The following is a 57,671-nucleotide window of genomic DNA, read 5'->3' on the forward strand; positions in this document are numbered from 1 at the left end:
CCGTGCTGCGCAGGCCGCACGTTCGTGCCGGGCTCGCAGCGGACCCGGCACGGTCGGCCATGAGGTTGCGGGGTCCCACGTCGGAAGCTTCACGGATGCCGAACTCATGATCTTCCGTTCAGGGTTGATCGAAGATAGTGACTACGCTCTGCGGTGCGTCCCGGCCGTAGAAGATTTCCAGGTTCTGCGCCGAGCGGCCGGCGACCTCGCTACTACGCAGGAACAGCCGCTCTTCGTAGGCGGCGAGCGCGACCTCGATGTCGAGTTGCTCGACCATCTCGCTGGCCAGGTCGGCGCCGTCGTACATGGCGAGGTTCGCGCCCTCGCCGGCAAAGGGCGACATCAGATGCGCGGCGTCGCCGACGAGCGTCACACCAGGTGTCCTGTCCCAGCTGAGCCCGACGGGAAGGGCATAGATGGGTCGGAGCAACGGTTGTGCGTCGCTCTCTGTCACGAAGTCGGTGAGCAGCGGTGACCAGCCGTCGAACTCGTTGCAGACTTGACGGAGGCCAGCGGACGGGTCGCCGAAGTCGATAGACCTCATCCATACCTCGGGCCTGTTCAGCACCACGTGGCCGCGCACGAGCCCGTTGGCGTAGCGATGGACGGTGATGCCTTTGCCCGGCGCGGCCGCCATCAGAGTGCCGCTGCCGATCGCGGCCACGCTGGCCCGATGGTTCGGGTCGCCTGAGGTAAGAGCGATCTCGATGAAGCAGGTTCCGCTGTAGAGAGGTGTGGCGGGGGTGAGCAGCGGACGCACCGTCGACCAGGCACCGTCCGCGCCGATGACGATGTCGGCGCGCGCGGCGGAACCGTTCGCGAAGGTGAGGTCGCAACCGCCCTCCGGACGTTGCCGGATCGGGACTCTATCTCGGCATCCGCCTCGCGGGCGACCACGACCAGAGCCGGTGGGTGGTCACCGGCGAACGTGGTGAAGGCATGACGCAGTTTCATGATTCTCCTCGGTGAACGCCGCCCCCGTGAGCAAACCTGACCGATCTTGCTCGTATTCCCGTCGCTCCGCACGGAACCAGCGGCGTCCAAGTCGATGCGAACGCGGTGCCTGGCAGCTCTGCGGGGGTGATCCTGATCAGTTGCCGGACGGCTTGCGGTCCTGCACCCGGCGGGCGATGGCGAGTGCGATCGGCGCCAGGAGCCAGCACAGGTACGCGCCGGTGTCCCCGGCCAGGAACGAGACCGGAATCGAAATCCCGAACACCGCGGCCAAGCAGACGCTGCGCAGCAGGCTTTGGGCGAACACCCAGGGCGGGCCGTCGGTCCGGTACAGGTGTTCTCGCCGGATCTCCCGGATGATGAGCGCGAACGACGCGGAGGCCAGAACCTGCACCATCGCGTACAGGCTGAACCGGAGCGGGAACGCTCCCTCGGCGGTGATCACCCGCGTCGCGAACGGCATCAGGACCTGCATGAACAGCCATCCCAGGGTGAGGCTGATCAGGCGGCTGCTCAACGAGCGGACATAGGGGAAGATCTCGTGGTGGGCACGCCAGTGGGCGGCGATCACCGCGAAGCTGAGCGCGAAGGCGAGGTATTCCTTGCCGTGGGCCGAGATCGAGCTCAGCATGGCGTCGGTGGTGTCGCCGTGGGGGATCGGGAGATCCAGCGCCAGCAAGGTGAGCGCAATCGCGATCACCGCGTCGGCGAAGATGGTGAGCCGCTCGGCGGCGGCCTTCCCGATCGTGTGGTCCGTCTGGGTCGTCATGGTGAGGAACAGGCCCCGCGTTCTCAGGCGGCGATTTCCGTGGCCGGTCGCGGGGCGGGCGCGAGCCGCCGGGACCGTACGGCCAGGATGATCATGACCGCCGGGATCAGGATGTCGGTGACGAGGACTCCGCCGGTGTTGCCGGGGGCGTGGTCACCGCCCGCGAACCATTGGTAGACGTGGCCGATCACGGCTCCCCAAAGGAACATCCCGCCGCCGAGGCCGATGGTGATGCGCTCGCGCGCGGACGCCGAGGCGGCCCGGAAGCCCAAGACGGCCATGCCGAGGTTGGCGAAGGCGATCTCGAACATGAACGGCGTCCGGTCGAAGCCGATCGCCGTGGCCATGACGTCCGGGAAAGCCAGGAAAGCGACCGTCATCCACAGGCTGCCACAGCCGAAGGCACCGATGGCCCACCAGCGCTGCCAGATCTCCAGCCGTTCCTGAGGTGACGTCGCGTGGCGGGCCCGGAGGAAGGCTCCGACGGCGGGCACGACGATCCAGACCAGCGGGAAGGCGGATTGGGCGAGGTAAGAGAAGTTGTCCATGACCACAGTCTTACCTAGTTAATATTAACAAGTCAACACTCTGGTATGGTGAGGTCGTGGATGACGGACTCGCAGACCTGCTGCACCGCGTGGTCATGCTGATGGGCGAAGCCGCCCGGCGGCGCGCCGATGACCCCGACGGTTTGACCTACAGTCAGATACGGCTTCTGGGCACACTCGAGGACATCGAGCCGACGACGCAGCATGGGCTCGCCCAGGCGCTGTCGATCTCCGATCCGGCGATCAGCCGGGCCTTGCGGCCACTCGAAGCGGATGGTCTGGTACGGATCACCGTCGACCCGGAACACGCGCGGCGTCGGCTGGTCCGGCTCACCGATCTCGGCCGGAAAGCCTTCCACGCCGCGGGAAAACCGCTTTCTGACGAGTTCCGTGAGGGGCTCGTCGCGGCTGGCTTCCCTTATGAGCGCTACCTCGAAGACACCCTTCGGCTGGCCGAAATCCTCGCGGTCGACTGAGGTCTGCCTCGGCTGCCGGGAGGCGAGAGGGGGCGCGGGCCGTCACCGGCGCTGTGCGCGGCTCGTCGGCGGCTTCCTGGAGGCTTTCCTGGCCGGGCTCACCCGGCTACCCCTGGTAGCCGATGGCCGATCAGCGGCTGTCGCGGTCCGCAGGCCGATCAACAGGACCGCCGTGGGTAGGGCCTGCACCAGTGGGACGACGGGGGTGTTCCCGATGGTCTTCGTCTCGCTCGGCCGACAGGCTGGCCGCATGTCGCTCTCTCCCTCTCGTCGTGGTTTCATCAAAATGAGTGCCACGGCCGCCGTCGGTGTGGCGTCTCTCGGCATCGCGGGCCCCGCGTATGCGGCCGAGTCGCCGCGGATGATGCCGCTGCGGATCCGCACTCCTCGTGGCACTTTCGACGCTGTGGCCGCCGGTCCGCGGCATGGCCGGAAAGTGCTGTTGTTGCACGGCTTCCCTGAATACGGCATCGAGTGGGAGCATCAGTTGCGCGCACTCGCCGCCGCCGGTTACCGGGCGGTGGCGCCCGACCAGCGGGGCTACTCGCCGGGCGTGCGGCCAACCGGGATCGAGAACTACCACCTGGATTACGCCGTCGGTGATGTCCGGGCGATGGCCGATTCCCTTGGCTGGCAAAGGTTCGACCTGGTCGGACATGACTGGGGTGCGGCGGTCGCCTGGATCGCCGCAGCGAAGTACGCACGCCGAGTGCGGTCGCTGACCGCTGTCTCCGTGCCGCATCCCGCTGCTTTCGCGGAGGCGCTGCGGACCGATCCCGTGCAGCGGGAAGCGTCGAAGTACATGGAGTTCTTCCGGCAGCCCGCTCCGATCCCGGAGAATTCGATTCTCGCGTCGGGGCCGCCCAAGCTGCCGGGCGTCCCGCCGGAGAAGTGTGCGGAGTACTTCCGGCGGCTTTCCCAGCCGGGTGCCCTGACCGCCGCGCTGAACTGGTACCGGGCCAACGATTTCGAGGGCTACGAGCAGCGGGTCGCGGTACCGACGCTCTTCATCGCGAGCACGGGCGATGCCATGGTCTCGCCGTCGGGCGTGGAAGCGACCCGGAACTGGGTCACGGGACCGTACCGGCTGGAGAATCTCGCCGGAATCGGGCACAACATCCCCGAGGAGGCCGCCGAGACCACGACGGCCCTGCTCCTCGCACATCTCGCTTCGGTGTGCTTTTAGGAGGGCCGAAGGGCGGCTTTCACCCGGTGATGCACTTTGCGTCGAGGCCACCTGTGGTCGCGGTCGCAGGCCCTGACGATGACCGACTGTGCCTTGTCAGTGCCAGCCACCCCTGGCTGGCGCTCCAGCCTGTTCGACAGTCTGACTCAGAAGCAGGGATGTGCTTGTACTCCAGTGGAAAACGGTGCGGCGGGGGCGTTGTCCTCGAGGCGTGCGTAGAGTGTGCGGATGAGCGCGTTGCCGGAACAGCCAGTGGTTCACGAGTCGGGTATCCCGATGTATCTGGTGCGAGAGGGAAGCGGGACAGCCGAGCGAGGTGCCCGCGACACGGTCGGTGGGTGGCCGTTCCTTCCGGCGGGGGAGCCGTGGCCGGTGTGCTTCTGCGGTGAGCGGATGGTGTTGTTCTTCCAACTCGACATTCCGGTCGACATCGCCGTGTTCGGTGGGGAGCACCTGCTGGTGTTCCAGTGCCCCGCGCATAATGACGCGGTTTCCGCCGACGGCGGATCAGAGCAGCTGCCAGAAAGGTTCTGGGACCGGCCGCCGCAGCGCTACCACAGTGAAGGCGCGTTCTGGCGGATCATGCTCCACCGCGACGACACCACCCCGAGCGACGAGGTGGACTCGTATCTTCTACCTAAGCCACTTAAGGTCGGTCCTGCGACGGAACGGATCACGGTGTGGTCGCTCGGGGACGCACTCCTGGACGGACGGCCCGCGGATGAGCTGTTCGCCGCACGGGGCAACGGCGTGGACGAGTTCAAACTCGGTGGTGTCCCGTGCTGGGCCCAGGCTCGCGAGTCCTACACATGTCCTTGCGGCGCGGAGCTGGTTTTCGTCTGCCAGCTGCCCAAGGACACCGGGTTCGAGAAGCACTCGCACCAGCCGGCGCAGAACTTCACGTTCCACTCCGACCAGTACGGCCTGTTCCTCGGCAACATGCTCTACATCTTCGCCTGCCCGGCACGCTGCCACCCCGCCGCGGCATGGCCCGTGAACCAGAACTGACCACCGCACGACCCGGCCGACGTCGGGTTGCCGCGGGGTGTCGCCGTTCGCGGCGATGGCCTGAACGGCTGGGCTCCGGATGAGGCCATTCGGCTGACGCGCTGCCAGCCCGGCACGGGGACGCAGCACCACCCCCGCCAGCTGAACGTCAAAAGGACAGACCGGTCGCGACGAGCACCTGGACCTCCTGGTACCGCTGGACAACCCTCGTGCTGCTGGCGCATCTCTTCCTCGCCACCATCACCGTCGCCGATCGCGCCAAACCCAACTCGGCCGGGCTGTTCCCTTCACCTCCAACGAAATCCGGCACCTGTTCGCCGGCATCGTCATCGGGCACACCGACGACATCACCGCCTGCCTGCACTGGTACTGGTGGCGCCACCGCACCAGCACCGCGCCAGCAAGCCCACTACCAGCGAAAATCGACCGAAGAACCGCGAACATCACGATCTACGGTTGGAGTCTTAGGGGACATTCGGAAGGCGAAGCGACACGAAGGACAACCACCTTTCTACCCCGTTGGTGACGGAGGAGTCGCCGCTCGACCGCGCCCGGGTCTTAGCGAACCTCTCGTCACGCCGCCTTCTCGAAACGCATTCGACACGACCAGTACTCCCAGATCTCGGAGCCGTGAGCGGAGTGCTGGAGGGCGCCCCGCCCACGGCCCGGTTCAGCAAGCGGGCGCCACTGGTTCGTTGGAGCCGGTGTCCAGGAAGCCGTCGCTGATCCAGTTGCCGTTCTCGAGTCGGTTCCACAGATCGGTGCGACCCCAGACACCGTCCACCGCCTCGCCACGCGCGGTACAGGCGATGGTCACCACGGTGCCGTTGCCAACGGTGCCCACGGCGTCATAGCTGGTGCCAGGGCCGGAACGCAGGGTGACGGAACTGTTCGAGCCGCCGTCGACGGTGCCGGCGGGCAGGGTGGTACCCGCGCCATAGTTCGTGACGCGGCCACCGACGGACACGCGGGTGCTGCCGCGCTGGGCGTAGCCGCCGTACGCTTGGCTGCCCTCGTAGAACGTCCAGCCGCCGACGGTCATGCCGTTCACGCTGATGTGGGTGTTGCCGCGCAACAAGGAGAAATGCACGTGCGCACCACTGCTGGAACCGCCACACGGCAGCTCGTTGCCGATGTGGCCGAGATAGGTGCCGACGCGCACAGCGCTGCCGTCGGTCTGCGTGGTCAGGTCGTACATGTGGTAGTAGGTGGTGCTGTATCCGTTGTCATGCACCACTTTCACCAGCGCGCTGCGCCCACGAACGCAACTCTTGTACACCCGCCCCGGCCCGGCGGACAACACGCGGCCGTCGCCGCCGTTGAAGTCGATCGAGCTGAATGGCCGGGAGTTGCCGCTGTTGCCGTGCGGTCCGCCGCCCATCCACCATGCCACGCCCTGCGGCCAGGGCAGACCGAGGCCGGTGTCGGCGAGCGTCCGGTTCTGGCCGGCGATGTTGTCGGCGAACGTTCGCTTCTCGCCCTCGCTGAGCACCGCTGTCGGCGCCAGGGTGGCCAGCTCGGTGAACCCGGCGGTGCCGTCCAGCTCGACCCGCCAGCCGAGCTGATCACGGTGTGCCAGGAACAACGCCATCAGCGGCGCGCCGTGTTCCTGGCCGTATGCCATCGGGATGGTCGTGCTGCCGAACACCCACGGTCCAGCGGTGCGGGTCGGTTCGAAGAGGGGCTCACGCAGCGACGGCGTGCCCCACTGTGCCTTCAGCGCGTCCCCGTGCTGCTCGAGTACGGTCGCGCGCACGGTGGCCGCGAGGTCGCGTTCGGTGGGTCCGGCGGTAGCCGTCGACGGAACTATCGACATCGCGACGGCGAGGATCAGTGACGCGGAGATCGCGAAACTTCGGCGCAGGGAGAAGGGCATGTGCTCTCCAGGAAGTAGGCGCAGGGGCAGGGGCTGACAGCTGCTGCGGGGGACTGTCGCGCCGATGACATACCCGCTGGCCGGGCGGGTCAAGGTGCTCGCTGCACGTGCCGAACCAACTGTGGAACCGGCCGCAATACTGTTAACAATTACCTACTATTTCCGGGCGTGGTGACAGGATTTCGTCTCCTAAACTGTTTTTTCCACAGTCAAGGGGGTGCTCCGTGGCCGTCCGATCCGGTACCGGTCAGGAGATCGACGTGCTGTTGCGCACCGGCCCCTTCCACGAGGCGCTGGACGCCGCGATCGGCCGCAGCGGCCTCACTCTGGAACGCCTGCGCGACCGGCTCTCCCGGCGCGGCATCCACATCAGCCTCGCGAGCCTGAGTTACTGGCGCCTGGGCCGCAGCCGCCCGGAACGGGCCGACTCGCTGCGCGCGGTGCGGGCCATCGAGACCATCCTCGGCCTGCCCCGCCACTCCCTGGAAGCGTTACTCGGTCCACCCCGGCCACGCGGCCGGTGGGCGGAGCGTCGGCAGCAGGTCCGCCGGTACGGCCACATGCTGGAGCCGGCGCACTCCCTGGCGGAAACCGTGGAAACGCTGGCCGGGCCATCCGACGGCAACCTGCGGGCGTCGTGCCTGGACGACGCGGCCGTGGTGGACGCCGGCGGTGTCCTACGCCGCATCCACACCCGACAAGTGCTCCGGGCAGTCGACGGCCACCCCGACCGCCATATCGCGGTGTACTGCGGCGAACCCGGCACCCCAGCGGACGCGATCGTGCCGGAGGCCATCGAGAACTGCCGCCTCGGCCGCGTGAACCGCCACCCGAACGCTCCGGTCATCGCCGCGGAAATGCTGTTCGACCACGCCCTGAGTGTAGGCCGGACCCATCTGCTGGAATACTGTTTCACCATCGAAGGCGGTGACGCTCAAGCGTATGACTACCGTCGCGCCTTCCGTTATCCGGTAGGTAGCTACGTCCTGAGTATCCGCTTCACCGGACCCCGCTTACCGGTCCGTTGTTTCGAATTGACACAACGCGGTGCCGAGGCGCCCCTGAGCCACGGCGACGAACTGCCCCTTTCCCCCGGTTACCTGACCCACCTCACCGCGACGGACCTGCAGCGAGGCGTACTGGGAATCAGCTGGGAATGGACATGACGCAGCCTTGGCGCGCGAGGTGGCCTCCGTTCGCTCGGAGGAGACACAGTCGTCTTCGACCAAGTCCGCTTCCTCTTCCGGTTCCGCCACGATCACCGTCAGCTGGTCATTGCCAGGCCGAGTTCTGCGGCTTCGAGCGCGGGCGCGGTGTAGATATCTTCATCGCCCTGACGACTTTCGTGCGGTCACCGTAGGACAGCGCGCGACCGTCCAGATCGAACACCGTCGCTGCCAATGCTGGCCGGCTGTCGACGCAACCACCGCTTGAGTGACGCTGGCGAAGACGGATGTCGGACATGGGAGACAGACAAGGTGGAAGTGGCCGGTCCCCGGTGTACGTGCACACCGGGACCCGGCCACCGCGGCCAGGCGGCGTGAACTAGGGGAGGGTCGCGCCGCGGCCAGGTGATCCCATCCCGGGATCCCTGCAGAGTTACCCACATTTCCGAGGTTGGAAAACCACCCATTCAGGCGGCGTAGCGACGTCACGAACCGTCGGGCACGCAACCCGCGAGGAGGGTAGGGCGGCATGCCCGGCGGTGGGCTACGCGAGGCGAGGCCCAGACCGGTGCGGCGCTTCAGTACAGCCGCGTCCAGGTCGTCCCGGCGAGAGCCGATCGGACGACGTTCGGACAGCCACTTGACCTGGTATCACTCGTTGTCGGTGACGATGCGCGGAGAGGACTGATCTGGACGGCCGGATCGGTAGAAGGCGTACACGTGATGGTGCGAGTCGTCGATCGGGTTGTCGGGGGTCATAGCACCCTTGGCGAGTAGTTTCGCACCGCTTCTTTCGAGCGCTCGCCAGGATGCTTCGTTGGCGGCGGCCACAGCGATGATGATTGCGGGAACCTCGGGTAGGTCCTGCCACGTCCGGTCGATCATGGACGTGATCAGCCGGGTCCCGAGTCCGCGGCCGACGCGCTGTGGATCGCCGATCAGGTAGTCGATGGTAACTGCGTCATCAGGCACTTCGGTGATGGCGGTGAACTCCGCCAGGTACTCGGGATAGTCGGCCAGGCGAGACCGTTGGATCAGGCCGACGGGTTCGTCGTCAAGCAGTGCCACGAAGTCCTCCGAGGGTTCCTCACCTCGCATGGCGGGACCGAAGTCGCGTTCGACGGATGCGGGATCCGTGTCGTGGTTCCACCACCGCGCGACATGGGGTTCGGCGAGCCACTGGCTCAGCATCGGGAGATCTTCGGAGTTCAGTCTTCGCCAGGAGATCACGGGCCAACTCCTCTGTGGTGACGACGGTAGTAGCGGGCTTGCCGGTCGCGGTGTCCGCAAGAGGGATGACAAAAGCGCCGGCGCGCGTGCGTTCGGACGAACAGCAGGGTGCAGCCCGGCCCGGAGCAGCGAGTGATCTCACCCATCGCAGGGGTGGTGAGCAGTTCCACGGCCGTGGTAGCCATCTTGGCCAGTACCGCGCTGATGCCGGCGGCCGTGCCGACCCAGTCCGCTCGGCGGGTGCCATCCGATGACCAGGCGAGAGTAAGCGCGGGCGGTGCCGCGGCGGCGAAATCGTTGACGACGGCGACAGCCTCGGACGCCGGTACTGCCCCGGTTGTGGCCGCGTCGAACAGCTTGTGCACGTGATCGCGTAACCGCCGAACTCGATCAGACTCGGCCGCGGTGCGACAGAAAACTTCGGCTGAAGCGAGGGAAGGCGACATCTGGGCGAACCAGTGATTGATCGACGCTGCGGTGGACAGGAAGTCGTGCCGGTCAGCCCCGTACAGCGTGTTCGTGAACTCCACCACGATCGGCTCGGTGCCGAGGATGGGGAACTCCGCTTCATTCACCTGCTGACGGTAACATGTACTGTTTAGCGTCAGCAACCCTGAGGTCAGGGTTCGGCTCCTTGTCAGCAAGAAGCTGTCGCCCTCACCGGGTTTGAACCGGAAGGCAGTCTGGGGTCGATGGAGGAGGACCGGAAGCCGGCCCGGATCGGGCGGACCGCGAAGGATCCGGTGCGGTCGCGTCGCCCTGGACATCACGTCGTTGATGCAGGTCAGCGCCGATCATGTCCGTGATGTGATCCACGCGTTCAACGAGCGCGCCCGGACGTCCCCCGCCTCCTGGGGCATCACCGCGTTCAAGACCTGGTCGCTGTCGAAGCTGCGCGACCACCTGCTCGACCGCGGCACCGTGCTGGCGATCAGCCGGGAGACCTGCGCCGCATCCTCCACACCGGCGGCGTGTCGTGCCAGACCACCTCCACCTGGAAAGCCTCTACCGACCCGGACTTCCTGGCGAAGATGCACCGGATCCTGGACCTCTACGACCACCCACCCGACGACGGCCGGGTGATCTGCGTGGACGAGTTCGGGCCACTGAACCTGATGCCGCGCAACAGGCAAGGCCTGGCGTCAGGTCGGGTCACCGCGGCGATTGCGGGCGACCTACAACCGCCGGCACGGGCGTGAGGCACCTGCTCGCAGCACTCGACCTGGCCACCGGAAAGATCCACTACCGGATCCGGCGCCGCAAACGCCACGCCGAGTTCCTCGACCTCCTCAAGGCCCTGCGCACCAGGTGGCCCGGCCAGAAGCTCGAACCGAGAAGGACCAATGGCGCCGAAACCTGTGCATCATCCTCGATGGCCTTCGCCCGGCGACACTCAGTTCCACTCCATTCGTCATCGTCGTCCAGTCGCTTCAGAAAGGCGTGTCTCGTACACGCAGGGGTCGGTAGCCGACAAGGTCGAGCTAACCCAGTTCGTCTTCGTCGTCGACGCTGATGGCGTGAGGAAGTTGTCGGACACTCAGCACTCAAGAGACTAAAAGCGGTTGCGCGCACTCTCCGATATTTCTAACATCGCTTATGACCTCGACCTTGCATGCGATCTGTTTCGACGCGAACGACCCGCCCGTTCTGGTACGTTTCTGGGCTGGCCTTCTGTCTTGGGAAGTGGACGGCGAGACCCTGTTCCCGAGCGACGACACGGGTTTTCGGCTCCGATTCACCGCATCAGGAGAGCGGAAGTCCCGTAAGAACCAGGCCCACTTTGATCTGACGAGCGAGTCTCTCGAAGATCAGCGGAACACTGTCGCGAAGGCGCTGGATCTCGGCGCGCGGCATATCGACATTGGCCAGGGATCAGGGGCGCAGCATGCGGTGCTCGCCGATCCTGAAGGCAATGAATTCTGCGTTATCGAACCAGGGAACAACTTCCTAGCCGAGTGTGGTTTCGTCGGCGCGCTCGCCTGCGACGGCTCGCAGGAGGTCGGGTACTTCTGGAGCAAGGCGCTCGACTGGCCACTGGTGTGGGATCGTGACTTGGAGACCGCGATCCGCTCGCCACACGGTGGCCCGAAGTTCACCTGGGGCGGCCCGCCGTTTGATCCGAAGACGGGGAAGAACAGGCTGCGTTTCGAGCTGGGTGGCACCCTCTCGGAAGTCGAGCGACTCGTCTCGCTCGGTGCGACCCGCCTCGCCATCGCGGAGACCGGTCGGGTGGATATGGCGGATCCCGATGGAAACGAATTTTCCGTACTCCTTCGCTAACCTCTCCTTTGTGGACATGAGCCGTGACCGAGACTGTCGTCATAAGGGAAAGCTTCCGCGTCCGGGATCTGTGTAACGTGACACGCGCTTCACTTTACCTTTAGGGGGCCAGAAAAAGCTCGGTGAGCACAATTGGCGCACCTCGAGCGGTGCCGCACTTGAACGACGTTGGTGACTACGGGCGGTTGTCCCTGATTTTGCGGCCGTAGTCACCGGGCATCAGGTGTCTTGGTCTCTGCAGGAAGCAGTGGTCCGCCGCGGCTACTCGTGCCCTGCTTGCTTGCGGTCCATCCAATCTGGGGACATGCCGAGTTGCGAGTGCTCAGTCATGGTCTCGCTTTTGGTCGGGCTGTGGTGCCGGAGGTACCCGCCGCCTATGTCACCGAGATGGGCGACGGACGCTGGGGGCGCTTGCTATGGCCACTGGTCCGATCGGGATCGCCTCGAACGCTGATGAGGGCATCACCGCCGGTACGGGAAGTACGCCGGCAACTTCATCGGCGACATCGACGGCCCGTCGCCATCTGCCCACCCAAGAAACCGGACATGCTCAGTGCGGAAGTTTGGAACATATCGACCGATATCCTGTCGCGGCTTGACCGAGTCAACGGGGCAGCGGGCCGAAGGGTGATCCTCGATCCTCGTAAGGCTGGGCCGCCGAGTGAGGGGTGGAAGCTTTTCGGCGGGTAAGCAGATTGAGGAGGAAACCCAGAACAGTTACTGCCGCCGCTGCCAGGCCTAGGAGATCGGGCGTCAGCTGGTATTGGCTCAGGCCGCCCAGCGCGCCGCCGAGAGCGACACCAACATAGATCGCCGAGTTGTTCAAGCCGAGCAGGATGGCCGACGAACTCGGCGCCTGGGCGACGAGCCTGCTCTGCTGCGGCACGACGGGCAGGGATACGAAGACTCCCCACACCAACGCCCAGCCGATCGCCAGCGGTAAATTGCTTGTCAGCAACGGGCTCACGCCGAGCAAGACTGCGGCCGCGCCTAGTCCAGCGGTGACGACCTGCTGGGGTGGATACCGGTCCGCGAGGCGACCGGCCAGTAGGTTCCCCACCATGTTGCCCACTCCCCACGACAGCAGGAGTGTCGTGAGCGCACCGGCCGAACCATCGGTGGCCGCCATCATGGCCGGGCCGATATAGGTGTAGAGCACATGCGTACCCGACAAGGTAAGGATGGTAACGGCAAGTGTGCCGAGGATCCGAGGTTTCGCAAGAGGTGCCAACCGTGCGCGGAGCGGGTCAGAGGGCAGATTAAGGGGCGGCAGTGCGACAATGACGCCGACTCCGGCGATAAGGCCGAGTCCGGCTACTGCCCACAAGGTGATGCGCCATTCGGTCGCGCCGATGAGGGTGCCCGCCGGCAGGCCGAACGCGATGGCCAAGGTGAGCCCGCCCATGACGGTGGCGAGTGCTTTTCCGCGACGCTGTTCGGGCGCGATGGCCGCTGCGGCGCTGAAAGCGGCGGCACCGATGAGACCCGCGCCCATCGCGGTCAGCACCCGGGCGCTCAGCACAGTCGTATAGTCGGGGCCGACTGCGGTGAGCACGTTGCCCAGGATGAAGATCGCCAGCGCCAGCACCAGCACCCGGCGGCGATCCATTCCGCTGGTAGCCGCACCGAGAACTGGCGCGGATACGGCGAGCGCCAGAGCGAACACGGTGACTAGTTGACCTGCCGCCGTGACGCCGACGTCGAGGTCCGCGGCGATCTGGGGTAGTAGGCCGGCTATGACAAAACCATCGGTGCCGACGGCGAACATGGCTATCGCCAACGGCAAGAGCCTTACGAACAGTTCGTTCCTGGTTGCCATATCCGTGGGTCTTCTTTCGTTCAGCGGTCGATCAGATCAAGGCTGCCCCGGGCCGCTGTCCAGATGCTTTCGTCGCGCTTTCCAGCGCGAGGCGACCCTCTCACCAGGAAGGATGGGTGCGATCGGGTGTGCTCGGGCCGCCAGCGGCATGACAGGCGGACGATTCATCCGCCACATTGCCCGGCGCCGCCTACGGTCTCTCTTGGCGGGGCTGCTGGTGCACGCCGGGACGTTCTCTCGGACGCTCCACGGTTGGGCGCACCGCAGGCTTTTCGCTGGCCGAAAGCTCGTGCTGTGGCGTGGTGGCGGTCTCGCGAACCTCGCCAGTAGCGCTCTGGCCAAACCGACAACGCGACGTCTCAACCAACCACGCTGGGCTATCTGGTGCGCCGGTGCCACAGCTTCGACGACATCGAAGATGTGCTTGGACATTGGCCGCGACAAGGTCGTCGGCCGCGGAGGGGACCTGGCGAAACGGTAGGTCACGGGTTCACCGCGGAGCGCCCGTCAGGCTGATCAGGAGGCATGCCGATCCGCACCACGGGCACGTCGAGACGGTCGAGGGCCGGGCGTCTCAAGCAGGGACTGCTATGACGAACGATCAAGCACGGGCTCGGACCAGCGACGATACCTCATGCTGCATCGGTCTCCCGGCAAAATGCATTGCCCGACCCATTGTGTTTCTCAAGCGACGGAGGCAACGTGCCCTCGCGCAGCGTCAGTTCTGCCACCCGGCTTTGTCTGGTGTGGGCTCGGAGGCAACGTGGGTAGCACCGCATCACTGTTTCGTTTCGCGTACGACCACGGCAGTGGCCATCGAAGGGCCACCCCGAAAGGACCTGTCATGAATAGCGAACACCTCGATCCAGCTGTCGTCAGGGCAACCGGTAGCCGACTCGCCGACCAGTGGGCCGCTTTGTGGAGCGGTGAATATGGCCTCGCTCAGGAAATTCTCGCACCTGGCTTTCGGGTGCACTTTGCTGCTGACCTTCCCGGAGCGGACGCACTGCGCGGACCCGATGACGTACTCACCTTCATTCGATCCTGGCGCAGAGCACGTCCTGGGCTTGTCTTCACAGTGGAGGACACGCCAATCGTTGACCTCGCTACCGGACAAGTGAGCGCTCGGTGGCGTGCCGTACATGACGGCGATCGCGTCGGTAAGAGCGGAATAGATCAGCTGGACATCGATGGTGGCCAAATCACAAGGATTTGGTCGGCGGCGGGGACCCGTCTGTTCGAGAGTGTCGATGCTCCGTCTCGTCTCGTCTGAAGCAGGAAAACGACGGCGGCGTTCCGGCATCCCAATTTCGGAAGTGGCTCTATACTCCCCGGAGGGACGCAGTTCAACCTTGACGGTCGCTCAAGGCAAGAGAAGCGCCCAGGCCGATCATCGTCAGACCGCTCGTGCCGCCGAGCAGTTCCAGGCGCCTGGGCGAGCGGACGAACCACGTCCGGGTTTGGCCGGCGATGAACGCCCAGGTGCTGTCACAGATGAGTGCGGTGATCGGCAGGCAGATACCCAGCAACAGCATCTGCGAGGATGTGGTCCCGGCCTGAGCGTCGACGAACTGCGGCAGGATCGCGGCCAGGAACACAATTGACTTCGGATTGGCGAATCCGAGCACAAAACCGTCGCGCAGCACGGAGAGGGTATGTCCCGGAGTAGCACGTACTTCCGACGCGAAAACCTCGGTCAGCTTGCGGCGTTTCCGCAGCGCCTGAACGCCCAGGTAAATCAGGTAGAGCGCACCGGCCAGCTTGATAGCGGTAAAAGCCGCGGCCGAACTACTCACGATCGCTCCGAGGCCGAAGGCTACTGCCACCACCTGGGTATAAACCCCCGCTGCGTTACCGGCGACGGTGAGGAGCGCGTCGCGCCGGCCAGCGGTGAGAGCTCGGCTGATTGTAAACAGTACGCTCGGTCCGGGTATGATGACCATAAGAAAGGTCAGTGCGGCGAAAGTTGCAAGTTGCCCAGCTGATATCATTCGTCAATTCTACTGTAGATCTGCTGTAGGCGTATCGATTTCGCGTAACTATGACTTCGTTGAACCTTGACTCGGTGTCGCGCGCAACGCGTGGCGAGGAAAAAGTGCTGAGCGCTACCAAGTAGAGAGTTCGATAACTAGTCGGACATCAGTTGGCAACTTTTTGCATCGCTTCACTCTTGATCGTCGACTCCGTCTTGGGCAGGGTGTGCGGGTGACTGCCTGAAGCGAGGCTGCAGTGGTCCTGGGTAGACATTGTTCATTCAGGATGCTGTGGTTGATCGAGTCGCCGATATGGGGAACATCGAAGGTGAACTGCGTTTGCGGTGCGCCTGGCCGAGGTGTCCCGTGGGGGAGGTGCGATGCGGAACAGGGATTGGTAATCGCTAATTGACGAGTATGATCCCCTCAAGGAACGGCGACGCCGTTCCTCCTTGATCCCATCGGTGCACCGGCAAGCAAGCTGTCGCGCAGCATGTCCTGATCTGGTTAGTCTGCAGCATTGTGGGAATTTCCTGCAATCGCGGCTGCATGCCCTCCGCATGGCGAGGGAACATGGGTATGCCGCTCGGTGTTGGGAGCGATCTCTGTTAGATCTCGGACGTTTGGAAAGGTGTCGTGTACCATCGCCAAATGGCGAGACGTCGTGTCGGGTTCGTCTTCGCCGTTATTGCTTCCGTAATCGCGCTGCTTATCTTTGTCGTTTTCGCAGTGCTCCGTATTGTCGACGTTTCCGTACCAGTTGGGAGTGCGCCCGCGAATATCCCGGTCGTTCCCGAGTGTCGACTTTCAATCGAACAAATCGATCGCCTCGGTGTCACGAATCCGACCACGTCCTATACGCTGCGCGGCGAAGATGTCCGCCTAACTGTTTGTGACTACGATACACTCAAAGGGGCGAATGGGGTGAGTTACCGCGCTCTGTCCATAAGAGTGCGAGAATATGTCCATATGGCGGCTGCGGATCAAGATTACATAGTAGAGACCAGAATACTCGCTGGGTCTCAGCCCCTTGCGCTAGCGGGGGCGTCAGGGGTGCAGGGCTTATGGCAGCGCTCTGACCTCGCGACCGCCATCGCCGTCGTCCGGGCCGGAAGTAGGGTGATTCGCGTTCAATATGACGGTTATAACAAGGGGTTTTTCGGTCGTGTGCCCGCCGACCATCAGGAAATAGAGTCAGCTGCTCAGGATGTGACTTACAGTATGGTGACCATGACTCAGTAGTGCGTGCTGACCACTGGATTTGCCCCCGTAAAGGTGCGAAGGCTGAGCATGAACCGCCGAAAACGGCCCTCTTTCGTATTCTCCCGGTGGTTGGCATGACTGAGATGCCCACCACACCGGCGAGGAGCCTGCCCTACCCCTCCCGCCGAGGTGGATCACCGAGTTATTCCAAGCCCAGCAGGGCCGCCGTCAAGCTGGGAGCTTGGGCGACCCACCGGCTCTGTGGAAGCACTATTGGCAAGGACATAGCCACGGCTCCACGTAGGTGCCCTGACGAAAATAAGGCGGGCTGCTCGACAAACAGGAGGTTCGTATTCTTCATGACTGCGGCTACGGCCAGCTCGGCGTGCACGACTCGTTCGGGCAAGAACTGGCTCGCAAGTCCTCTGGCGACGGCAGTGTTCCCCATGTCACCCGCATCCAGGCCGACAGCATCACCCTATGTGAAGTCGTCGAGCCAGGTAGGGGTGGTCCGCGCCATCACCGGACCGAGGTAGCTGTACTGCGCCTGTGTCTCCGCTAAGGACAAACTGTCACGGTGTTGACGCCGACAATCTTGAAACCGACGACGGTGAGTCCACTGCCGCCGACGGAGGTCGCCAGCTCTTGTATGAGTGCGCGTCCCGGGTCGATCCCGCTGTGATCGCGCCCACTGTCCGCGCTGGCCAGCGCGAACAGGACGACCAGCTGACCGACAGCTGTGATCCCGACATCGAGTTCAGCCGCGATCTGCGGTACGAGGCCGGCGATGGCGAGCCGTCGGTGTCCGCGGCGAAGATGTCAGTGCCGCTGGGAACCGCCGCTTGAGTCCATACTGTGGGCGATCGCGTCGAGAGGCACCGCACCTGCTGTCTGGAGGCTTCCAACGAACTCTCCAGCGCGCGCCACCGTCGCTCAGTACTGTGGGCGAGTGCGATTCGGTGTGCTGGGACCGTTGACGGTGTGGCGGGAGGACGGGGTCCCCGTCACACCCCAGGGTGCTGACCTACGGTCGCTACTGGCCGTACTGTTGGCGAACGAGGGCGTCGCGGTTCCCGTCGAGCGCTTGATCGCCGACCTCTGGCCGGATTCGCTGCCCGCGCATCCGACGAATGCCCTACAAGTCAGGGTTTCCCGACTCCGTCGCCTTCTGGGATCCTCAACGATCGAGCTGACCGGTGCTGGATACCGGCTGGACACGCCTGCCGACACGATCGACGCCATTCGCTTCCAGCAGCTGCTCAGCGAGGCGCGAAATGTCCACGACCCGCTCCCGCGCAGGCATCTGCTCAGCGAAGGGCTGGCTCTTTGGCGAGGTGATGCCCTGATGGAATTCGCCGATGAGGCGTTCGCGCAGCCGACAGCGGAGCGCTTGGGCCAGCTAAGGCTGCTCGCCGTCGAGGAACTCGTCGAGACTAGGCTCGATCTCGGTGAGCACAGCGGGCTGGTTGCCGAGTTGGCAGGTTGGATTCACCGGTATCCGCATCGTGAACGACTCCGAGCGGCGCAAGTCCGTGCCCTGTACCGCGACGGACGTCAAGGCGATGCACTGGCGAGCTATGCCGCCTTTCGCCGTGCTCTGGCCGAGGAACACGGTCTCGATCCCAGTCCGGAGTTGATCGCCCTCCAGCACGCGATCTTGACCAGGGACCCCACCCTCGACACGCCACCCTCCCGCCTGCGGACGAATTTGCCAGCGCAGGTCACCGCGTTGATCGGCCGAGACCGGATGATCACTGACGTCGCCGAGGTGGTCCGCAACGCGCGACTGGTAACCCTCACCGGGCCCGGAGGCGTGGGAAAGACACGCTTGGGTTTCGCTGTCGCGGACCTCCTGGCTGACGCGTTCTCCGATGGAATGTGGCTGGTAGAGCTGGCCGGAACTCGGTCCGGCGACGAAATCGCCGAAGCCGTGATGAGGGTGTTCGGACTCCGTGAGAACACCATGCTCGGGGGACTGCCTCCAGCTGCGCCAACTGCGCACGTCGAACGGCTTTCCGCGTTCTTGCGGGACCGGTCGGTGCTGTTGTTGCTCGACAATTGCGAGCATGCGACCGAACCCGTCGCGGGGCTGGTGCGGACCCTTCTTGCAGCGGCGCCCGGTCTGAAGGTGCTGGCGACAAGCCGAGCACCCCTGGACATACCCGGCGAGATCCTTCAGGTGGTGCCTTCGCTGGATCTGCCAGAAGTCGGCGCCGAAGCCGACAAAGTGCGGCAGTCCAGCGCGGTCCGACTGTTCTCGACCCGTGCCGTCGAAGCTCGCTCCACCTTCACGGTGGACTCCTCGAACGCCGGCGAGGTAGCCGATCTCGTCCGGTCGCTGGACGGTCTTCCGCTTGCCTTGGAGCTGGCCGCAGCCAAGATGAGGGCGTTAGGGCTACCCGAGCTCGTAGCGCGGCTGGACGATCGGTTCCATTTGCTGTCCGGTGGCAATCACGGCGCTCCCGCCCGGCAGCGCACACTGCCCGCCTTGCTCGACTGGAGCTGGGAGCTGCTGACCGAGCCGGAGCGAATCGTCCTGCGACGACTCGCCGTCCTGGACGGCGGAAGCCTGGAAGCGGTGGAGGAGATTTGCTCTGATGAGACCATTGATCGTCGTGATGTGGCGGCGATCTTGGCGAGGTTGGTCGACCGCTCAATGGTCGTCGTCAGCGAAAGCTGCCGATACGGATTGCTGATGACGGTCGCGGCCTACGCACGTACGCGCTTGGCGGAAGCCAAGGAGACGGACACGTTCCGCGGCAAGCATGCTCGGTACTATGTGGACTTGGCCGAAGAGCTCGCACCTGGGTTGTTCGGCCCGCGGCAGCGCTCGAGCCTCGAACGCCTCGATGTCGAGGTCGGCAACTTCCATTCGGCGTTGGCGACCACTGCCGACGACAGCGCGTCGGACATCGCGCTGCGGCTGCTGGACGCTCTCACGTGGTATTTGCTGCTACGTGGCAGGGTTCAGCAGGCTGCTCGCTGGGCCAGGCGGGCACTGGCCGCTCCAGGCGCCGCATCGCAGATGCTGTACGCGCGGGCGAAGTGCTGGCAGACAGGACTCGCTATTCTGCTCGACAGTGAACCCGACCGGGCTAGTCATACCAGAACTGCCCTAGCGCAATTCGACGACGCTGGTGACCTGACCGGACTGTCGATGGCGCAGTGGTTCCTTGGCTACGTCCTGCTGCATGCGGGCGACGTTGACGTCAGCGAGGACCTGACGGAGAAGTCCTCCGCGGGTTTTCGGTCGCTCGGAGATGCCTGGGGTATGGCCGTGTGCGCGAGCCTGCGCGCTCACCACGCCATCCTCCGAGGAGACAGGACCTCAGCGGCCGTCGCCGCCGAGGAGGCACTCGCAGGATTTCGTGGACTGGGCGACCGTGGTGGTGAGCTCCTCACCATCTACCCTCGCGCCGTACTCGCTGAGTACGGCGGCGACCATGTCGCCGCCGAACGGTTACACCGCGACGGCCTCGCGTTGGCCGACCAGCTTGGTATGTGGGCCGAAGCCGCAGACCGGCATTCTGGCCTCGGCAAGCTAGCGCTGACCCGGCAGGACTATGACGTCGCCCGAAAGCATTTTGAGGCGGCGAGGAAACTCGCCGCAGACCACAGTTTCAAGCCCGCGGAAGCTATCGCGATGACCGGACTGGGGCAAATCTGTCTCCGCACGGGGGACCTGGCCGCAGCGGAGAAGCTTCTTCGTGAGGTCGAAGTGTGGTTTGGGCGAGGTGGCCATGCACAACAGCACTCCATCGTTCTCGCCGAGTTGAACCTGATCGCCCGGCTACGGGACGAACGCCAGGGGCTGGCTCCCCGACCGGATAACCCTGACACGTCGGTCGGGGTTGTACATGAGCGCTTATACGGGGGATAGGGAACTGGGATCGTTGGCATGGCGCCCGGCGACCAGACCGGCTCACCGACAGGTCGGAATATGGCGAGAGTCGGCTTCCACTGCCTTCCGTTTCGTCTGGTTCCTCGGACCCTCGTCGAAGCTGGCGTGGCATATGCCCGAGGCTCTACGGATCCGCGGGAAGCGGTACCCCGCCTCCTGATCGTCGGGACCCACCCTATTGGTCATGCGTGGCATTCGATAACCTGTTGTATATCGTTTTATGCCAGCAGGAACTCCGCGAATGTTCTGCCAAAATTCGCATCTAGACTGATCGGGCTCGTGCAACCAACGCGCGTGGACGGAAGTCGTGCTCGCGGCTATAGCGTCACGCGTGTGGCACTTGTCATGTGCATGCGAGGTCGCACAGTAAATCGCCGAACAGCGATGGTAATTGTGACAGCGAGTCGGAGCAGTAGGCCTAAATGGTCCCTCGGATACTTGCATCGCAGAAGTTCTGCCGAGTAAGTTCCTGTTGCGCCGTGCATCGGTGCGTCTTCTCATCTTGTCAAGCCAATCAAGGACGGTGGCCATGTCTCTGGCGACTCGACGCGGTTCCCGCTGGCTGGCTGTCGTTGTGATGCTTGCCCACGGCGTTGTGTCGTTGAGCTCTGCCTCCGCCGCACCTACCGGACCCAGTGCTGATGTGTTGGCGGCGCCGAACCCCGTGGACGCCGCGTCCGCCGGCCTGACTGCGTCACACTACGTTCGCAACACGGTTTCGCGCATCGCGAAGCTCCGCTCGAACCTGGCTACTGGCGAAGGGCGTTACGACAGTACAATTGACGCGGTGAACAAAACCCTGACGGGCTCGATCACGCTGCCAAAGACCGCGAACGCATACTTCGTGATGTTTGGGTTCATGCCGGTGACCAGTACTGTGGAGTTGCTCCCCGAAGGAGATCAGGGTGGTTCACTGTTGAAAGACCCGGGGGATGCCGGCGAAGTAGCTTCGCGTCCGTTCCCCGACGGCAAGAAGTACTTTTCGGTAATTGTAGACCTGACTCTGCGGCTCACAATCCGGCTTAGCGAGACCAAGGTTGACGGCAAGTTCCTCGATGTCGGACCGAACTGCAAGACGAAAAGCCCGCTGATCATCAAGATCAAAGGCCTGGTCGGACTGTAGGACGCGGCGCCACCTACACTCTCAAGAACGGTTTTGACATTCCGCCGTTCTCCGGTTGCGGAGTGCGGGAAGATCTGGACAAGCTCATCACCGGCATGATCTCCGGCCCGGGGAACGAGATGAGTACAGCCATCGCTGTCCGCTGCATCTCAACCTGTACCGACTAGGGGTTCCCCTCGATAGTCCGCGAGTCCTGTGATCTCAAAGGTGTCGTCGTGCGAAGCGAGCTGGCTTTCTCTCGTACTTGTTGGTGCGTGGCTGTCGGCACCAGACATCAAGGGCGAACGGTGGTGCAGTGGGCTGGGTCGGTGGAGATCAGGTACTCGCCACCCCAGCGAGGACTCTGGCCGACCACGCGGTGCGTGGCCCAGGAATTCGTCCGGAGGTTGTATCGAGTCCAAACAGGGGCCTTCCCGGCGCAGTCGGGTCCTGGGCAGACTTGACGCTCGTGGTGTCGATCACCGTCCGCGCGTTCGTGGTCACGACACGTACCGCTACCGGGCGGAAGAGGTCCATGCCTTCGACGAAGGCAGGGTTCCGGTTGCCTTGATGTGTTCGCGGTTGATAAACGATGCGTTATCGACCAAAAATCTTTAGCATCATCGCACTCTTGATCGAGCTCTGAATTTGCGGAAAGATAAAAGAGCAGTCAACTGGATTGGACGGTAACGTCCACGTCTGGGCAGGATCGTTCGGCGGGGTGTCGCATCCGGTGGAATAACTTTAGATTTAGTGAAGTGTGCCGGTGAACCCATCCTCGGGGAGGTGTCATGCGTAGCAGGGACTGGTGACCGCACGATAAAAAAAGCTAGTACCTTCCAGCGGGGACGCGGCGTCAAGGCGGCGCCGCTTCTCTGTATCTCGGTGAGTATTTGGCTGAAATCCCGGAAGGTACCGTTGTAGCACGACTATCATGAATTCATTCCTTATGCTCACCGACGAGTTGAAGTTAGGCGAGTCGACTGCGCGACCCTGTAAGAGCCAGCCTGTGTCGATTCGACGTCTCAATGCTCTTGAGTGGTGACTGGGGTGGATTTGATCGCTCGCACCAGACGATCGACAAGGTCGGCCCGGCAGAGCATGCTGCCCGACGCCCATGTGGTGCGGGGCGACACGCAGGTTTCAGCGTTGGTCGGAGAGTCCACGTGAGGCATGGCCGGTCGGGTAGTGGCCGGAACGGTCGGTCGTGAGTGGCCATGGCGCATACCGCAGTGGTGTCGAACTCAATACGCGCTAGCTGGGCTTGTTTCTCATTGAGTGCTTCTCAAAACATAATGGAGGTCTGTATTTGTATGCCCAGTCTACGTTCAAGGAGAAAAATTCGATTCATTGCCGCTGTCGGAACGATTGCCGGCGGTCTCGTCTTGACCGCGGTGCCTTCTGCTGATGCGTCGCAGGCCGCCCCTGTCGCGGGGGAAGGCGCGCACTTCGTGGTAGTGGCGCCCAAGCCCTATGTTGCACTCGATCTCGCCGAAGAGGCCGTGCTGGCCAACCAAGGCACGGTCGTGCGAATGTTGCCGGAGATCGGGGTGATCTTCGCCCGATCCCAGAACAAGGACTTCGCCGCCAAAGTGCGGAAGCGAACTGGTGTCGCAGGTGTGGGCGCGACCAGGAACCTGGTTGGATCGGGGGCGAGCGGGCGGGTCGCAACGCGGATGGGGGCGCCAATAATCCGTCCAGAGAGTGCGTCTCCTCCGAAAGTGACCGGGAGTGCCGCCGCCGACCCTTTGGCCGCAAATCAATGGAACATGAAGCTGATCGGTGCAGACAAGGCCAATGAGATCAACACGGGCAGCAGAAATGTGCTCGTTGGAATCTTGGACAGTGGTATTGACTCCGACCACCCGGACCTGGCCGCCAATGTGGACAAGGGTGCATCGGTGAGCTGCATGGAGGGGATTCCAAACACAGCTGAGGCTTCTTGGCAGGATGAGATCGGCCACGGCACTCATGTGGCCGGGATCGTGGCGGCCGCAAGGAACGGTATCGGTGTCGCCGGTGTCGCCCCGAATGTCCGCGTCGCCGCCATCAAGGTAGGGGGAGCGGAAGGATTCATTTATCCCGAGGCGGCGATCTGCGGCTACATCTGGGCCGCGAAGCACGGCGTGCAGGTCGCGAACACCTCGTTGTCGATCGACCCGTGGTACTTCTGGTGTTCCAGCAACCCTGACCAGAAGGCGGTAGCCGAAGCCATTCGCCGGGCAATCTCGTTCAGCACGAGGGCCGGGAACATGGTCGCGGTGAGCGCTCTGGGTAACGAGAACTGGGATCTTGCCCACGATGTGGTCGACAAGCTGAGCCCGAACAACGGCGGTCCGACTCAGACTCGTACTGCGGACTCATCCTGCAAGCTCCTTCCGGCCGAAGACACTGAAGTAGTAGGGGTCTCGTCGGTCGGCGCGTTCAAGAGCCGCTACCACCGGTCGAATCACGGCCTCGGGGTCGCGGACTTCTCGGCTCCTGGAGGAGACGCCCAATTCCAGACCCCGGCGACTCCGGACGCGAACGGACGGGTCTTGTCGACTCTTCCCGGTGGCCAATACGGCTACTTCCAGGGAACGTCGATGGCCTCACCCCACGTGGCAGGGGTCCTGGCTCTGCTGAAAAGTCGCAATCCCGGCATGAGAGCAAATGAGCTGGTGGTGGCTCTGGCCGCAGGCACCCAAGTGTTGCCCTGTCCTGCTGGCGGAGTACATGACCCTGACGGGAAGGGCACACACCGTGCGGTCTGCGAGGGCGGCAGCACCGGTGCGGGCTTCTTCGGCAAGGGCCTTATCAACGCGCGCAAGGCCGTTAGCTGACCGGAAGGGTTGGCTCGGCTGGCTGACAGGGTCGACAAGGATGGGGTGCTGGGTGGCTTACCCAGCACCCCATCTCCGTGAACATCAGGCGGATCGAGGATGGGCTGCTCGCCGAGGAACAAGGTTTCCGGCAATAGTCGTAACTTTCAGCCTTGGTCGACTTCTCGGGTGAGGACCCATCGATTCGGATCGAACCCAGGAGCTTCGTTGCAGACGCCGGCGTACATCGCGATCAAGGCCCCGATCGGGCGCGCCGGCTTCGACGAGATCGCGGCCCGTGATGGAAACCCTAGTCGGCTCGGCAACGGCGACGTAGCCAGGTGCTCATGCTCAAGAATGAGGAGTGTTCCGGTTGTGCAAGTCGACCGAACAGCTGCATAGTCGACGATGAAGATGAATCAAGGAAGACCTGTAGAGTGCCTGCCGCAGCCTGGTCTACTGTGCACAGTCGCCGATCCTCAGCTTCCTCGGCGATTTCCCTCGGTATCCTCATTTCCCCTTATCACGAGGATAGGGTTGTTCGCTGGGGTAGTGGTGTAACAAAGGAATGCGGTCTCTAGGCTTGCTGAGAGCCTTTGCGAGAACCATTACTCCTACCGAAATACCCAAGACGGCGAACACGATGCCCAGCAGCATGTCGGGTCGTTCGATACCCTCTTCTCCTGAGTCAAACGTGCAGTCGGTGGTCGGCGACGGCCGCCTGCACGTTTGACTTGGCACCGTGAGTATCGCGTCTTCGATCACCAGTCGTACGCCACGATGACTTTCTGGGGAGGACCAACTCGATGACGCGCATCGGCATCAGGCGGCCCGCAGGCGCTGGCCGTCCATCCAGCGGTAGGTGGTGAGGATGTTGAGCCGGTGCAGTGAGCGCAGTACGGCTCTGATCTGCTCGGGGGCACCTGCAGGCGTGGTGATGCCCCACATCGGAAGCTCTTCGTACAAAGCCTCGACGGGGCGGCCCGCCTCCCGGCCGCGGTGCACGGCGGTGGTTAGGTTCTCCAAGTAGCCGAGGAGGATGGAGATACTGGGCTCTGCCTCACCGATGAAGGCGTGCCCGGGCACCAGGGTGTCGGTGGTGAGGGTGGCTCGCATGGCACGCACGGTGCGCAGGTAGGCCACGGGATCACCGATCAGCATCATCGGCGGCATGCCCGGCGAGATGAAGTTCCCGGTCCAGGTAACTTTCGCGTCCGGAACGTGCACGAGAGTGTCCCCGGGGCCGTTAGCGGAGCCGAAGTGCCACAACTGCACTATCCGGCCGCCGAGGTCGATCTCGCAATACCGGTCGAACGTCACGTCCGGTAGCCGCCACGAGACCACGTCGTCGAGGCTCTTCTCGGCGCCGTACATGCTTTCGGAGCGGATGTTCTTCTCCGCCGCGAGATCGGACATCGCGGCTTTGTTCATCCGTGACGAGATGACTCGGACGCCGGCGTCGAAGGCGGTGTTCCCGAAGGTGTGATCTCCGTGGTAGGTGGTGTTGACCAGGTAGCGGATCGGTGTGTCGGTGAGGCCGGCGGCGATGTCCTGGATGTGCCGTCCGATGCGAGGAGTAACTCCAGAATCGATGATCAACGCGGCTTTTTTGCCGATGATGAGACCGTTGTTGTCCTTGGGTGCTTCGTTGGCCATCAGAGCGTGTACACCCTCACCCAGTTCCACTGGGTGCAGTTCCAGGCCGACCGGGCTCAGGTTCGGCGCGACGAAGTCCGCCGGGCGTTCGGTCATTTCGGGTGCGACGGGAATCATCAGGAAGTCCTTTCGGTAGACATGATCGAGGCCAGGAAGAAGTTCAGGTGGTCGTCGACCGCTTGGCGTGCAGTGGCGAGATCGGCGTCGGTCACGTCGCCGCGGAGGTACAGGATGCGCGGAACCTGTAGTGGTGCGAACAATTCCCACACCAGCTGGCGGGGTGGCAGATCGGTACGTACCAGGCCGCGTTCCTGCCACCGCCGGAACGGCACCTGCAACTGATCGCGGGTCAGCTCGATCGCGGCACTGAGGTCGGCCGGGCCAGTGGCCTCAGCCCCGTCGCGCAGCATCACGTCGAGAAATTGCCGCGCTCGCGGGCTGGACCACTCCGCCCACGCCTGCTCGACCAGGCCGCGAATAGCCGCCTGTGGCTCAGCCGCAGCTACCTCGTCGGGATCGAGTACTGGAGTCCCGGCACTTACTGGTCCGGCCTGGTTGAACAACGCGTCATACAGGGCCTGCTTTCCGGGGAAGTGGCCGTAGAGGGCGGTATCGCTGATGCCGGCCGCCGCACCGATCTGGCGGACCGTAGTGGCCGCGAAACCCTGTCGCGCGAACAATTCCAGTGCGACGTCCAGTAAGCGATCCCGCGTCGTGGCACTGTCACTCTTCGGCGGCCGGCCGGGGCGGCGGGCGGCGGGGGTCGCCGGGTTGCGATCGTTCACCATGCCATAATTAAACGAGCGCTCGTTTAATTTGTCAACACCTGCTCTCGGCCACGCCATCCCGCCAATCGATGCTCTCTGGGTAGTGGATCTGTCATCGCCAAGGGTCTCCTGGTATCTCGCCGGAGCTTCGTGCTGCGTCCTCGACGGACGAGAAGCCACCCCTTACTCAAAGGACCCGGATGCTTACGAGGGGATTCTTCTCAGGATTGAAGGTCGTGTGGAAGGGCGCCGCTTGCTGTGATGTGGCAGCCGGGACAGGCAATGCGACCCGATCTCAAAGGCGTGACCGGGACATCTCTCTTACCGCCGCGGCGAAGGCGGCGACCAGAGGATTGGTGCTCGACAAGGGATAGGCGATCGCGATGCGCAGGGGCTCGATGTCGGTGATCGGTAGCCAGACGAGGTCCGGTCGGGCGTAATAGGTGGCCATCGATGACGGTCCGATGCAGATTGCCAAACCACCCGCGACCTGCTCGAGCATCTCCTCGACGTTATCGTTCTGCGGTCCCCACACCGGTTCCGAGCCATCTGGACGAGGGTTCACCGCCCACCAGTCCACCCAAGGTTTCGGTGCCTTGCTCGTCCACATGATGGGTTCGGTCTGCAGGTGCTTGATGGTCACGCTCCTCCGCTTCGCCAACCGATGGTCGGCGGCGAGCCCCACCATGCGCTGCTCCAGCGCGACGACCTCGGTGTGCAGGCCGTTGGTGTCGGCGGGCAGCCAGATGAATGCCGCGTCGACGAGGCCGTCTCGAACCGCTGCGACCTCGCCGCCCCAGTCGAACCGCTTGGGTTCGATGACGACATCCGGAAGGCGCTGGGCGAAGCGCGCACGAGCCCTGTTTGTGAGAGGTCCCGCCCCGGATGCTTCGAATCCGATTCGCAGCACACGTCCTTCTAACGCGGCTACTCCGCGCACCGTTCGTTGCACGGCTTGCCAATCGGAGACGAGCGCCGTGGCCAGCGGCATCAGCGTTTCGCCGGCCGCGGTGAGGAGCACCTCCCGGCTTGTCCTGGTGAACAACGTGACGCCGAGGTCGGACTCGAGTTGCCGGATCTGCCTGCTCAGCGACGGCTGGGTCACGTATAGTCGCTCGGCGGCTCTGGTGAAGTTGAGTTCCTCGGCGACCGCGGCGAAATACCGGAGCACACGGGTGTCGATGTCCATCTCGTGCCTCCTTTGATCGGTGATCTGTACGTCCAGCGTATGGCGAGAAGCCTTGAGGGTGGGTGTCTTTCCTCTGTTTCCCTGGCCAGGGGGCACACCGCGTGTTCGTTCGCGTCAGGGTGGCCGCACTGGTGACGCTCGCGGCGTCGGCCGCTCGACTGTCACACCGGCGTCCGCAGTCGCCGGATTCCGGCGACCACCGCCCTACCTCAGACGCAGGTCGCAAATCAGCACGATGTGGAACTTCTTCAGCCTGGACCTGGCGAGGATCCCTGACGCGGCGAGCGTCTATAGCTCGAACGGTATTGCCGATCGCCTTTTCGCATTGTCATCTTCTTGCGCGACGGTATGGCGTCGGCAAAACTCGTCGAGTGACTTCGCGCGTTTACATTGCGCGGGTTCGTAGTCAAGATGGGGGGTGTAAGATGCGGAACCGTGAGTACTGAGCTTCGATAGAAGTCGCTGTGATCGGAATATGGGCGCGATGATCCTGAAGGTCGCGGAGGGCGCGAGTCTTTAATCGAGATGCTCACACTGGACACGAGGGTGACGGTTGTGGTGCCGTCCTTTGTGGCGAAGGGGTGCATTGGTGCTTACGTCGTCCAGCGTCTGAAGAACCCGTCTGACTCAGGCGGAAGCGCGGGTGATGGACGGGACGCACTCCTGCCCATCACCCGCGTGTTCAGCCGACGGGTGGGCTGCGTAACGACGATTCGGCAGACCGGCTGCGGCAGAGGCCTTCATCGAGGCCGGACACCTGGAGCCAGCCTCTGGACGAATTGCCGCATGGTCGCGTTATCTCTGACGTATTCCGCGATGGTGGCCAAAGACAGCGGAAGGTATCCGCAATACCCGACAATGGAGGCCATGTCAGCCCGTTCCGTCTCGACGCGTTCGGAGTCCACGAATTTTCCGAAGAGTTCCATCGCTTCGTCATGCATGAGCACGTCCATCGCGATGCGTTCTCCACTGTAGGCCACGGCAAGGCCCCGTAACTTGTTCTTGCTCGTGATGATGACTGATTTTCCAGGGCCGGGTAGCAGCGGAGCCACCTGGGTGTAGGTCTCCGCGTCGTCCAGCAGGATCAACATCCGCCGTCCGGTCGTGGTCGTGCGGAAGAGGGGTGCGCGCTCGTCGAGCCCCTCCGGTATTTCAGAACGTGATCGGCCGAGAGAATGCAGCATTGTCCCCAGAACATGCCGTGCCGCGGACGGAGGTGATCCTGGCGCGCTCCGAAGGGTGACGAATGGCAGACCGTCGGGGAACAGGTGCGACGACTTCACGCCGGCTTCGGCTCACGCTCGGTAGCGACTCACGGCGTCCCAGCCGCACACGGTCATCCGCGTGGAGCTGAGCCCGCACCTGGTTCTCCTGCGATGTCCCAAACGTATGAAGGCGAGTATTGGACCTTCTGGAGTACTGGTGCTTGCCTTGGGGAAGTGCCACTCCGGAAGGAACAGACTGTGGAAAACCGAAGCACACCTCTCGACAGGGCGTCAGTCCTGCGCGCGGGCGGTATAGGGGTCGCCGCGCTCCTGGCTGGATCGCTGACCGGTGGGACGGCCTCCGCCGCGCCGGAACGGGCGCGTGAACACCCGAACGTGACCCTGGTCCGCCGATACTACCAAGCCTACGGTACTGGTGATCTTGACGCGCTGAGGCGGTTCTTCGCGGCCGACATCCGATGGACGATTCCAGGGCATCACCCGCTCGCGGGAGTGAAGACGGGTCCGGACGAGGTGATCGCCTTCTTCGAGCAGCTCGGACGATCCGGTTTTCGGGCCGAAATCCTGTATCTGGCCGCGGACGGCGATTGGGTGGTCGACCTCCATCGTGGGTGGAGCACCACTCCGGCCGGTCTGGACATCACGTGGGCGCTGGCCTACCGCATCCGTGATCGGAAGATCACCGAGGCCGTCAACTTCGCCGGGGACCAGCACGCGGCGGACCAGTACTTCTGGCGGCACTACCCGCTCGCGCGGATCCCCGATCGCCTGGAACAGGACTGAGCCATGAGTGACGGATTCACATCACGACGTCGTGTACTCGCCGCGGGCGCACTGGGGCTCGCCGCCGGCACCCTTGGCCCGGTCGGCGCAGCTTCCGCTGCATCACCGCGGAGGGGGCGGTTCGACGGTAAGATCGTGTTGATCACCGAAGCTACGTCGGATATCGGCGCCGCCACGGCAAGCGCGATGTCGGTGAAGGGCGCGAAGGGGTGCTTCTGCGGCCGTCGCGAATAGCTCGGCCGGGAGGTCGCGCATGGTATCCGCGTCAGCGGCGGTGGCGCGACGTTTCATCGAGCGGACGTCCGCAACGAAGCCGAAGTGCGCGCGCTCGTCGAGGGCTGTGTTCGCCGATAGGGCCGGTTGGACAACGCCGTAGCCAACGCGGGGATCGAAAGTCCGAAGGCGGCCCCGCTCGCCGAACACACCCTGGCCGATCTGGAGAACGTCTGGCGTACCAACACCGCCGGTGTCTTCCTGGGAATAAAATACGAAATCCCGCGCATGCTTGCGCAAGGCGGCGGGGTCATCGTCAACACCGCGTCCATCTCAACGGAGGTCGGATTCGCCACCATCGCGCCGTACAACGCGAGCGACAATCGGGTCGCATCCCTGACGAAGGTCACGGCTCTCGAGTACGCGGACAAGAACATCAGGGTGAACCTACGAACAGATCGCGCAGGGCTCTCCGATCAAGCGCATCGTGCGACCGGAGGAGATGGCGACCGCGGTGATGTGGCTCAGCTCACCCCAGTCGAGCGCTGTGACCGGAACCGATGTCGACGCCAGCGGCGGGTACCTGACCGGGTGACGGGCTCAAATGCTGGTGCGAACCAGAAGCCGCGGCCGTCCAGGAGTGATTCTCGGATCCAGCGCATCTGGGTGTTGCCGGGTTTGATCTGCGGTAGCACCCAGAGTGCTTCTCGGGGGTTACCACGTCCCGTTCAGTCGTTCGCATCCTGCCCCGCTACCTGCGTGGAAGGACTGGGGCGCGGGCGAACCCTTATAAGGCGTCCGGGTGTCCGAGCTGGTGACGGCCATGAAGCTCGCCAGACCATGGCGAACGCGGTCTTCATGGTGGTTTCAAGCAGATGGCATGACATCGTGGCCGGTCTCGAACTTCGCCTGCAGGGGAGGCGCGCGGGAATTCTACGGCGCTGCCGTCGAGCAGATCCTCTGCCGGAGTGGTGAAAGCCTTGTCTGGAACAGTGCAGCTGGTTGACCGGCCTGCCGGTTCAATGCTCTTGACGCAAACGTAACACTTCGCTTGTCGGCCGTGTGAGGCGCTGGGCAGGTAATGGAGTGGTTGCCCGCCTACCAGGATCGAAACCGAAGCAGGGGCTTGGCTTCACGAGATCGAATATTCCGATCAGATCATGACCGCGGCGAGACGTGCATGGATGTGCGCCCGGTTATGGATCCGCATGGAAGAGGCATGGCTGAATCTGGGGTCCTTCCATGTCCTGGCGGCGCACAGGGTGTTGAATCGGTGCGTCGACAGCGTTCGCTGTTCGTGAAGTGTCCGGATGAATCGGTTGGTATACGACGAGCCGATCCGGACGACGCACTCAGTGCCAACTCGGTCTCTGACTGTGTCGTGAGCTTAGGTGTGACTGTCTGGTGAAATGGTCCGCATGCGATCGGCTGAAGACCTCCACGTTTGGTCGATGGACGCGTGATCCGAGCGCCGTTGCCGTCATGAGCAGACGGCCTGCCCGTCACTCCCCACGTGCCACCCGAGAGCCGCGGCGCGGAAGGACGGCGAAATGAACCGGATCGGCGGCAAGCTGCCGCTGGACGGTCTCTCACTCTTGCACAAGCAACTACAGGAACTCGTGGTAGTGCTCACTGTCGCGTCCGGTCCGGCCGACGTGCGGATGTTGCTGGGACGGCTCGCCGGCACGGCGATCAGCCTGGAGCAACTGCTGGCGACCGAGGATCCGGTGATCCTCGACTGCCTGCGGGCAGCCTTCGTGCACGCGGCCTGGGACCGGACCGACGAACTGCGTGGTGATCTTCTCGATGCGTCCCGCCATCTGTTCGTCCTGCTCAAGTGCAGGGAGGGCTCCTGATGGTGCAGGAGAAACACGCCGCTAGGCGGGACTTCCCGTCCCCTCCCGGCCCGGTCAACGTCACCACCGGGCCATTCCGGCGGGTCTCCGTCAGCTTGAAAAGTTCGGCGTTCCTGCCGACGAAGGTCGTCAACTCCGCCGGAATCCGCCACGTTACGCCGAATGCCCTTGCCAGGCTCATCCTGATTCCTCCTTGTTGTTTAGATCTCCGTTCGTGGGGCGAACCCATTCCAGTCCGAGGCGGAATAGTCATGTTCCGACGACGTTCGACCGCGCGCAACTCGTGACCGGGGCCGAAGTCCCATGTGCGGGTGAACGATTCGTTTCGCTGGGTAGCAGGGAGCCCGCTGGATAACCATCAGGATATGGATCGCAACTCTAATTGCATTGCGCCGGTCTTGCCTGTCGAGAAGGCTTGACGGCAAAGTAACGCCGTTCCCCCGATGGTGGATCGCGCACTGCCTCAGTAGCGCCCCGCGCTCACGGAAATGATGAGAGTTCATGAAAGAAGTGACCGGCCGATTCGACCTGGACAGCTGGGACGAGGACGTATACGACGAGCGAGAAGGCGTTCGCCTTCTGCGCGTACGGAACACCAAGACCTTCCAAGGAGGAATTCAAGGTGTCAGCGAAGCGAACCTGCTTCAAGTGCTGGCTCACAATGGCTCGGTCTCGTATGTTGGAATGGAGCGAGTGCGGGCCAAAATCGATGATCGAGAGGGTGACTTCGTACTGCGCCACTCCGCGTACGGGAATGCCGGAGGTGGACTCGCGATCATCGAGGTGGTCGCGGACTCGGCCGGTGGCGACCTGAACGGGCTCAAGGCGATGATGGACATCAAGCGTTCGCCCGAGGGTGAACACACCTACGTCTTCAACTATGAGCTGTGACGACCGCTGTTCGTTACGTCGTGACAAATTCTGGCTCCCGGTCGTGTCAGTCTGGTGACAGCTTTCCGGATACGAGGCAGGGTTGCGATGTATGGCCGGGCTTCCCTCGTGTGAGAGCCCGCGTTGACAGACCACGGTGAAGCCCGCGGCTGGCGGGCCGCGCTGGCGGTCGAGGACTTCCGGGCACTGTGGATCGCCGAGATGGTGGCTTCAGCGGGTGAACAGCTCGCGAGGGTGGCGATGGCCGTGCTCGTACTGGCACGTACGGGTTCGGGGTCGCTTGCCGGGCTGACCTACGCATTGACGTTCCTGCCCGCGGTGGCGGGCCCGCTCATCGCGGGCGTCGCCGATCGCTACTCGCGGCGTGCCGTGCTGGTGATCGGAGATCTGGCGCGTGCGGCGCTGGCCGGTCTCATGGCCGTCCCCGGGCTGCCGTTGCCACTGTCGCTCGGATTGCTGCTGGGTCTGCAACTGATGGCGATACCGGCGAAGGCGGCCCGGGGAGCCATGCTGCCCGACATCCTTCCGGGAGACCTGCTGGTCACGGGCCAGTCGGTGAGGCTTGTGACGCAGCAGATCTCACAGATCGCGGGCTTCGTTCTGGGAGGCGCATTGAGCGGCATCGCGCCCGAGGCGGCCTTGGCGACGTACGCGATCTGCTGTGTGGGTTCCGCGGCCGTCATCGCCCGATACGTGGGCGCTTGGTCGCCTCCGGAGGCGACCCGCCGCGGCTACTGGGGGTCGAGCTGGGACGTAGTCCGTGTCATCTGGGGGCATGCCGGGTTACGGGTGCTCGCCTTGCTCGCCTCCCTTCTCGGGGTGACTGTGGTGCCGGAGGGTCTCGCGGCCGCCTATGTCGCCGAGATGGGCGGCGAGTCCTGGCAGGCGGGTCTGTTGATGGCCGCTGATCCCGCCGGGATGGCTCTCGGCGCCTACTTGCTGGGCAGCCGGCTCATCTCCGCCGAAAGGCGGCTCGCGTCGATGGGACCGCTAGCCGCCGCGGGAGGACTTCCGCTTCTGGTGTGCCTCGCCCGTCCGGGCCTGGTCGTGTCAGCCGTGATGTTCATGCTGGCCGGAGCGTGCACCGCGTATCTGGTCGTTGTCGGTGCAACGTTCAGCCGACTCGTCCCGGTCACTTCACGGGGGCAATGCATGGGGCTCTTCAACTCGCTGCTGGCCGGCTCGACCGGGGTCGCCGTTCTCGCCGCGAGCGCTTTGACGTCGTTGGTGGGACCGGCGGTGAGCATCGCCGCGGCCGGCGCGTTCATCGTGACGGCCGGTTTGGTGGCGACCGTGCTCTGGCGCCGAGTGCCCCTGTCAACGGTGACGGAACCGAAGTCCACAGTCGGCTGACGCTCAAGCTGGATATTATTCTTGACGACCGAAGGCTGGGGAGTGCGAATGTCACCGACGTGCGCAGTCAATTGAGTTGCGCAGATGTCTGGTGGGTCATTGGAGTAACCTGTGGTCATGACAGGTGATGTCGGGGATCGATCGGCTCCCACCGTGCACCAATTAAGAATGTTTCTCGTACTCGCCGAAGAGCTGCATTTCGGCCGGGCGGCGGCGCGGTTGTACATGAGCCAGCCCGCGCTGAGCCGTCAGCTGAGCGCGCTGGAACGCCGGCTCGGTGTCGAGCTGGTCTCCCGTACGAGCCGATCGACCTCGATCACAGCGGCCGGTCTCGCCATCCTGCCGGACGCTCGCATGGTGGTCCACGCGGTGCGCAGACTGCAGCGTTTGGCAGGGGAGCATACTCGCGGTCTGGCGGGCCGGGTAGTGATCGGCACGGTCGGCGCGGAGGCGACGATGGCGCACACCGTGGCGATCCTCGATGAGGTGCGCAGGCGTCACCCCGCCCTCGAACTTGACGTCCGACTGCTGGGCCTGGGTGAGCAATATCTGAGTCTGAGCACCGGCGAAGCGGATCTGGTGTTCTGCCGCCCGCCTGCCGCGGAGGACATTCGGACGCTTCACCTCAACAGTGAGCCTCGAGTCATTTGTGTGGCGACGGACGATCCGCTGGCCGATAGGGGCAGTGTGCGGCTCGTCGATCTGGACGACCGGGTCGTGGCGTCGTTTCCGGCTGAATGCCCCAAGGTCTGGCGCGACTTCTGGGCGGCGGATCCGCGTCCGAGTGGGGTGCCCGTCCGATATGGACCCGTCGTCTCCGACGTCGAGTCCCTGTTCGCGCTGGTCGCGCGGGGTGGAACGATCGGTTTTCAACCCTCGGCGGCTCGGAATCTCTTTCCGCGACCAGGAATCAAGTATCTCGACGTTGTCGACTTGAGTCCGTGCACTTCCGCACTGGCCTGGCATGTCTCGGCGGAGAACCGGCCGGTCGTCATTGCTGTTCGCCAGGCCGCGCTCGCCGTCTGGCGAGCGAACGAGTGACTTTGACTCTGGTCTCCTAGCGGCGAGGACGGGCCCGCGACCGGCTGGTTCGTTCGCAAGTGCACATGCTTTCTAGTATTGCGGGAGCCGGGTGTACTCGGTCGAACGATATCCTGCACTACACCCTCTGGTGCTTCTCCAATGTGATGATATCCGAAACGTCATCGGTTGGCTGGCCTCTTGCATCGTTTGTCCCCCGGAAACTCCACGCCTTTGCCGGCTGTGGGAGGTAGGTTGTGAATTACGACGTTCGGTGCACCGGAATCTGGCCCGCGTCGCTGAGAGCTGATGGACACTGGGGGTAGTCAACGTGGCGAACATGAGAGTGAAGGCTATTCATATTCTGTGTGTCGACGGCCGGTTTCGATCGGAGACTAGCTGTCTGGAGTACTTCGAAACGGCGACTGCTCATCTCCCTGGATAGTGCCGTTTCGAGCGGCGGCCCCGGCGACTCTCCCCTTCACGGTCTCCGGGGCCGCATCTTTATCGACCGAATTTCGATGGTCGCAGATACCTTGTGTCCCGTAGGGGCGCATGTTTGACAGGAATGAAAGTCGCTCAACGTCGTCAGAGGAACGCGATGCACCAACCGCCGGGGAGGGGGCAGAACACTGTCTTCGTCTCCGTTGTCATTTTCGCCGCAGTGCATTGGTTCTGTTCGTACTCTACGTGACGTCACGGATCGTGAAGTTGCCAGCCTGATCGGCGCCGAGGCAAATCCGACGGTGCGGTCGGTTTTGGCCGGTGGTGACGTGGGGATGACTTCGTGTTGTTTCGTAGCTCTCAAGGGCGTCGGCAATCACGTGACCGGAAATGTCCATCCAGGTCAGGGTGTTCGGCGCTACCACCGCGGGACTACTACGCGAAGGTCCCCGACCATGTGCATGGTTCAGCCCTTGGGTGGGTTGCGGGACCTGGCAAGCCGGGCGGCAGTGGAGCTGAGCGGATACACCGCGGTCGTCATCGTCAGCCAGGATGGAAGAAGGTTCACCTTCGTGCAGTACGAAGGGTCCGAGAAGGGCATTTTCGTGACGGAGTCAAGCGCTATCGGCGAGGATAGTGACCTGCGAACGAAAATCGCGAAGTTCAAGTGAAGTATCCAGTGAGCGGTGACGATATTCAGCGCCATTCTTTTTCTGATGTCTAGGTGTGATCAGGTGGCCTTTGGCGTCGACTTTTGACGGATATCCTCGTCGCTGGACGAATCTTGATTAGTTGATTTCTGGGTCCTGCCCGGCTTCGGCAGGCACGGGACCGCTGGGGGATGAGGCAGAGATGGACCATTGGACCGCGCCAACGGTGCACCAGCTACGTATCTTTCTCGTGCTGGCCGAAGAGCTGCACTTCGGTCGAGCGGCCACGAGGATGTTCATGAGCCAGCCGGCGTTGAGCCGGCAGTTCAACGCTTTGGAACAACGTCTCGGAATCGAACTCATCATCCGTACCAGTCGCACGGTGAAGTTGACGGCGGCGGGTAAGGCGCTACTCGCCGAGGCGCAGTCGATCGTCACTGCGACGCAGGTTCTTCACCGTGTCGCGACCGAATACACCCGAGCGGCGACGGGGAAAGTGGTCGTGGGCACGATCGGTGCCGAGGCTGCGATGGAGCATACTCGCCGGGTGCTGGCCGAAGCAGTGGAGCAGCATCCCGATCTGCAGATCGAGGTTCGGCTGCTGAACGTAACTGAGCATTTCCAAAGTCTCTATACCGGCGAGGTGGACGTTGTCTTCTGCCGGCCGCCGGCGCCCGAGCAGATTCAGACGCATCATCTGGCGACTGAACCTCGTATCGTGTGCCTGCCGGCGGATGATCCGCTCGCAAGCAGACGCGAGGTGTCGCTCGCGGAGCTGCGGGATCGGGTGATGATCGACTATCCTGCCGAATGCCCGTCGGCATGGAGAAACTTTTGGACCGTGGACCCACGTCCGGATGGCTCTCCGGTCAAGTACGGGCCGGTCGTTCGGGATGTCGAGTCGCTGTTGGCCACGGTGGCGCAGGGCAGGGCCATCGCGTTCCTGCCGGCGTCGGTGAGAAGATTCTTTCCGCGGCCGGGCATCGTGTTCCTCGACGTCGCGGACATTCCTCCTTGTACCTCGGCGCTCGCCTGGCACGTCAATGGCAGCCAACGCCCCACGGTCATGGCAATCCGTCAAGCAGCAGAGCAGATGTATCCGACCAGCTTCTGAGCGGGTTGGGTCAGTCGACCGTAACCAAGGTCTCACGTCTGCCGGATCGCCGGATGAAGAGCGAAACAACGGCGAGGGTGAATGGGGACGAGTAGAACCAAGGCGAGTGCTCCCAGCGCGCTTGTGGACACGAGGCACGAACCCAGTGCCACTTCCAGTCGGTGTGGCGGCGTACTGGATGGAGAAGCCTTCACCGCGTGAGTCCTTCGAGATGGATGCGGACTCAGAAAGTCTCGAGCTCCGAAGCTTTACGGCATAGAGCTTCTGGGAGCATCGGAGAGTGCAGACTATGCCGAAGCTTCCTTGGGTTCGATTCGCGGGAAGAGCGGCACCGTCTTGGTGAGTGGTAGCCGCAGTTGGCAGCGACAATCTGGCATGATCGGTCAGATTCGGCCGAGCCTCGATAGTCTGCCTGCTACCGGGGGTCAGGCTCGCGTCATGACTCTGCGCGAAATCATCGAGCTGCGGGCAGTTGCTGGTACTGGCTGACGGCTATGCGACAGGTCGTACCTCAGGTCGTGAAATTCTGGTTCGAGCGAGCCGCCCAGGGCACTTCAGCGGGCCTGGGAAGTATTTTTGCGAAATACGGGAGGCTGCGGGCGGTACGCCGTGAACAGCCGAGGACCGCGTGATCACGGCGGCGGGTCTCTGCCCCATCACTGGTCCGGAGCCGGGACCGCGGGACTTTCGCGATCGCCGAAAGAGGGCCATGAGCGGGCTGTCCTCCTCGATGAGGAGACGGTGATGCCGGTCGAGTCCTTGTGCTCATGGGCCCGGACCTTGTCCAACGCGGAGTTTGTCGCCCACCACGATGAAGGACTACGGACCGGCGGTGCGGCGGCGAACCGGCACGGCGGAGAACCGAGTGGAACTGTCGTGGTGGGCGGGGAGGGACGCCGGGAGACATCAGGCAGGCGGGGATTCCAGTAGGGCATCGGTCATGGCGAGCAGGCCTGCTCGGACTTCGTCCATCGTCATGCCGCCACCGTCCACGAGCATGTCCACGAACTCCGCGCGCGGGGTGGTCAGGACCGCGTGGGTGATGAAGCGGGCGTCCAAGTCCGGGCGAGCTTCGGCCACTACCGGCGTCATCGCGGAGTGCCAGGCCAGGTACCTCGCGGTGCTCTTGGCGTTGGCGTGGCCGCCTTCCATCGCTCTCAGCAGCGGACGACCGGACACCACGATCACGTCGAAGAGTTCGCCTATGAAGTTCCGGACGCGTTCCGCCGCCGGGCGGTCTGGAGCGCTCAAGCGGGTCAGCGCGCCCGGCTGCCAGTCCTCGGTCAACTGGTCGAACAGGGCCGCGATCAGGCCTTGGCGGTCGCCGAAGTGGCGGAACGGGGTTCCCTTGCCGACGCCCGCCTCCGCCGCGATGTCCTGCATCGACACGTGGTCCACGCCGGTGTCGCAGATCAGCCTGTACGCCGCCGCCAGTACCGCCTGCCTGTTGCGAATCGAGTCCTGGCGTTCGGCACGACGCCTCGTCGTTGGGTCGACACGCTCCACCGCCATGTCAGTAGTGTATGTACTCTTAAGTTGACCGATGGTCCGGAATAAGAGTGGACCGTTTGAGGAGGGACGCGAGATGAAGGCGATCCGGTTTTACGAGCTGGGCGGGCCCGAGGTGCTCAAGCTCGAAGAGGTGCCCGACCCGACGCCGGGTGCGGGCGAGGTGCTGGTACGGGTGTCGGCAGCCGGCATCAGCTATGCCGAGGTGCAGATGCGGTCCGGCGCGATGGGCGCGCACCCGTGGTTCCCCGCGCCGCCGCTGCCGTTCGCGCCAGGCTTCGAGGTAGCGGGCACGGTCGCCGCTGTCGGCGAGGGCGTGGACGAGTCGCTGATCGGCACGCGCGTCGTCGGTGGGGTCGCGAGCGGTGGGTACGCCGAACTCGCGGTGCTCGCGGCCGCGGCGGTGTTGCCGATCCCGGAGGAGCTAGACGACCACAAGGCGCTGGCGCTGTTAGGTCAGGGCACAACCGCGCTCGGCGTGGTCGAGACGGGCGCGCCCCAAGCCGACGAGGTCGTCCTGGTGCTGGCCGCGGCCGGCGGGGTGGGCAGCCTGCTGGTGCAGCTGGCCAAGCGGTCTGGCGCGACGGTTGTGGCCGCAGCCCGGGGTGCGCGCAAGCTCACCCTGACCGAGCAGCTCGGTGCGGACCTGGCAGTGGACTACACCGAGGACGGCTGGGCGGAGAAGGTTCAGGCCGCGGTCGGCCAGGTACACGTGCTGTTCGACCCGGTCGGCGGGGCGGTCAGCCAGGCCGCGTTCGGGCTGCTGGCCATCGGCGTCGGCCGCGCGGTGGTATTCGGGTCGGCCAGTGCCGAACTGCCCGCCTTCACGCCGGTCGACTTCCTCGCGCGCGGCCTGCAGGTGTCCGGCTTCGGGCCGCGGGTATTCGTTGACCCGGCGTACGGCGCTCGGTTGCGCGCGGAGGCGTTCCGATTGGGTGCCGAGGGCGCGCTGAAGCCGGTCGTAGGCGAGGTGTTGCCGTTATCGGCGGCCCCCGCCGCCCACGAGCTGTTCGAGAAGCGCGGTACCACCGGCAAGATCGTGCTGGTGCCGTGAGCGGCGCGGGGTCACCACCTTGCCCGCTAGTGACCCCGCGGCGTACGGCCCCTCGCTGGCCGACTTTCGGCGCTTCGAAGTCGATGTCGTCCTCACTCCGTGACGCACGGTTTCTACCTTCGGACGGCGCCGTGACCTGGATCGATGGCGCGCAGGTCTATGACGTCGGTGTCCCCAGCGATGTGCACTGGACTCAGTCCGCCAGCGTCACCCCGACCGCTGGGCAGCGTGTGCCTCCGGTGTGGCCGCCGGTCATCGGATCGCCTGCCGTTTGGCAGGTGTGGTTCACCGGGTGTTCGCCGCGGTCGGCGAGCCTGACGGCGGTATCCCGGGCGGAGGACGCTATGGAGTTCCGGCATCTCGAATCGTTCCTGGCGCTCGCGGACGAGCTGCATTTCGGGCGGGCCGCGGCGCGGTTACACCTCGCTCAGCCGTCCTTGAGCCAGCAGCTGCAACGGCTGGAGCGCGCCGTAGGTGTCGAGCTGGTGGCGCGGACCTCACATGAGGTGCGGTTGACCGTGGCGGGTCATGTGTTCCGCGAGCACGCGAAGCTGATCATCGCGCAGTTGGAGAAGGCGGCGCACGGTGCCAGGGAAGCGGCCGCGGGCCGGGCGGGTACGGTCAACGTCGGTTACAACTTCCCTGCGGGCCAGCACGTTCTCCCCGCGGTCCTGGCGCGAATGAACACCGAGTACCCCGATGTGACGGTCGCCTTGTGGGAGAGGCGGACTGGCCCTCAGCTCGCGGCGCTGGCGGCCGGTGAGCTGGACGTGGCGCTCGTCTACGGACACCCGGTGTCGTCGCGGTTCCGGTTCCGGCGGCTGCTCCGGGTGCCCATGGTGGCCGTAGTCGGGCACGAGCACGCATGGGCTGGCCGGCAGGAGGTGCCGTTCGCCGAGCTCGCGCATCAGCGCTGCGTACTGTTCGCCCGGGAGCAGTGCCCGGCGATGTACGACGCGATCCTGGGCGCCGCCGAGCAGAGCGGGATCGCACTGAACGTCGCGCATGTGGTCGACGACCCGGGCGCGACCGCGATCGTCGTGTCGGTCCGTGCGCTCGTCGGGTTCGCCTCGGCGACCCGGGGCACGTCCGTCGGGTCGGTTCCAGGCGGTGTGCGGCCGGTGCCGGTGCGCCTGTCCGGGCCGGTGCCTACGGTCGACCTCTACGCGGTGTGGCGCGCGGCTGAGCCGAATCCGCTGGGGGAGACCTTTGTGCGGTGCCTCGACGATGTTCCCTCGCTTCCGGACACCGAAACGGCCACGCGGGCTACTTGAGGCCTGAGCGGACGAAGGCGTTCACGATGTGCCGTTGCAGCACCAGATACAGTGCGAACACCGGCAGGCACGCCAGTCCGGCGAGCGCCATCAACGGTCCCCAATCGTCGCCCTCTGTGCCCATGAAGCTCCGCAGTCCCAACTGAAGTACGGCGTTGCTGCGCTGCAAGACCATCGCGGGCCAGAAGTACTCGTTCCAGGCGTTGACGAACAGCAGGATGCCCAGCGCGGCCAGCGCCGGGCGCAGGTTCGGCACCACCACGGTCCACAGTGTCGTCCACGACGAGCGGCCGTCCATTGTGGATGCTTCGAGCAGCTCCTTCGGGAATCCGGCCAGATGCTGGCGCAGCAGGAGAACCCCCAGCGCCGAGCAGAGCGTCGGGATGACCACCCCGGCGAGGGTGTTGAGCAAGCCGAGCTGCGAGAGCAGCACGTAGTTGGGCAGCATCGTGACCTGGAAAGGAACCAGCCAGGTGCCCACGAAGGCCAGGTAGAGCAGCCGGGAGAAGCGGAATCGCCAGGCGGCGAACGCGTAGGCCGCCAGAAGGCCGGTGAGCAGCTGGCCCGCCGCTGTGAGCAGTGCGACGAGCGTCGTGTTTCCCAGGAGTCCCAGTACGTCGACCTTGCGGGCCGCGTCGGTGTAACTCTCCAGCGAGAGTGGCCACGGTAGTGGCGATAGCGAATAGATGTCCCCGGGGCGCCGCAACGAGGTCGCGTACAGCCAGTAGATCGGAAAGATGCAGAGGAGGCCCAGCAGGGCGAGCACTACGTGCCCGCGCACCTGGCGCCAGCGGGAATCGACGGTCTCCATCACCGGCTCCTAGTCGTCATGGAAGGTCAGGCGTTCGGCCAGCCACACCAGCCCGGCCGCGACCAGGCCGAACCCGACGAACAGCAACATCCCCGCCGCCGCACCGAGTCCGGCGTCGTAGCTGTGGAATCCGTAGTCCCACAACAGGTAGTAGACGTTCGTCGTGGCGTCGGCCGGGCCACCCTGGGTGAGGGTGTCGATGAGAGGGAACGTCCACTGCGCCGACAGCAGTACCGTCATCAGTGCGAGGAAGACAAGCGTGGGGGACAGGAGCGGCAGCGTGATCCACCGGGTGACCTGCCCGCGCGACGCACCGTCGAGCTGGGCCGCGTCCGCGTAATCGGGATTGATGCCGGCGAGACCGGCCGACACGACCAGCACCGCGAAACCGAGCACATGCCAGCCGGTGATTCCGATGATCGACAGTTGCGCAGGCCCGGTTTCGTGCAGCCAGTTGACGTCGATGCCGAAGATCCGGTCTACCGCACCACCGCCAGGGTCGAGCAGCCAGCGCCAGACCGCCGCGCTCGCCACCGGTGCGACGAGCATCGGCGCGAAGACCAGAGCCTGGTAGACCACACGGGCCCGGCCACGTACCTGGCGCGTCAGCAGTCCTGCCAGCACCGGGATACCGATCGAGAACGGAAGCAGCCCGAGGATCACCGCCACCGTGCGGGTCACCGACTGGCCAAGCTCCGGCAGGTCCAGCAGCCGTTCGTAGTTGGCCCAGCCGACCGGGGTGATCGGGGTCGTGGGCAGAAGGTTCCAGGAGTGGAACGACAGCTGCGCTGTCTGCGCCAGTGGCCGGTAAGTCCACACCACCAGCAGCGCGAGCGCGGGCGCGAGGTAAAGGTACGGCGGGGCGGCGCGAGCGATCCGGCGGGTCAGCGACGGCCGGGGGGAGCTAGGGACCGGCAGCGCGGCGGCCGGAACGGGTATCTCCGCGAACAAGCGGCTCACCCGACCTGTGAGGTGTGCTCGGCGACGAAACGCACTCGCGCGGCCTCGTCCTCGTCGTAGACCGTCACGGCGGCACCGAGTTCGACCGCTGTGGCGACGAAGGCTCCGTCGATCAGGTCGATCCGGCTCAGGCCGCTCGCCGCGGAACCGACCAGCCGCGCGCGGGGCGGTAGCGCCTCGACGCGGTAGGCGAGGGCGGGCGAGACCCAGACCGGAATCCCGGCCAGGGCGCCACATCCGGTGTGGTGCGCGTGTCCGGTGACCACCAGCCGGACATCGCTGCCCGCCAGGCTCTCGGCGAGCCGCCCGGCATCCCGCAGGCGTAGAAGATGCACGGTCGGTACCGGTGAGGGCAACGGCGGATGGTGCACGACGAGGACGGTGCCGCGCGGCGCGGGTTCGCTCAGTTCGGCACGCAACCACTCGAGCTGGCCCTCGTCCAAGTGCCCGTCGTGTCTGCCTGGCCGGGTGCTGTCGAGTACGACGATCCGTACGCCGCCGATCTCGTACACCGCGTGGCACGGTCCGGAACCCGATTCACCGAGCAGCTCACTGCGAAAGGCGGCACGATCGTCGTGGTTGCCCATCGCGTAGACGACCGGGACGCCGAGCCGTTCCACCGTGGCCCGCAGCCGGCGGTAGGCCGCCGGGGAGCCGTCGTCGGTGAGGTCTCCGGTGAGCAGGAGCCCGTGCACCTCGGCGCCTGACCGTGTCACCGTGTCCAAAGCGGACTCGAGCACCGTGCCCGTGGCGATGTGCCCGTGCAACCGTTCGCTCTGGCCGGCGAGGATGTGCGGGTCGCTGAGCTGGATCAGGGTCAGCTCCGGCCGGCTCACTTGCCACCGCCCGGCAGCAGCGGGGTGGCCTGCGCTTTCGCCGCGTCGAGCGACGCTCGCGGGTCGGCGCCCTGATACACGGCTTCCTCGACCGCCTCCATCATCCCGTCCCTGATCTGCAGGTAGCTGGTGCCAGGGAAGGAGACCCACGGCTCCATGTTCTTCAGTTGCGCTAGGTTCGGTTTCACCAGCGGGTTCTGCTGGACCCAGTCCCGGAGGCCGGCGGGGTCGTCGGCGAGCCCGGAGCGCAGCGGCAGGTAGCCGATCTTCGTCGCGATCGTGCCGTATGCCTGCTCGCTGGTGAGGAACTTGATCAATTCCCAGCCGGCGCGCTGCTTGGCCGGGTCGGTGGCGAAGACGAACAGCGAGGCACCGGAGTTGGTCGGCACGACCGGTTTTCCGGTGAACGCGGGCATCGGTGCCGATCGCAGGTCCCACTTGCCTTTGGCGCCCTTGACGAACGTCGCCTGCACCGCACTGGTCTCGAGGATCATGCCGATGTCGCCACGTGCGAAGGCCTCATAGCCCTGCTTTTGTGCGAGTTTCGGGCTGGTACCGGTGTCGACGAGGTTCTGTGCCATCTTCACGACATCGACCGCCGGCTGGTCGGCGTAGCTGAGCGATTTTCGGTCCGCTGCGAGGACCTGCCCACCGTTCGAGCGGACGAGACTCTGGAAGCACCAGTCCTTGGCTTCCTTGGTCAGGCAATCCAGATAGACGCCGCCCTTGCCGGTGGTCTTCTTGATCGCGTCGGCCGCGGTCCGCACCTCGTCCCAGGTGGACGGCGGCTTGGCTGGGTCGAGGCCGGCCTGCTGGAACAGGGAGGCGTTGTAGTAGAGCACCGGTGTGGAGAACACGAACGGCACACCGTAGGTCTTGCCGTCCCAGTCGCCGAGCGCGCGGGCGGTCGGCGCGTACGCGTGGGTCGTGCCGGTGAAGTTGGCCTGCACGGCCTCCTTTCCGACGAGATCGTCGAGCGGTTTGGCGCCGAGCTGGTGCACGGTGAAGTCGAGGTCGCTGAAGCCGAGCTGCGCCACGTCCGGAGGGTGTCCGGCCGCGGTCTGGCTTTGGACGCTCGACACGGTGTCGGTGGCCGGGTTCGGGCTGGTGCCCTGTGGCTTCTGCGCGGTCACTTTGATGTTCGGGTGCGCCTGCTGGAACTTCGCGATCAGCTCGGTGAACGTGTCCGTCCAGGCGCCCGCTTGGCCGAAGTTGTAGCTCTCGAACACGATCGACACCTGCTGCCCGGGCTGAAGCTCCGGCACTCTCGTCACCGGGGCGGCCTGGGTGGATGCGGTGTCGCCGAGGCCGCAGCCGGCCGCGCCGAGTGCCAGGGCCACGCTCAGCGCGACACCGGCCTGGAAACGGTTCTTCTGCATGGGAAAATTGCTCCTTGGGTCAGGGGGGTCAGACGGGGGTGGCCTCGAGAGGAGCGGGACGGGGCTGCCAGACGAGGCGTCGGCCGGAGTGGCGGTCGAACAGATGTACACGCTCCGGAGCGACGGTCAGGCCGACGTGGTCGCCGGCGGCGAAGTCGAGGGGGCGCGGCCCGCGGAGGCAGATCTTCGCGTCACCGGCCGTGCAGTGGACGACCTCTTCGCTGCCGAGGTTTTCCACGAACCGCACGACAGCGTGCAGCGCGGCGGTGTCCGTGGTGCGGGCAAGGTGTTCGGGCCGGATGCCGAGCACGACCTCCCGTCTGGGCGCAGCACCGCTGACACCGAGTGGAACGTCGATTCCCGGTGCCACCGCGTGGAGTTCGCCGCCACGGCCGACAACCTCGGCGTCGAGCAGGTTCATCGCGGGCGAGCCGAGGAAGCCGGCGACGAATACCGACGCTGGTTCGTCGTACACCTGCTCCGGCGTGCCCAGTTGTTCCAGACGTCCTTGGTTCAGCAGGGCGATCCGGGTGGCCATCGTCATCGCCTCCACCTGATCATGGGTGACGTAGACGAAGGTCGAGCCGAGCGTGCGGTGCAGCTGGGTGAGTTCGGATCGGGTCGCCGTCCGCAGTTTGGCGTCCAGATTGGACAGTGGCTCGTCCATCAGGAAGGCCCCGGGGTCGCGTACGAGTGCTCGGCCGAGCGCGACTCGTTGCCGTTGGCCTCCGGAAAGTTCTTTCGGGCGGCGGTCGAGCAGCGTGCCGAGGTCGAGCAGCTCGGCGACCTCCTCGACCTTGCGCCGGATGTCGGCTCGCGGCCGGCGGCGGGCCCGCAACGGGAACCCGATGTTGCGCTCGACCGAAAGGTGCGGGTAGAGCGCGTAACTCTGGAACACCATGGCCAGGTCGCGTTCGCGGGGCGGAGTGTTGGTGATCTCCGCGTCGCCGAGCAGAATCCTGCCGCCGTCGAGCGGGGCGAGCCCGGCGACGGCGCGCAGCAGGGTGGACTTCCCGCAGCCACTCGGCCCGAGTAGTACGAGGAAGTCACCGTCGGCGACGTCGAGGCTCACCGCGTCGACGGCGGTGACCGGGCCGAACCGTTTGGTCGCCGCCTCGATCTGGATCCGGCTCACGCGTTTCAGCCTCCTCGGCACAGGGGATCGGGACAGGGGAATACCAGCAGTCCGCGATGGCGTCGAGGTGAACGAGAACCGAACGACAGAACCGAAAAAGCGCAGTTCAGAGGTTTGCGCAGGGAGTATTGGCGCTACTGGCGCGGCGATCGGAAAAACGAATCGGTGGGCGATCGGAACTGCCCGTCGACGGAAGCGGCGTCGGACGAGCGCTTGCCGTCCAGTGTCATCGCCGGTACCCGGTCGCGCACCTGGGCGCCGGCACTCGCGACCCATTCGACGGCACCGACGGCGTCGTCTCTGACGTGACGTGGTGCCGCCACCGCGTCACCCGATGGGTCGGGCGTGACCGGTGGCAGTGCCCGTGTGAGTTCTACTGGGTATGGGTCGTATCGGTGATCCAGGCGGCGATCTGGACGCGGTTGTTGACGGCGAGTTTGGTCATGATGTGGTCGAGGTGGGCGCCTGCGGTGCGCGGGGTGATGTGGAGGGTGTCGGCGATCTGACGGTTGGTCAGGCCGTGGGCGACGAGTTCGGCGACTTGGATTTCCCGTTTGGTGAGTGGTGTGCGGGCGGGTGTCCGGCGGGAGATACCGGCGGGCTCGTCGGCGAGGGCGAGCTGGATCGCTGTTTGCGGAGGCATGGCGCGGCCGTCGGTGAATTCGGCGGTGGTGGTGTCGGTGCCGAGTGCGTCGACGACAGTGGCGGTGTCGTGGTTGATCGGGCCGGTGAAGGCGGCATAACGGGCGGGAGATACACCGATGGCCGCCCACATGCTGGTGGCGGCGCCGAACAGTCTGGCAGCGCGCCGGTGGTGTCCGTCACGGGCGGCGATGCCGGCGGTGACGGTGAGGACGAACGCGACGATGGATGAGTCCTGTACTTGTTGTTCGAATCGCAGGGTTTCTCGGCAGGCGGTGAGGGCGCTGTCGAGGTTGCCGGTGAGGTACTCGACGGCTCCGAGGGACCACAAGGCCCAGGATCGCCAGAAGATTTCGCCGCGTGTTGTGTACTCGGCGATGCAGCCGGTCAGGATGCGGCGGCCGTGATCGGGGTGGCCGGAGATCGCGGTGGTGGCGCCGTGGTTGAAGCGGGCCCAGAGTTCTCCGCTGAGGTCACCGAGGGTGCGTTGCAGGGCGGCGGACCGGGCGAAGTGGTCGGCGGCCTCGGCCATGTGGTTCGTGATCAGGGCGTCGTAGCCGCGGACGAGGAGGATGTAGGCACGCGCGGAGGTGTTGTCCTCGCGTTCCGCGGCGGCGACAGCGTCGGCGAGGGTGCGTTCGTAGGCGGGCCGGTCGCCTTGGATGAGGGCCAGGTACGCGCAGGTCAGCAAGGCGAGCGCTCGCCCTGGGGCGTCCGGGCGGGCGGCCTGGAGAAGTTTGCCCAGGTGCCGGCGTCCTTCGGTGGTGAGGGCGCGGATCAGCCAGAATTCTTTGATCTGCAGGGCCATGAGCATGCCGAGGACGGCGTCGTCGGGGTTTTCGCAGCAGTAGTCCAGTGCTGTGCGGAGGTTGGCGTGCTCGCGGTGGAGCCGCTGGCTCCACCGCAGTTGGTCTGGACCGAGCCAGGCTCGTTGGCACCGGCTTGTGAGTTCGAGGTACCAGTCGCGGTGGCGGTGCCGGATCCGGCCCGACTCGCCGGTGGCGGCGAGTTTCTCGTGTCCGTATTGGCGGATCGTTTCCAGGAGCCGGTACCAGACCACGCCGTGGCGTTCCTGGCGTAGCAGGATGGATTTGTCCAGGAGGCCCTCGATGAGGGTGAGGGTGTGTTCGGCGGGGATCCCGTTGCCGGTGCAGACCGCTTCGGCGGCGTCGAGGTCGAAGCCGTCGGCGAACACCGACACCCGTGCCCAGAGCAGCTGTTCCTGTTCACAGCACAGCTCGTGGCTCCAGTCGATCAGGGCGCGCAGGGTTTCGTGTCGGTCCGGGCCGAATCGGGGGCCGCGGGCGGTCAGGAGCGCGTAGCGTTCGTCGAGGCGCTCGATGATTTGCCGGAGCGAGAGCGCGCGCAGGCGGACGGCGGCGAGCTCGAGCGCCAGCGGCAGGCCGTCCAGTTGCCGGCACAGCCGGGCGACGTCGGCGGCGTTGGCCTCGGTGATCCGGAACGAGGGCAGTACCGCCGCGGCGCGGTCGGTGAACAAGCGCACCGCGTCGACCCTGGTCAGGTCCGGGCTGGTGACACCGGGATCCGGGACGGGCATCGGTGGCACGACCAGGACCAGCTCACCGGCGAGCTGGAGGGATTGCCTGCTGGTCGCCAGCACGACGACACTGGGGCAGTGCCGGACGACGGCGTCGACAAGCTCGGCGCAGGCGTCGATCAGGTGCTCGCAGTTGTCCAGGACCAGCAGCAGGCGACGGGTCCGCAGCCCTTCGAGGAGGACCTCGAGCTGGGGCCGCGCGGACTGGTCGGCCAGTTCCAGCGCGCCGGCGACCGTGCCGGCCAGCAGCGCCGGGTCACCCAGCTCCGCCAGCGACACATACGTGACGCCGTCGGGGAATCCGGGGCCCGGTGCCCGGGCGAGCCGGACGGCCAGCCTGCTCTTGCCGACACCGCCCGGTCCGGTCAGCGTTACCAGGCGCTCGGACTTCAGGGCACTGGCGGCGTCCTGGAACTCGGTGCCCCTGCCCACGAAACTCGTCAGTTCCGCGGGGATTCCCGCGACGCTGCCCACGGGCCTCATCCCGCCGCCGTTTGAAGCGGGCCGGTGATGCTCGCATCGGTCATCAGGTCCGCGTGGTCGGTCATTCGCGGCTCTGGGTGCTGATCGGGCTGTCGTCGGAGGTCGTGGGTTCGGGTTCGTTCCGGAGACGATCGCGGGTCGGTTCGCCGGTGGTGGCGAAGTTCTTTGGCACCAGGTACAGGGCCGCGGCGCCGATCAGGGCGGGGACCATGAAGGCGTAGAACCCCGCGCGGGGTGAGGCGATGAGGGTGGTGACGAGGGCGAGGTACGCGGGGCCGGCGATGGCACCAAGTCTGCCGATTCCGAGGCCGTAGCCGAGGGATGTGCCGCGCAGTGCGGGCGGGTACAGGGCGCTGAGGCAGGCGATGAGCATGTTCTGGCCGCCGAGAGCACCGAGTCCCGCCAGTGCGGAGACCAGCAGGAGCAGGGGGCGGGGTTGCTGGGTGCTGAGGGTGAACAGCGCGGCGGCGGCGAGCAGGAAGGTGCCGGTGGTGACAAGTCGTAGGTGCCCGCGGTCGGCGTAGATCGAGACCGCGAGACCGCCGATGCTCGCGCCGACGGTGAAGGCGATGGAGAACTCGAGGGAGGAGGTGAGGGCGTAGCCGTTGTTCATCAGGACGGTCGGCAGCCAGGAGGTGGTGCTGTAGACGAGAGTCATGCTGGAGAAGGCCGCGATCCACAGCAGGATGGTGCTGCGGCGGGTGGCGGGGGTGAACAGCCGGCGCAGTGGCCGCCGGGTGTCGGAGGTGATCGGGGGATGGGCGGGTGCCCAGGCTCTGATGAGCGGGAGCAGCAGGATGGGCAGGGCGCCGAGCAGGAACACGACCTGGAAGTGTGCGTGGGGGAGCAGCAGCCGGCCCAGCAGGGCCGAGAGGGTGCCGCCGGCGCCGATGGAGCCCATGGCCGCGGCGAGGTGAAGGGTGCGTCGGTGTGCGGGTGCGGCGTTGGCGACCATGGTGCCGACCAGCGGCGCGAGAGCGCCGACGCCCATTCCGGTGACGAACCGGGCGATGCCGAGTCCGGCGAGTCCTGGAGCGAGTCCGGCGCCGAGCATGGCCACTGAGATCCCGGTGATGGCGATGAGCAGCGGCAGGCGTGGGCCGCGGCGATCCGCGGCCCGGCCGGCGATGATCGAGCCGAACGGCATGCCGAGCGCGGTGAGGCTGCCGAGCAGTCCGAGGGTCGCGGGGGTGGCGCCCCAGGCGGGGTCGCGCAGAAGGCTGGGGGCGATGGTGCCGAGGGAGAACAGGTCGTAGCCGTCGACGAACAGTACGAGGCAGCCGAGGCCGAGTACGGTGCCGCTGTGTTGTTTCGGGGGGCGGGTGGCGGTCATTGGCGTGCCCTCTCTCGTCGTTGGGTGTGGGCGCCAGTGGTCGGTCAGCGGGGATATCCGGTTGCCCGCCGCAGGACTTCGCGTGGGGTTCCGGGTTCGGTGTCGGTCCAGGCGACGTGCTGGTCGGGCCGGATGAGGGTGAGGCGGTGTCCGGAGCGGGCCACGACGTGCAGCGGGATCCGGTGTTCGGCGGCGGCGTCGGTGAAGGGGCCGATCAGGGGGTGCTGTGCGGGGCCGAGCAGGGTGAAGCCGGGTCCGAGGAGGTCGTAGAGTGACTCGCCGGGGCCGAGCCAGTGGTGCGGAAGCCGGGCTCCGGATCGGGCGCCCACCAGCGGTGACCCTTGGTAGGTGTAGTCGAGTACCAGGTCCAGGCTGTGGAACTCGCCGCTTTTGTCGCGGTGTACTGCTTCGGCCACTCGGGCGCGCACCGCGGCGAATTCCGCGTCGGTGCCGGTGAGCCGGGCGTCGCTCAGTTCCGGGGCGAGGATGCTCATGTTCCGTGCCGCCTCGGCGATGGTCCGCGCGGCGATCGGCCTGCGTTCGTCCTGGTAGCTGGGCAGCAGCGAGCGCGGTGCCCAGCCGCGCAGCACGGCGGCGAGTTTCCAGCCGAGGTTGACGGCGTCGCCGATGCCGGTGTTAAAGCCATGACCGCCCCACGGCGGGTTGAGGTGCGCGGCGTCGCCGGCGAGGAAGACCCGGTCGCTGTGGTAGCGGTCGGCGAGCAGGAGCTTGGCTTTCCATGGGTCGGTGGCGAGGATTTCGGCGGGGATGTCGGCTCCGACGAGGCCGCGCACGACGCCGAGCGGATCGGCGTCTCCGGCCTGCTGGGGAAGGTTCTGGGCGATGCACCACCAGGTGTCGGCGAGGTCGAGTCTGCCGAGCATGCCCGGATGGGTCGGGTGCAGTACCCAGTAGTGCACGGCGGGACCGTGGGGCACCCGGTCGGCCAGCCCGGGGGAACGGAAGACGATGTTGTAGTTGGGTCGCTCGTCGGCGCTGCCTTCGTACCGCGCTCCGATGGCCGCGCGTACGGTGCTCGTCGCGCCGTCGGCTCCGACGAGGAACTCGGCCCGGATCCGCTGTGCCTGGCCGTGCGGGTCGATCACGGCGGCGGTGACACCGTGCTCGTCCTCGGTCAGGTCCACCACGCGCCATCCGGTTCGCAGGGTCACCAGCGGCGAGCCGCTGATCGTGTCGCGCAGGACCTGCTCGACGGCCGGTTGCGGGATCTGCTGGCCGGGTTCGGCGGCACGGTGGTCACCGGTGAGGTCCAGCCCGAAGCAGTGGTCGATGTGGGTGATCTCGCGGCCCAGGAGCCCGGTGGTGAACACGGCCCGATCGGACCAGCCGACCGGGAGCGCCGCCCGCGCCCGGACCTGCTCGGCCAGTCCCCACCGGCGGAACAGTTCCATTGTGCGGGCGGAGGTGGTCTTGGCTCGTGGACGCAGCCAAGACACCTCCTCGCGCGGTTCGATGACCACGGACCGGATGCCTTGGTGGGCGATTTCCAGCGCGACGGCCAGTCCGACGGGGCCGCCGCCTGCCACCAGGACGGGGATGGCTTCGGTCATGCTTTCGGGTCCTTCCCACCGCGTGAGCGTGGTGTTCGCGGCCGTTGCCGCGATGTGGGGATGCGGTGCGGAACCGCTCAGGCCACCGGTGAGTGCGCCCCGGTCATCAGCTCGGCCAGGTCGTCCGGTTCGAGGAACGACGGCGGCGGGGGCGGCCCCCAGGCGTAGAGGCCCTGGAGTCCTTCGAGGACTTTCGGGGACCACAGTTCGTCGTCCCCAACGGTGTCCATGTCGGAGTAGTACTCGGCGAACGTGCCTGCCGGGTCCTTGAGGTACCAGAAGAAGTTCGCGCCCGCGTAGTGGCGACCCAGGCCCCAGGTGTGGCGTTCGGGACGGTGCCGCAGCATCGCGTGCGCGCCTCGGCCGACTTCGTCCACGTCGTCGACCTGCCAGCTGGTGTGGTGCAGGAAGTTCACCGGAGCGGCCATGACGAGCACGTTGTGGTGCTCGATCGAGCAGCGCAGGAACACGGCCCGGTCACCCATGTAGTCGCTGATCTTGAAGCCGAGCCCGTCGGTGAAGAAGCGGCGGGTCGTTGGCAAATCGGTGCTGCCGAGGACGACGTGCCCGAGCTTGCGGGGCCGGACGGGGTCGGTGCGGCCGAGCACGGGGGCGCGACCGTGGCGGTCGATGCGGCCGGGGCCGTTGTACACCGGACCCGGTACGGGCGGCTCGACGACGATGCGCGGCCGGATCGCCACGGTCACCGGGGTTCCGGTGACCGGTTCGGTGGTGCGCAAGGCGTCCGCGTCGAGACGCGGCGACCGGTCAAGGGCGGCCAGGCGGGAGGAGATCGCGCCCAGGTCGTCGTGGTCGTCCGCGGCGACGGTCATCTCCAGCAGCCGGCGGGTCGGGGCGTGGGAGACACGCAGTTGCTCGCCGCCGTCGCGGGTGGCGAAGATCCCGTCTCCGCGAGGTTCGAGACCGAATTCGGTGTAGAAGCCGAGTGTCTCGGCGACGTTGGGGACCCCGAGGGAAACCGAGGCGAGTCCGTGCAGTGCCATGGAGACTCCTAATGCTGGTCGGTGGCGTCCTGGAAGACCTGGTGCAGTTCGCCGATCCCCTCCACCCAGCCGCGCAACCGCTGACCGGGCTGGATGAAGCGCTGCGGCCGTCGTCCGACCCCGACTCCCGCCGGTGTGCCGGTGAACACCACATCGCCCGGCTGGAGGGTGACGGTGTCCGACAGCGCGGAAATCAGCGCGGGCACCGGGAAGATGAGGTCTCGGGTGCGGCCCTTCTGGACCTGTTCGCCGTCGAGGACGCAGCCCAGCTCGAGGTCGTCGGGATCGGCGAACTCGTCGGGGGTGACCAGCCACGGCCCCTGTGGCGAGAATCCGGGAAAGGATTTGCCAAGGCCGAACTGGGGCGCGGGACCACGCAGCTGCGTGAGACGTTCGGACAGGTCCTGCCCGGCGGTGAGGCCGGCGACGTGCGACCAGGCCGCGTCCACGGTGATGCCGTGCCCCCCGCGGCCGATCACCACGACGAGTTCGATCTCCCAGTCCACGTTCCCGCCAGAGGGGAGCGGGACGGTCGTGTCGGGCCCGGTGAAGCTGGAGGGGTACTTGGTGAACACCGGTGGTAATCCGGTGGGTGCGTCGAACCCGGATTCCTCGGCGTGCGAACGGTAGTTCAAGCCGATGGCGAACACCTGGCGCGGCCACGGCGAGGGAGGGCCCAGCCGGGTGCGTTCCAGCGGGATGGCGTCCGCCGTGGCGGCGGCCGGGTCGAGGTTCGCCGCCCAAGCGGTGAACTCGTCCCATCGGGGGTAGAGGGCGGCCGGGTCGCTGCCGAAACGGTCGCCGCTGAGGCGGGCTACGTCCAGCCCCCGCTCCGCGCAGGGCGGGCCGACGACCAGGGTCGCGCGGTGTTCGTGATTGGCCAGGCGCATGGTGACTTCTCTCCTGTCAGCCGGACCGGGCGGTGGACCGCGGCCGGCGGCGGTGGGACGCGTCCGGGACTGTAGGGCGGCTGTCCTGTGTGGCAACAGTCCCGTCCTGAAATGCAGGACTTTGAAGGATGCCGTACCGATCAGCTGTCGCGAACGCACAGCCGCCGGGTCACTTCCGCGGCCGCCGCCGCGACCGCGGCCTCGACCTCCGGTAGCTGGGCTTGCGGAATCCGGGCGGCCAGCGCCGCGATGCTGATGGCGGCGCGAACCGAGCCGTTCGCGCCGCGGATCGGGGCGGCGACACCGAGGATGTGGTCGTCGAGTTCGCCCAGCGACACCGCGATCCCGCGGTTGCGGATCCGTTCCAGGCGAGTGCGCAGGGCGGCGGGATCGACCAGGGTCTTGTGGGTGAACCGTTCCAGCGGGGCCTGGTTCAGCACCGCTGTCACCTCGTCCGGGTCCTCCCAGGCGAGCAGCACTTCGGCCGCGGCGCCGGCGTTGATCGGCAGGATGTGACCCCGTTCGTAGGACAGCCGTACCGGTCGGGAGACCTCCACCAGGTCCAGGCAGACCACCGAACGCCCGGACCGGCGAGTGAGCAGAACCGTTTCGTTCACGTGCTCGGCCAGCCCTCGCATGACCGGGACGGCCAGATCGGACAGGCCAAGGCCGACGCGAGCGAGCCGGGCCAACGCGAAGATCCGCGGGCCGAGGCGGAATCCACCCGGGGTCTCTTCGACGAACCCGGTCGCCGAGAGGCTCTGCAGATAGCGGTAGGCGGTCGACCGGGCCACGTCGAGGCTGGCGGCGATGTCCGCCCCGCTCCAGACGGGGCGCTCGGCGCTGAACAGACCCAGGATGTCGAGCACCCGGTCCGCGGTGGAGTTGCGGTCCCGGTAGGGGGTTCCGGAATCGCGAGGGTCAGGTCGTGTGGTCATCGTGCGAGATTAGCCATAGTCCTGCATGGCAGGACACTGCTTTCATAAAACAGGATTGCGATCTTAAGGTGGGGCCACTGACCGCCCACGACGGAATCCAGGGGAGCCGATGCGACCAGCCGAACGTACGGACGTGGTCATCTGTGGTGCCGGGCCGGTCGGCCTGACGGTGGCTTCGCTGCTCGCGGCTCACGGCGTCGAGACGGTGGTGCTCGAGCGCAACGAAAGCACCAGCGCCGATCCGAAGGCGATCAGCATCGATGACGAGGCACTGCGCGTCTATCAGGGCGCAGGCATCCTCGATCAGGTGATGTCGGTGGTCGTGCCCGGCACCGGCACGCGGTACTACGACAGCGCGGGCGCGGAGTTGTTCCACGCTCGCGGACCAGCGCCCTATCGGCTCGGCTACCCGTTCAAGAACCCGTTCGCACAGCCGGATCTGGAGCGCGTGCTGGCCGCCTCGGTCGCGGCCTCCTCCGCCGCGCGGCTCCGGTTCGGCAGCCGGGTCACCGAGTTCGAGCAGGACTCCGAGCAGGTGGTTGTCCACGCGGAGACCGCGGCGGGACCGAAGGTGATCCGCGCGCGGTACCTGCTCGGCTGCGATGGCGGCCGCTCCACGGTGCGAGAGCGGCTCGGCCTGGAGATGACCGGACGCAGCTATCCCGACGTGTGGCTGGTCGTGGACACGGTGGCGGATCCGCATACCGAACGATTCGCCATGCACCACGGTGATCCGGCCCGCCCGCACGTGATCGTGCCGGGACTGGAGGGGCGATGCCGCTACGAGTTCCGCCTTTTCGACGGCGAGGGCGTCCCGGAACGGGAACCCTCCTTCGAGCTCATCCGGCGGCTGCTGTCCCCGTACCGGACGATCACCCCCGAGCAGGTCGAGCGGGCGGTGAACTACCGATTCCACGCGGTGGTCGCGGATCGGTGGACGCTCGGGCGGGTGTTCCTGCTCGGCGACGCGGCGCACATGATGCCCCCGTTCGCCGGTCAGGGACTCAACTCGGGCATCCGCGACGCGGCCAACCTGAGCTGGAAGCTGGCCGAGGTGCTCACCGGCGGATTGCGCCGAGACTGCCTGGCCACCTACCAGCGTGAGCGGTACCCGCACGCGCTGGCCAGCGTCCGCTCCTCCGAACGCCTCGGCAGACTGGTGATGACGACCTCGCCGAGCCTGGCCGCGGTCCGGGACCGGGCGATCCGGCGCGCGCTGGCCACCGACGCGGGCCGCGACTACCTGCAGCAGATGCGCTACCGCCCATCTCAGCGCTACACCGAGGGCATGATCGCTCCCACCGACCGTCCGGCCGAGGTGGGGGTGGCGATCGGGCAGCCGCTGGTGTTCGACTCCGATGAGCACCGCGCGCGACGTCTCGACGACGTCCTCGGCCCCGGCTGGTCCATCCTCGGCGTGGACACCACCGGTTCCGAATGGGCGGCCGTCGAGCCCTTGCGGCGCGCGCTGCGGGCGTGCGAGGCGCAAGTGACGCTGACCGAGCACATGCCACGCACCCCGCGACGGGTCCTGCTCGACGTCGACGGTGCCCTGGCCGCCGAGTGCCGAGAGCACACGCGCCGGTTCCTGCTCATCCGGCCCGATCGCGTCGTGGCCGCGAACTGGTCTCCCGGGCACACCGCCGAGATCACCCATCGCGTCCGGTCTTGGCTTCCCGAGGCCGAAACCCTCCGGACACCGACAGAGAAGGCGTTGAATCATGGATGAATCGCAGCGCGTGCCGCCGCACGAACGAGGCGCGACGGGCACCCTGACCCGGACGGCGGTCTCGCACCTCGGGCTCCGGGTACCCGACCTGGCCGCAGCGGTGGATTTCTACCAGCGGATCCTCGGGCTGGTAGCGGACGAGCCGACGGCACGTGACCGGGTACGGCTGGGCTGGGGCACCGGCCACCATGTCTTGGAGCTGACCGAGGGCGGTCAGGGCCTGACGCACTACGGGTTCGAGGTACGCGACGAGAACGGAATCGACGGAATCGCCGAGAGACTGAGTACGGCGGGGCATCCGGTGGCCGAACTCGACCGGTCCTACCTCGACGGCGCGCCCGGCGACGCCCGCGGTATCACCGTCGCCGATCCCCACGGCACGCCCGTGCACTTCCACACCGCGGTGGCCCGGCACGGCGAAGGCGCGGGAGACACCGGCCGTCGCCCGGTCAAGTACCAGCACATCACCCTTGGCACCGATGACGTGTCCGCCATGGTGGCGTTCTTCGTCGATACCGTGGGATTCCGCGTATCCGATCAGCTCGACGACGGTGGGTTCGCCTGGCTGCGCAGCGATCGCGACCACCACACCCTCGCCGCGGTCGACGTGGGCCGCGGCGGCGACATCGACCACTACTCCTTCGACCTCGCCCGGTGGGAGGACTTCAAGACCTGGTGCGACCGCCTGACCGACGAAGCGGTCGACGTCACCTGGGGACCAGGACGCCACGGTCCCGGCAACAACCTGTTCGTCTTCTTCGACGACCCGGCGGGCAACCACATCGAACTGTCGGCCGAGATGGAGAAGTTCCACGACGACCGGGTCGCCTATACGCCCCGCCGGTGGAAGCCGACGCCCCGTACGGTCAATCTCTGGGGCGGGCAGCTGGCGTCGTGGCGGCACACCAGCGAAGGGAACTGACCATGCGTTACGCGAGTTACGACGACCGTGGCACCCGCCGGGTCGGTGAGGTTCGCGAGCACACACTGGTGCCGCTGCGCGGACTGACCGAGATCGGTCCGCGAACCAGTCCCGAGGTCCTGCGGGACGCCGAACGCGACCACGGCGCGGCGGTCGAGGTGGGCAGCGTCCGGTTGCTGCCGGTGGTGC

Annotated in this window: 49 protein-coding genes and 1 pseudogene (2 of these 50 running past the window's edge); 25 read left to right on the forward strand and 25 right to left on the reverse strand. The window is 65.6% G+C overall.

Annotated features, from left to right (window positions below):
• A protein-coding gene (locus tag ACM6LR_RS32820; protein WP_414945180.1) for a hypothetical protein crosses the window boundary here: on the forward strand, positions 1-110 show its 3' end. It extends 223 nt beyond the left edge of the window; 110 of the gene's 333 nt are visible here — the last part of the coding sequence; its start codon lies off the left edge, out of view; the stop codon is at positions 108-110.
• An 8-nt stretch (positions 111-118) separates the two neighbouring features.
• Here the strand turns inward: ACM6LR_RS32820 and ACM6LR_RS32825 are convergent, their stop codons facing one another.
• From ACM6LR_RS32825 to ACM6LR_RS32835, 3 genes are all read right to left on the reverse strand, one after another.
• Positions 119-760: an FAD-dependent oxidoreductase gene (locus ACM6LR_RS32825; protein WP_414941754.1), complete on the reverse strand. Its 642-nt coding sequence runs from the start codon at positions 758-760 to the stop codon at positions 119-121.
• A 330-nt stretch (positions 761-1,090) separates the two neighbouring features.
• Positions 1,091-1,723 carry a TMEM175 family protein gene (locus ACM6LR_RS32830; protein ID WP_414945181.1) on the reverse strand — a complete coding sequence of 211 codons (633 nt, stop codon included), beginning with the start codon at positions 1,721-1,723 and terminating at the stop codon, positions 1,091-1,093.
• Between the two features lie 23 nt (positions 1,724-1,746).
• Positions 1,747-2,271: a DUF6790 family protein gene (locus ACM6LR_RS32835; RefSeq protein ID WP_414941752.1), complete on the reverse strand. Its 525-nt coding sequence runs from the start codon at positions 2,269-2,271 to the stop codon at positions 1,747-1,749.
• Between the two features lie 56 nt (positions 2,272-2,327).
• Between ACM6LR_RS32835 and ACM6LR_RS32840 the strand changes: the two genes are divergently transcribed.
• The 3 genes from ACM6LR_RS32840 to ACM6LR_RS32850 all read left to right on the forward strand — a co-directional run bounded on the left by ACM6LR_RS32840 (position 2,328) and on the right by ACM6LR_RS32850 (position 4,941).
• Complete coding sequence (locus ACM6LR_RS32840; RefSeq protein ID WP_414945182.1) at positions 2,328-2,747, forward strand: MarR family winged helix-turn-helix transcriptional regulator; 420 nt, start codon at positions 2,328-2,330, stop codon at positions 2,745-2,747.
• A gap of 214 nt (positions 2,748-2,961) precedes the next feature.
• Positions 2,962-3,933 carry an alpha/beta fold hydrolase gene (locus ACM6LR_RS32845; protein ID WP_414941750.1) on the forward strand — a complete coding sequence of 324 codons (972 nt, stop codon included), beginning with the start codon at positions 2,962-2,964 and terminating at the stop codon, positions 3,931-3,933.
• A 228-nt stretch (positions 3,934-4,161) separates the two neighbouring features.
• Positions 4,162-4,941: a hypothetical protein gene (locus ACM6LR_RS32850; RefSeq protein ID WP_414945183.1), complete on the forward strand. Its 780-nt coding sequence runs from the start codon at positions 4,162-4,164 to the stop codon at positions 4,939-4,941.
• Between the two features lie 670 nt (positions 4,942-5,611).
• On the opposite strand, the gene ACM6LR_RS32855 is transcribed toward ACM6LR_RS32850, so the two are convergent.
• The gene (locus ACM6LR_RS32855) at positions 5,612-6,817 is read right to left on the reverse strand and encodes a peptidoglycan DD-metalloendopeptidase family protein (RefSeq protein WP_414941748.1); all 1,206 of its coding nucleotides are present in this window, start codon (positions 6,815-6,817) and stop codon (positions 5,612-5,614) included.
• Between the two features lie 260 nt (positions 6,818-7,077).
• On the opposite strand from ACM6LR_RS32855, the gene ACM6LR_RS32860 reads away from it, so the two are divergent.
• The gene (locus tag ACM6LR_RS32860) at positions 7,078-7,983 is read left to right on the forward strand and encodes a hypothetical protein (RefSeq protein ID WP_414941747.1); all 906 of its coding nucleotides are present in this window, start codon (positions 7,078-7,080) and stop codon (positions 7,981-7,983) included.
• Between the two features lie 651 nt (positions 7,984-8,634).
• Here ACM6LR_RS32860 and ACM6LR_RS32865 read toward each other — a convergent pair.
• Together ACM6LR_RS32865 and ACM6LR_RS32870 are read right to left on the reverse strand one after the other, a co-directional pair.
• Complete coding sequence (locus tag ACM6LR_RS32865; RefSeq protein WP_414941746.1) at positions 8,635-9,213, reverse strand: GNAT family N-acetyltransferase; 579 nt, start codon at positions 9,211-9,213, stop codon at positions 8,635-8,637.
• The gene (locus tag ACM6LR_RS32870; RefSeq protein WP_414945184.1) at positions 9,210-9,788 is read right to left on the reverse strand and encodes a CGNR zinc finger domain-containing protein; all 579 of its coding nucleotides are present in this window, start codon (positions 9,786-9,788) and stop codon (positions 9,210-9,212) included. The genes ACM6LR_RS32865 and ACM6LR_RS32870 overlap by 4 nt, the downstream gene beginning before the upstream one ends.
• A 396-nt stretch (positions 9,789-10,184) precedes the next feature.
• Here ACM6LR_RS32870 and ACM6LR_RS32875 point away from each other — a divergent pair, with 396 nt between their 5' ends.
• Together ACM6LR_RS32875 and ACM6LR_RS32880 are read left to right on the forward strand one after the other, a co-directional pair.
• Positions 10,185-10,412: a hypothetical protein gene (locus ACM6LR_RS32875; RefSeq protein WP_414941744.1), complete on the forward strand. Its 228-nt coding sequence runs from the start codon at positions 10,185-10,187 to the stop codon at positions 10,410-10,412.
• A 397-nt stretch (positions 10,413-10,809) separates the two neighbouring features.
• Positions 10,810-11,493 (forward strand): VOC family protein, encoded by a 684-nt coding sequence (locus ACM6LR_RS32880; protein WP_414941743.1) that lies wholly within the window; start codon positions 10,810-10,812, stop codon positions 11,491-11,493.
• A gap of 604 nt (positions 11,494-12,097) precedes the next feature.
• On the opposite strand, the gene ACM6LR_RS32885 is transcribed toward ACM6LR_RS32880, so the two are convergent.
• Positions 12,098-13,261 carry an MFS transporter gene (locus ACM6LR_RS32885; RefSeq protein WP_414945185.1) on the reverse strand — a complete coding sequence of 388 codons (1,164 nt, stop codon included), beginning with the start codon at positions 13,259-13,261 and terminating at the stop codon, positions 12,098-12,100.
• Positions 13,262-14,156: 895 nt separating this feature from the next.
• On the opposite strand from ACM6LR_RS32885, the gene ACM6LR_RS32890 reads away from it, so the two are divergent.
• Positions 14,157-14,585 (forward strand): nuclear transport factor 2 family protein, encoded by a 429-nt coding sequence (locus ACM6LR_RS32890; protein ID WP_414945186.1) that lies wholly within the window; start codon positions 14,157-14,159, stop codon positions 14,583-14,585.
• 73 nt (positions 14,586-14,658) lie between these two features.
• Here ACM6LR_RS32890 and ACM6LR_RS32895 read toward each other — a convergent pair whose 3' ends face one another.
• Positions 14,659-15,303: a LysE family translocator gene (locus ACM6LR_RS32895; protein ID WP_414941740.1), complete on the reverse strand. Its 645-nt coding sequence runs from the start codon at positions 15,301-15,303 to the stop codon at positions 14,659-14,661.
• 633 nt (positions 15,304-15,936) lie between these two features.
• Here ACM6LR_RS32895 and ACM6LR_RS32900 point away from each other — a divergent pair.
• The 5 genes from ACM6LR_RS32900 (at position 15,937) to ACM6LR_RS32920 (ending at position 24,313) form a co-directional block, all read left to right on the forward strand.
• A complete protein-coding gene (locus tag ACM6LR_RS32900) occupies positions 15,937-16,527 on the forward strand; it encodes a hypothetical protein (protein ID WP_414941739.1) in 591 nt (196 codons plus the stop codon).
• Between the two features lie 639 nt (positions 16,528-17,166).
• Entirely contained in the window at positions 17,167-17,334 is a 168-nt protein-coding gene (locus ACM6LR_RS32905) for a hypothetical protein (protein ID WP_414945187.1), read from the forward strand.
• Positions 17,276-20,368 (forward strand): BTAD domain-containing putative transcriptional regulator, encoded by a 3,093-nt coding sequence (locus tag ACM6LR_RS32910; RefSeq protein WP_414945188.1) that lies wholly within the window; start codon positions 17,276-17,278, stop codon positions 20,366-20,368. Before ACM6LR_RS32905 ends, ACM6LR_RS32910 begins: the two co-directional genes overlap by 59 nt.
• A 550-nt stretch (positions 20,369-20,918) precedes the next feature.
• The gene (locus ACM6LR_RS32915; RefSeq protein WP_414945189.1) at positions 20,919-21,512 is read left to right on the forward strand and encodes a hypothetical protein; all 594 of its coding nucleotides are present in this window, start codon (positions 20,919-20,921) and stop codon (positions 21,510-21,512) included.
• A 1,292-nt stretch (positions 21,513-22,804) separates the two neighbouring features.
• On the forward strand, positions 22,805-24,313 hold the full coding sequence (locus tag ACM6LR_RS32920; RefSeq protein WP_414941736.1) for a S8 family peptidase: 1,509 nt from the start codon (positions 22,805-22,807) through the stop codon (positions 24,311-24,313).
• 801 nt (positions 24,314-25,114) lie between these two features.
• Here the strand turns inward: ACM6LR_RS32920 and ACM6LR_RS32925 are convergent.
• The 4 genes from ACM6LR_RS32925 to ACM6LR_RS32940 form a co-directional block, all read right to left on the reverse strand.
• A complete protein-coding gene (locus ACM6LR_RS32925; RefSeq protein ID WP_414941735.1) occupies positions 25,115-26,065 on the reverse strand; it encodes an MBL fold metallo-hydrolase in 951 nt (316 codons plus the stop codon).
• Complete coding sequence (locus tag ACM6LR_RS32930) at positions 26,065-26,736, reverse strand: TetR/AcrR family transcriptional regulator (protein ID WP_414941734.1); 672 nt, start codon at positions 26,734-26,736, stop codon at positions 26,065-26,067. The genes ACM6LR_RS32925 and ACM6LR_RS32930 overlap by 1 nt, the downstream gene beginning before the upstream one ends.
• 274 nt (positions 26,737-27,010) lie before the next feature.
• Positions 27,011-27,904 carry a LysR family transcriptional regulator gene (locus ACM6LR_RS32935; RefSeq protein WP_414941733.1) on the reverse strand — a complete coding sequence of 298 codons (894 nt, stop codon included), beginning with the start codon at positions 27,902-27,904 and terminating at the stop codon, positions 27,011-27,013.
• Positions 27,905-28,644: 740 nt separating this feature from the next.
• A complete protein-coding gene (locus tag ACM6LR_RS32940) occupies positions 28,645-29,187 on the reverse strand; it encodes an NB-ARC domain-containing protein (RefSeq protein WP_414941732.1) in 543 nt (180 codons plus the stop codon).
• Between the two features lie 180 nt (positions 29,188-29,367).
• On the opposite strand from ACM6LR_RS32940, the gene ACM6LR_RS32945 reads away from it, so the two are divergent.
• The 7 genes and pseudogenes from ACM6LR_RS32945 (at position 29,368) to ACM6LR_RS32975 (ending at position 37,454) form a co-directional block, all read left to right on the forward strand.
• Complete coding sequence (locus ACM6LR_RS32945; protein WP_414945190.1) at positions 29,368-29,913, forward strand: nuclear transport factor 2 family protein; 546 nt, start codon at positions 29,368-29,370, stop codon at positions 29,911-29,913.
• Positions 29,914-30,273: 360 nt separating this feature from the next.
• A pseudogene (locus ACM6LR_RS32950) lies at positions 30,274-30,721 on the forward strand (SDR family NAD(P)-dependent oxidoreductase).
• 955 nt (positions 30,722-31,676) lie between these two features.
• A complete protein-coding gene (locus ACM6LR_RS32955; RefSeq protein WP_414941729.1) occupies positions 31,677-31,982 on the forward strand; it encodes a hypothetical protein in 306 nt (101 codons plus the stop codon).
• A 501-nt stretch (positions 31,983-32,483) separates the two neighbouring features.
• Positions 32,484-32,873 carry a DUF3224 domain-containing protein gene (locus ACM6LR_RS32960; protein ID WP_414941728.1) on the forward strand — a complete coding sequence of 130 codons (390 nt, stop codon included), beginning with the start codon at positions 32,484-32,486 and terminating at the stop codon, positions 32,871-32,873.
• Positions 32,874-32,996: 123 nt separating this feature from the next.
• Positions 32,997-34,226, forward strand: coding sequence for an MFS transporter (locus tag ACM6LR_RS32965; protein WP_414945191.1), 1,230 nt, complete (start codon positions 32,997-32,999; stop codon positions 34,224-34,226).
• Between the two features lie 117 nt (positions 34,227-34,343).
• Entirely contained in the window at positions 34,344-35,267 is a 924-nt protein-coding gene (locus ACM6LR_RS32970) for a LysR family transcriptional regulator (RefSeq protein WP_414945192.1), read from the forward strand.
• A gap of 1,275 nt (positions 35,268-36,542) precedes the next feature.
• A complete protein-coding gene (locus tag ACM6LR_RS32975) occupies positions 36,543-37,454 on the forward strand; it encodes a LysR family transcriptional regulator (protein ID WP_414941723.1) in 912 nt (303 codons plus the stop codon).
• 906 nt (positions 37,455-38,360) lie between these two features.
• Here ACM6LR_RS32975 and ACM6LR_RS32980 read toward each other — a convergent pair.
• Positions 38,361-38,966: a TetR/AcrR family transcriptional regulator gene (locus ACM6LR_RS32980; protein WP_414945193.1), complete on the reverse strand. Its 606-nt coding sequence runs from the start codon at positions 38,964-38,966 to the stop codon at positions 38,361-38,363.
• A 73-nt stretch (positions 38,967-39,039) separates the two neighbouring features.
• Between ACM6LR_RS32980 and ACM6LR_RS32985 the strand changes: the two genes are divergently transcribed.
• Both ACM6LR_RS32985 and ACM6LR_RS32990 read left to right on the forward strand, forming a co-directional pair.
• Positions 39,040-40,017, forward strand: a complete 978-nt coding sequence (locus ACM6LR_RS32985) for a quinone oxidoreductase family protein (protein ID WP_414941721.1) — start codon at positions 39,040-39,042, stop codon at positions 40,015-40,017.
• 131 nt (positions 40,018-40,148) lie between these two features.
• The gene (locus ACM6LR_RS32990; protein WP_414941720.1) at positions 40,149-41,291 is read left to right on the forward strand and encodes a LysR family transcriptional regulator; all 1,143 of its coding nucleotides are present in this window, start codon (positions 40,149-40,151) and stop codon (positions 41,289-41,291) included.
• On the opposite strand, the gene ACM6LR_RS32995 is transcribed toward ACM6LR_RS32990, so the two are convergent.
• The 12 genes from ACM6LR_RS32995 to ACM6LR_RS33050 form a co-directional block, all read right to left on the reverse strand.
• Positions 41,284-42,102 carry a carbohydrate ABC transporter permease gene (locus tag ACM6LR_RS32995; RefSeq protein ID WP_414941719.1) on the reverse strand — a complete coding sequence of 273 codons (819 nt, stop codon included), beginning with the start codon at positions 42,100-42,102 and terminating at the stop codon, positions 41,284-41,286. The genes ACM6LR_RS32990 and ACM6LR_RS32995 overlap by 8 nt on opposite strands.
• A gap of 9 nt (positions 42,103-42,111) precedes the next feature.
• Positions 42,112-43,062, reverse strand: coding sequence for a carbohydrate ABC transporter permease (locus ACM6LR_RS33000; RefSeq protein ID WP_414945194.1), 951 nt, complete (start codon positions 43,060-43,062; stop codon positions 42,112-42,114).
• Positions 43,059-43,898: a metallophosphoesterase family protein gene (locus ACM6LR_RS33005; protein WP_414945195.1), complete on the reverse strand. Its 840-nt coding sequence runs from the start codon at positions 43,896-43,898 to the stop codon at positions 43,059-43,061. The genes ACM6LR_RS33000 and ACM6LR_RS33005 overlap by 4 nt, the downstream gene beginning before the upstream one ends.
• The gene (locus ACM6LR_RS33010) at positions 43,895-45,277 is read right to left on the reverse strand and encodes an ABC transporter substrate-binding protein (RefSeq protein ID WP_414945196.1); all 1,383 of its coding nucleotides are present in this window, start codon (positions 45,275-45,277) and stop codon (positions 43,895-43,897) included. Before ACM6LR_RS33010 ends, ACM6LR_RS33005 begins: the two co-directional genes overlap by 4 nt.
• Before the next feature lie 28 nt (positions 45,278-45,305).
• Positions 45,306-46,412 (reverse strand): ABC transporter ATP-binding protein, encoded by a 1,107-nt coding sequence (locus ACM6LR_RS33015; protein WP_414941715.1) that lies wholly within the window; start codon positions 46,410-46,412, stop codon positions 45,306-45,308.
• A 134-nt stretch (positions 46,413-46,546) separates the two neighbouring features.
• The gene (locus ACM6LR_RS33020; protein WP_414945197.1) at positions 46,547-46,735 is read right to left on the reverse strand and encodes a hypothetical protein; all 189 of its coding nucleotides are present in this window, start codon (positions 46,733-46,735) and stop codon (positions 46,547-46,549) included.
• A gap of 50 nt (positions 46,736-46,785) precedes the next feature.
• Positions 46,786-49,086 carry an ATP-binding protein gene (locus tag ACM6LR_RS33025; RefSeq protein ID WP_414945198.1) on the reverse strand — a complete coding sequence of 767 codons (2,301 nt, stop codon included), beginning with the start codon at positions 49,084-49,086 and terminating at the stop codon, positions 46,786-46,788.
• Positions 49,087-49,156: 70 nt separating this feature from the next.
• Positions 49,157-50,428, reverse strand: coding sequence for an MFS transporter (locus ACM6LR_RS33030; RefSeq protein WP_414945199.1), 1,272 nt, complete (start codon positions 50,426-50,428; stop codon positions 49,157-49,159).
• A 44-nt stretch (positions 50,429-50,472) separates the two neighbouring features.
• The gene (locus ACM6LR_RS33035; protein ID WP_414945200.1) at positions 50,473-51,999 is read right to left on the reverse strand and encodes an FAD-dependent monooxygenase; all 1,527 of its coding nucleotides are present in this window, start codon (positions 51,997-51,999) and stop codon (positions 50,473-50,475) included.
• Positions 52,000-52,076: 77 nt separating this feature from the next.
• Positions 52,077-53,003, reverse strand: coding sequence for a VOC family protein (locus tag ACM6LR_RS33040; RefSeq protein ID WP_414941711.1), 927 nt, complete (start codon positions 53,001-53,003; stop codon positions 52,077-52,079).
• Between the two features lie 8 nt (positions 53,004-53,011).
• On the reverse strand, positions 53,012-53,893 hold the full coding sequence (locus ACM6LR_RS33045; RefSeq protein WP_414941710.1) for a fumarylacetoacetate hydrolase family protein: 882 nt from the start codon (positions 53,891-53,893) through the stop codon (positions 53,012-53,014).
• A gap of 140 nt (positions 53,894-54,033) precedes the next feature.
• On the reverse strand, positions 54,034-54,831 hold the full coding sequence (locus ACM6LR_RS33050; protein ID WP_414941709.1) for an IclR family transcriptional regulator: 798 nt from the start codon (positions 54,829-54,831) through the stop codon (positions 54,034-54,036).
• Positions 54,832-54,940: 109 nt separating this feature from the next.
• On the opposite strand from ACM6LR_RS33050, the gene ACM6LR_RS33055 reads away from it, so the two are divergent.
• The 3 genes in view from ACM6LR_RS33055 to ACM6LR_RS33065 are tightly spaced (at most 2 nt apart) and all read left to right on the forward strand, a layout consistent with a single transcriptional unit that may run on beyond the window.
• Complete coding sequence (locus ACM6LR_RS33055; RefSeq protein WP_414941708.1) at positions 54,941-56,560, forward strand: bifunctional 3-(3-hydroxy-phenyl)propionate/3-hydroxycinnamic acid hydroxylase; 1,620 nt, start codon at positions 54,941-54,943, stop codon at positions 56,558-56,560.
• Positions 56,553-57,482, forward strand: a complete 930-nt coding sequence (locus tag ACM6LR_RS33060) for a VOC family protein (RefSeq protein WP_414941707.1) — start codon at positions 56,553-56,555, stop codon at positions 57,480-57,482. The genes ACM6LR_RS33055 and ACM6LR_RS33060 overlap by 8 nt, the downstream gene beginning before the upstream one ends.
• Positions 57,483-57,484: 2 nt before the next feature.
• A protein-coding gene (locus ACM6LR_RS33065) for a fumarylacetoacetate hydrolase family protein (RefSeq protein WP_414941706.1) crosses the window boundary here: on the forward strand, positions 57,485-57,671 show its 5' portion. 662 nt of this gene lie beyond the right edge of the window; only the first 187 of its 849 coding nucleotides appear in the window; its start codon is at positions 57,485-57,487; the stop codon falls past the right edge of the window.

This window comes from Amycolatopsis sp. cmx-11-32, from assembly GCF_047608695.1.
GTDB lineage: Bacteria > Actinomycetota > Actinomycetes > Mycobacteriales > Pseudonocardiaceae > Amycolatopsis.

Coding starts and splice junctions, on each gene's coding strand:
- ACM6LR_RS32830 (WP_414945181.1), bottom strand. CDS start 1,723: ATGACGACCCAGACGGACCACACGATCGGGAAGGCCGCCGCCGAGCGG.
- ACM6LR_RS32835 (WP_414941752.1), bottom strand. CDS start 2,271: ATGGACAACTTCTCTTACCTCGCCCAATCCGCCTTCCCGCTGGTCTGG.
- ACM6LR_RS32845 (WP_414941750.1), top strand. CDS start 2,962: ATGGTCTTCGTCTCGCTCGGCCGACAGGCTGGCCGCATGTCGCTCTCT.
- ACM6LR_RS32850 (WP_414945183.1), top strand. CDS start 4,162: ATGAGCGCGTTGCCGGAACAGCCAGTGGTTCACGAGTCGGGTATCCCG.
- ACM6LR_RS32855 (WP_414941748.1), bottom strand. CDS start 6,817: ATGCCCTTCTCCCTGCGCCGAAGTTTCGCGATCTCCGCGTCACTGATC.
- ACM6LR_RS32880 (WP_414941743.1), top strand. CDS start 10,810: ATGACCTCGACCTTGCATGCGATCTGTTTCGACGCGAACGACCCGCCC.
- ACM6LR_RS32885 (WP_414945185.1), bottom strand. CDS start 13,261: ATGTTCGCCGTCGGCACCGATGGTTTTGTCATAGCCGGCCTACTACCC.
- ACM6LR_RS32890 (WP_414945186.1), top strand. CDS start 14,157: ATGAATAGCGAACACCTCGATCCAGCTGTCGTCAGGGCAACCGGTAGC.
- ACM6LR_RS32895 (WP_414941740.1), bottom strand. CDS start 15,303: ATGATATCAGCTGGGCAACTTGCAACTTTCGCCGCACTGACCTTTCTT.
- ACM6LR_RS32900 (WP_414941739.1), top strand. CDS start 15,937: ATGGCGAGACGTCGTGTCGGGTTCGTCTTCGCCGTTATTGCTTCCGTA.
- ACM6LR_RS32910 (WP_414945188.1), top strand. CDS start 17,276: ATGGCGAGCCGTCGGTGTCCGCGGCGAAGATGTCAGTGCCGCTGGGAA.
- ACM6LR_RS32915 (WP_414945189.1), top strand. CDS start 20,919: ATGTCTCTGGCGACTCGACGCGGTTCCCGCTGGCTGGCTGTCGTTGTG.
- ACM6LR_RS32920 (WP_414941736.1), top strand. CDS start 22,805: ATGCCCAGTCTACGTTCAAGGAGAAAAATTCGATTCATTGCCGCTGTC.
- ACM6LR_RS32925 (WP_414941735.1), bottom strand. CDS start 26,065: ATGATTCCCGTCGCACCCGAAATGACCGAACGCCCGGCGGACTTCGTC.
- ACM6LR_RS32930 (WP_414941734.1), bottom strand. CDS start 26,736: ATGGTGAACGATCGCAACCCGGCGACCCCCGCCGCCCGCCGCCCCGGC.
- ACM6LR_RS32935 (WP_414941733.1), bottom strand. CDS start 27,904: ATGGACATCGACACCCGTGTGCTCCGGTATTTCGCCGCGGTCGCCGAG.
- ACM6LR_RS32955 (WP_414941729.1), top strand. CDS start 31,677: ATGAACCGGATCGGCGGCAAGCTGCCGCTGGACGGTCTCTCACTCTTG.
- ACM6LR_RS32960 (WP_414941728.1), top strand. CDS start 32,484: ATGAAAGAAGTGACCGGCCGATTCGACCTGGACAGCTGGGACGAGGAC.
- ACM6LR_RS32970 (WP_414945192.1), top strand. CDS start 34,344: ATGACAGGTGATGTCGGGGATCGATCGGCTCCCACCGTGCACCAATTA.
- ACM6LR_RS32975 (WP_414941723.1), top strand. CDS start 36,543: ATGGACCATTGGACCGCGCCAACGGTGCACCAGCTACGTATCTTTCTC.
- ACM6LR_RS32980 (WP_414945193.1), bottom strand. CDS start 38,966: ATGGCGGTGGAGCGTGTCGACCCAACGACGAGGCGTCGTGCCGAACGC.
- ACM6LR_RS32985 (WP_414941721.1), top strand. CDS start 39,040: ATGAAGGCGATCCGGTTTTACGAGCTGGGCGGGCCCGAGGTGCTCAAG.
- ACM6LR_RS32995 (WP_414941719.1), bottom strand. CDS start 42,102: ATGGAGACCGTCGATTCCCGCTGGCGCCAGGTGCGCGGGCACGTAGTG.
- ACM6LR_RS33010 (WP_414945196.1), bottom strand. CDS start 45,277: ATGCAGAAGAACCGTTTCCAGGCCGGTGTCGCGCTGAGCGTGGCCCTG.
- ACM6LR_RS33030 (WP_414945199.1), bottom strand. CDS start 50,428: ATGACCGCCACCCGCCCCCCGAAACAACACAGCGGCACCGTACTCGGC.
- ACM6LR_RS33035 (WP_414945200.1), bottom strand. CDS start 51,999: ATGACCGAAGCCATCCCCGTCCTGGTGGCAGGCGGCGGCCCCGTCGGA.
- ACM6LR_RS33040 (WP_414941711.1), bottom strand. CDS start 53,003: ATGGCACTGCACGGACTCGCCTCGGTTTCCCTCGGGGTCCCCAACGTC.
- ACM6LR_RS33045 (WP_414941710.1), bottom strand. CDS start 53,893: ATGCGCCTGGCCAATCACGAACACCGCGCGACCCTGGTCGTCGGCCCG.
- ACM6LR_RS33050 (WP_414941709.1), bottom strand. CDS start 54,831: ATGACCACACGACCTGACCCTCGCGATTCCGGAACCCCCTACCGGGAC.
- ACM6LR_RS33055 (WP_414941708.1), top strand. CDS start 54,941: ATGCGACCAGCCGAACGTACGGACGTGGTCATCTGTGGTGCCGGGCCG.
- ACM6LR_RS33060 (WP_414941707.1), top strand. CDS start 56,553: ATGGATGAATCGCAGCGCGTGCCGCCGCACGAACGAGGCGCGACGGGC.